This is a genomic window from Burkholderia sp. NFPP32 (assembly GCF_900119325.1).
Taxonomy (GTDB): Bacteria; Pseudomonadota; Gammaproteobacteria; order Burkholderiales; family Burkholderiaceae; genus Burkholderia; species Burkholderia pyrrocinia_C.
In genome coordinates this window covers 135444-191699 of the sequence record NZ_FPJP01000001.1, presented here as the reverse complement: position 1 = coordinate 191699, position 56256 = coordinate 135444, and the positions used below count along the sequence as shown (strand labels likewise).

Below are 56256 nucleotides of genomic sequence, written 5' to 3'. Positions count from 1 at the left end.
ATCGTTGCGCGCGGACCTGAACCGCCGCTACGGCGATACGCGCGGCCGGCTCACGCCGCTGCCGCTGCTGATCCGCGCGATGGTGATCGCGCTGCGCGACTTCCCGCAGATCAACGCGCGCTTCGACGACGAAGCGGGCGTCGTCACACGCTACGGCGCGGTGCACATGGGTGTCGCGACGCAGACGGATGCGGGCCTCACGGTGCCCGTGCTGCGTCATGCGGAAGCGCGTGACGTGTGGTCGATCTCCGCCGAAATCGCGCGGCTCGCCGATGCGGTGCGCGCGAACCGCGCGCAGCGCGACGAGTTGAGCGGCTCGACGATCACGATCTCGAGCCTCGGCGCGCTCGGCGGCATCGTGTCGACGCCGGTGATCAATCATCCCGAAGTCGGCATCGTCGGCGTGAACCGGATCGTCGAGCGGCCGATGATCCGCGACGGCGCGGTCGTCGCGCGCAAGATGATGAACCTGTCGTCGTCGTTCGACCATCGCGTCGTCGACGGCGCGGACGCGGCCGAATTCATCCAGGCCGTGCGCGGGGTGCTCGAACGCCCGGCACTGCTGTTCGTGGAGTGAGGCCGATGAAAAACGAACACACCACGCTGCTCGTGATCGGTGGCGGCCCGGGCGGCTACGTCGCCGCGATCCGCGCCGGCCAGCTCGGCATTCCGACCGTGCTGGTCGAGCGCGACCGGCTCGGCGGCACCTGCCTGAACATCGGCTGCATTCCGTCGAAGGCGCTGATCCACGTGGCCGACGCATTCGAACAGGCCTGCGGCCAGGCCGGCGAAGGGGCGCTCGGGATCCGCGTGCGCACGCCCGAGATCGATATCGCGCAAAGCGTCGCGTGGAAGGACGGCATCGTCGACCGGCTGACGCGCGGCGTCGGCGCGCTGCTCAAGAAGAACGGCGTGCGCGTGCTGCACGGCGACGCGCGCGTGATCGACGGCAAGACGGTCGACGTCGTCGCCGGCGGCCATACGGCGCGGATCGGTTGCGAGCACCTGTTGCTCGCGACCGGTTCCGAACCGGTCGAACTGCCGTCGATGCCGTTCGGCGGGCATGTCGTGTCGTCCACCGAGGCGCTGTCGCCCATGGCGTTGCCGAAGCGGCTGGTCGTCGTCGGGGCCGGGTATATCGGGCTCGAACTCGGGATCGTCTATCGCAAGCTAGGGGTCGACGTGAGCGTCGTCGAAGCGGCGGAGCGCGTGTTGCCTGCGTACGATGCCGAGCTCGCGAGGCCGGTTGCCGATTCGCTCGCGCGGCTCGGCGTCGGGCTGTGGCTCGGCCACAAGGTGCTCGGGCTCGCGGAGCACGGTGCGGTGCGCGTGCAGGCGGCCGACGGTGCCGAACGGACGCTGCCGGCCGATCGCGTGCTGGTCGCGGTCGGCCGCCGGCCGCGCGTCGACGGCTTCGGGCTCGAAGCGCTGCCGCTCGATCGCAATGGCCGGGCGCTGTGGATCGACGACGAATGCCGGACGTCGATGCGCAACGTGTGGGCGATCGGCGACATCGCCGGCGAGCCGATGCTTGCGCATCGCGCGATGGCGCAGGGTGAGGTGGTCGCCGAACTGATCGCCGGCCGGCGCCGCAAGTTCATGCCGGCATCGATCCCGGCCGTGTGCTTCACGGATCCCGAGATCGTGACGGCCGGCTGGTCGCCGGACGACGCCCGCGCGGCCGGCGTCGATTGCCTGAGCGCGTCGTTTCCATTCGCGGCGAACGGGCGCGCGATGACGCTGCAGGCAACCGAAGGTTTCGTTCGTGTCGTCGCGCGGCGCGACAACCACCTGATCGTCGGCTGGCAGGCCGTCGGGCGCGGGGTGTCGGAACTGGCCGCGGCGTTCTCGCAGTCGCTGGAGATGGGCGCGCGGCTGGAAGACATCGGCGGCACGATCCATGCGCATCCGACGCTGGGCGAAGCACTGCAGGAGGCGGCATTGCGTGCGCTGGGGCACGCGTTGCATGTTTGACGCGTCGCCCTGAAACGGAGCCGCCGGTGCGCAATGCGCGCATCGGCGGCCTTCAGGTTGTCGTGCGGTTTGCTGCGAGCTGTGCCGGTTCCTGCGTCGAAGCAAATCCGAATCGATCGCGCACGGCTTTGGCGACGCAAAAAAGCCCGCGAATGGGTTTTATATCGTTCGTCGCACAAATATCGAATAACCATGATCTTAATGATCTGAGATGCGATGGCCCGGAGCCGGCGGCGTGACGCGGCCAGTTCGAGATATGGAATGAGTGCGGCCTGTAATTTTTAGAGATGCGGGACGGTTGCCGGCGCCACGTCGGCCGACCATCATGTCGATAGCCGGAAACCGGGCCGCTTCCGGCCCGCCAACGCAGGCTCCACACGGAAGAACCGGACATGAAACTGCTGCTCGTCGGCGCGACCGGGCTCGTCGGGCGCCACGTCCTCGAAGTCGCGCTTGCCGATGCACGGGTCGATCACGTGGTCGTCCTCGCGCGCCGGCCGTTGTCGCCGCATCCGAAGATGCGCGCGCTGGAGGTCGACTTCGATCGTCTGCCCGACGCGGCCGACTGGTGGCAGGCCGATGCGGTGATCTGCACGCTCGGCACCACGATGCGCGCTGCCGGTTCGCAGGCCGCATTCCGGCGCGTCGATCACGACTATCCGCTCGCGGTCGCGCGGCTCGCGCACCGGCACGGCACGCCGGCCTACGTGCTGAACTCGGCACTCGGCGCGGACCCGGCGTCGCGCATCTTCTACAACCGCGTCAAGGGCGAGGTCGAACACGCGCTGGCCGGCGTCGGGTTCGCGTCGCTCACTTATGTGCGGCCGGGCCTGATCGGCGGCAGCCGCGACGAATTCAGGCTCGGCGAGCGGCTGCTGGTGTTCGCGTTGAACGTCGCCCGGCCCGTATTGCCGACAAAGTGGCGCGTGAATCCCGCGTCGCGGATTGCGCGCGCGCTGGTCGACGCCGCGATCGATGCGCGGCCGGGTGTGCAGGTCGTCGCATCGGATCGGCTCGTCTGAAACGGAGCACCCGCCGAACTGTTCGGCGAGCGCTGCGGTGAATGCATACCCGCCATCTCGGCCGGCATTCGACCGGCAAGCGTCGATGACGCCGGCGATGACATTCCGGCGCTCCAGATCGGGTCGGGCGCGCGCGAGCCGAACGCGTGATGCGCACATCGGCCGCCCCCCGACACATCGCGCGTTCTCAAAACTGATTCGTCATGCAAACAGGCCTCGTGCACAAGCGCGAGGCCTTTCATTTTTCAAACTTCGAGCTTACGAAAAACCAGTCGGACACGTCCCGATCGTTAGAACAATTTCGAAAATCGACGGTTATCGGGTAATCACCGATATCTCGCAAGTTGTATATACAAGATCATCCGCTGGCAATGTCGGCACACGTCGTGCCGCTTGCGCGCCAGCGTGCAAACCGTGCGTGCGTGGCGCATGCCGGCGATCCACGGCGCCCCGCACCCGAAGAGCCGAAAGGGCGGCTCGCAGATTCCTGTCTTTTCAAACCATTTGCGGTCCTGAGTATTGTGGAGATTTCCCCGTGTCAACGAATTCCAGTGGAAAAGCCGGCGGCCTGATCGAGGTTCGCTCGATCGACTTCATTCCCGACGCCGAGCGCCACGGCGGGCTGCTGAGCCAGTTCACGCTGTGGCTGTCGGCCAACATGCAGATCACGGCCATCGTCACGGGCGCGCTCGCCGTCGTGCTCGGCGGCGACGTGTTCTGGTCGCTGGTCGCGCTGCTGCTCGGCCAGCTCGTCGGCGGCGCCGTGATGGCGCTGCACGGCGCGCAAGGGCCGCAGCTCGGGCTGCCGCAGATGATCTCGAGCCGCGTGCAGTTCGGCGTGTACGGCGCGATGATCCCGATCGTGCTCGTATGCCTGATGTATATCGGCTTTTCCGCGAGCGGCTCGGTGCTGGCCGGGCAGGCCGTCGCGCAGCTGCTGCACGTCGACGACGCGGCCGGCATCCTGCTGTTCGCGGCCGTGATCGTCGTGCTGACCGTGTTCGGCTATCGCGCGATCCACTTCGTCGGCCGGATCGCGAGCGTGGTCGGCATCGTCGCGTTCATCTACATGTTCTCGCAGTTGTTCGCGAACCACGACGTCGGCGCGCTGCTCGCGAACAGGCATTTCTCGCTCGCGAGCTTCCTGCTGTCGATGTCGCTGTCGGCGTCGTGGCAGATCGCGTTCGGCCCGTACGTCGCCGACTATTCGCGCTACCTGCCGCGCTCGACGTCGTCGGTCGCGACGTTTCTCGCGGTCGGCCTGGGCTCGGTGATCGGCGCGCAGGCCGCGATGGTGTTCGGCGTGTTCGCGGCTGCGCTGGCCGGCAGCCAGTTCGCGCACCATGAAGTGGCGTATATCGTCGGTCTCGGCTCGACGGGCGCCGTGGCCGCGCTGCTGTACTTCAGCATCGCGTTCGGCAAGGTGACGGTGACGGCGCTCAACGCATACGGCAGCTTCATGTCGATGGCGACGATCGTCAGCGGCTTTCGCGGCAAGGGCGCCGTGTCGTCGAAGAGCCGCCTCGTATACATCTTCGGGATGATCTGCGTGTCGACGCTGATCGCGCTCGCGGGCCGCCATTCGTTCCTGAAGGAATTCACCGCGTTCATCCTGTTCCTGCTCGCGTTCTTCACGCCGTGGAGCGCAATCAACCTGGTCGACTACTACTGCTTCACGCGCTCGCGCTACGACGTGCCGGCGCTGTCCGATCCGGATGGCCGCTACGGCCGCTGGAACGCGATGGCGATCACGATCTACGTGGTCGGCATCCTCGTGCAGTTGCCGTTCATGTCGACGCACATCTACACCGGTCCGCTCGTCGACGCGCTCGGCGGCACCGACATCTCGTGGATCCTCGGCCTGATCGTGCCGGCCGTGCTGTATTACATCGGCGCGCGCGCGTCGCGGCGCAGCATCCCCGAGCGCCTGATCCTGCCGCTCGAACGCGGCGAAGTTCACCACTGACGACACGCGTCGTGCATCGGGCCGGCCGGCGGCCGGCCTGAGCGTCGCGTCGAGCCGGGCGCTGCCTGCGCCGGGCTCTCCTGCACATTCCCTTTCCCGCAATGCCGGTGCGGCGTGACCGCCGCACCCGGCGTCGTTTCATTCTCTTGCCATTGAATAGTATGACTAAACAAATGAAAGCCCGCGGCTGCGATTCCCGGGCACGGCCGGTGCACGCCGGTCTTCGCATGACGGTAGCGGCCGCGTGCCTCGCCGGTTCGGGGGCTGCACTCGCGCAGGACGGCGTCACGCTGTACGGCGTGATCGACGAATTCGCGCAGTACGTAAATACCGGCAACGGCTATACGGCGGCGATCGGCTCGGGCGGCCAGTGGGGCAGCCGGTTCGGGCTGAAGGGCGGCGAGGATATCGGCGGCGGGCAGAAGATCGAGTTCGCGCTGGAAAACGGCTTCAACCCGAACGACGGCACGCTGGCGAGTTCGGGCAGCATGTTCAACCGTCAGGCGTGGGTCGGCATCGCGGGGCAGTGGGGCAAGGTGCGCGCGGGCCGGCAGAATTCGCCGCTGTTCAACGACCAGGGCGGGCAGGATGCGTTCGGCGGCGTCACGCAGGCGTCGGGCATGGACAACCTGACCGTGTTCGCGTTCCGCACGAGCAATACGCTGTCGTACCAGAGCCCGGAGATCGCCGGCTTCCAGGGCGGGCTGTATTTCGGGTTCGGCGATGCGGGCGGCGCGCGCTCGGCAGGCTCCAGCCAGCAGTTCGACCTGACCTACGAACACGGGCCGTTCGCGGCGTTCGTCGCGGGCCAGTGGCTGAAGAACACGACGGCGACCACGACCGATCGCACGATCATGGCCGGCGCGTCGTATGCGATCGGCAAGGCGACGGTATACGGTGGTTTCTCCGCGGTGAAGTGGGCCGACCTCGGGATCGATTCGCGCGTGTACGGGCTGTCGGTCAAATACCAGTTCAACCCGGCGAACTATGTCGCGCTTGGTTACGCGTATCTGCACGACCAGTCGTCGCAGGGCAACAACGCGGATCAGCTCGGGCTGATGTACGAGTACGACCTGTCGAAGCGCACGAGCTTCTACGGCGCGCTGTCGTACCTGCGCAACCGCAACCAGGCCGGCTACACGCTCGCGGGCGCGGCGAACCCCGGCCTGCCGCTCGCGTATCCGGGCGCGAATGCGCGCGGCGTGCAGCTCGGCATCGTGCATCGCTTCTGACGTCGTCGACGCGCCGGGCCGTATGCGCCCGGCGCTTTCCCCGGGCGCGTTCGCGCCGCTACTTCCCCAGCCGCTCCGCGAGCGAATAGCGCTGCATGCAGCGCTCCATCGCGTCGAGAAACGCATGCTCGGCCGCGTTCATCTTGCGGTCGCGATGCCACAGCAGGAACACGTCGACATCGACGAGCCCGTCGTCGGGCGGCAGCCGCCACAGCCGCTGCTGCGCGATATCGTCGCGCACGATGTGCTCGGGCAGGCAGCCGACCCCGTAGCCCGCGAAGATCAGCCGCCGCACTTCATCGAGGCTCGGCGACGACGCGACGATGCGTCCCGTGAAACCCTTCTGGTCGCGGAACACGGTGAGCGGCGACAGGCTGTCGCCGATCTGGTCGCTCGTGAACGACACGAAATTCTCCGCGAGCAGATCGTCCATCCGTAGTTGCGTCTGCCCGAACAGCCGGTGATGGCGGCCGCAGTAGATCGCATAACGCTGGCGCAGGAAGCAGCGCATCTCCAGCTTGTCGTGCGGCGTGCGGCACAGGCCGAGCCCGGCCGTGGCCGTCTTCTGCAGCAGCGACGAAAGAATGTCCGACGAGCGCATCACTTCGATCTGCAGGTCGATGCGCGGATACGCGCGATGGAAGTCCGCGAGGAATTCGTCGTAGACGGGCGATTCGATGCGGCTCACCGTCAGCAGCCGGATCGAACCGGTCAGGTCGGCCGTGCTGTCGTCGATTTCCGTTTCGAGGCGCGAGATGCCGCCGTAAATGTCGCTTGCGATCCGGTACACGGCTTCGCCGGCCGGCGTCGGCGCGAAGTGCGCGCCGCGCCGCTCGATCAGCCGGCGCTCGAGTGCGTCCTCGAGCCGCCTCAATGCCTGGCTCACGGCCGGCTGCGTCACATGCAGGCGCGCGGCCGCGCGGCTCACGCTGCGCTCCTGCATGATCACCAGGTAGGTGCGCAGCAGGTTCCAGTCGAGACGGTCGTTCAGGAACGGGGCGAGATCGGGGCGCATCGGGTCTCCGGGCGAGGCGTCGGGGTGGACATTAGTTGAATTTATACGGCGAATAATAACTTGAAATTTGACTAATGATTTGCGGTCGCCGATAAAGGAGGGGTGCCGCAGCGTGCGGCGCGAGGCCGCGACAGACGGCCGTCACCACGATATTGCGTGTCGCCCGCAACGCGGCGCGCATCAGGAGCCCGCATGACCCAGTCCCTTCCTTCCGCCCGCCAGCCGGGACGCGCCGCGACGGCCGCGTTCATCGGCACGATGATCGAGTGGTACGACTTCTACATCTACGCGACCGCCGCCGCGCTCGTGTTCGGCGAACTCTATTTCCCGTCGCACGACCCGTTCGTCAGCACGATGGCGTCGTTCGCGACGTTCGCGGTCGGCTTCTTCGCGCGGCCGCTCGGCGGTGTCATCTTCGGCCATCTCGGCGATCGCATCGGCCGCAAGAAGGCGCTGATGACGACGCTGATGATGATGGGCGTGGCAACCGTCTGCGTCGGGCTGCTGCCCGACTATTCGAAGGTCGGCATGCTCGCGCCGGTGCTGCTCGTCGTGCTGCGCGTCGTGCAGGGGATCGCGGTCGGCGGCGAATGGGGCGGCGCGGTGCTGATGGCGGGCGAGCATGCGCCGCAGGGGCGCCGCACGTTCTTCGCGTCGTTCGCGCAGCTCGGCAGCCCGGCCGGGCTGATCCTGTCGCTGATCGCGTTCCGCGCGGTCACGTCGATGGACAAGGCCGACTTCCTCGCATGGGGCTGGCGCCTGCCGTTTCTCGCGAGCGCGGTGCTGCTCGTGGTCGGCATCCTGATCCGGCTCGGCGTGAACGAGTCGCCGGAATTCGCACGCGTGAAGGAAGCGAACCGCACGGTGAAGCTGCCGGTCGCCGAAGTGTTCCGTTCCGCGTCGGGGCTCGTGGCCCTGTGCATCGGCGCGAACACGATCGGGATCGCGGGCGTCTATTTCACGAACACGTTCATGATCGCGTACACGACGCAGTACGTCGGCGTATCGCGCTCGCTGATCCTCGACAGCCTGTTCGCGGTCGCGATCATCCAGTTCGTCGCGCAGCCGATCGCCGCATGGATCGCCGAGCGGATCGGCGGCGCGCGCTTCCTGAAGCTCGCGGCGCTGCTCGCGATGCTGTCGCCGTATCCGATGTTCATGCTCGTGCAGGGCGGCACGTCCGCGTCGCTCGTCGCGGGCATCGCGCTCGCGGTCGTATGCATGGCCGGTTTCTACTCGGTGATCGCGGGCTTCGTCAGCGACGTGTTTCCCGCGCATGTGCGCTATTCGGCGATCTCGCTCGCGTATCAAATCTGCGGCGCGATCGCGGGCGGCCTGACGCCGCTCGTCGGCACGTGGCTCGCGCATCGCTTCACGGGTCAGTGGTGGCCGCTCGCGGTGTTCTACTCATGTCTCGCCGGCATCTCGCTGCTCTGCATCGTCGCGCTCGATGCGCGCCGGGCCGCGCAGCCGGCCGCCGCCGAAGCGCTCGGCTCGCATTGAACCGCTAAGAACGAATTCATCCGGAGTGCAAATGAAAGACCTGCTGGAAATCGACGGCGCACGTCTGTGGCAGAGCCTGGCCGACATGGCGCGCGTCGGAGCGACGCCGCGCGGCGGCGTGCGGCGCCTTGCGCTCACCGACGACGACCGCCGCGGTCGCGACCTGTTCGCGCAATGGTGCCGCGACGCGGGGATGACGGTGAGCGTCGACGCAGCCGGCAACCTGTTTGCACGGCGCGACGGCACCGATGCGCAGGCTGCGCCGGTGCTGATCGGCAGCCATCTCGATACGCAGCCCGAAGGCGGCCGCTTCGACGGTGTGTACGGCGTGCTTGCCGCGCTCGAACTCGTGCGCACGTTGAACGACGCAGGCGTCGCGACCGACAAGCCGCTGGAGATCGTGTCGTGGACCAACGAGGAGGGCGCGCGCTTCGCGCCGGCGATGCTCGGTTCGGCCGTGTTCACGGGCGCGTTGCCGCTCGCCGACGCACTGGCGAAGCAGGACGCCGACGGTGTCACGCTCGGCGCGGCACTCGACGCATGCGGTTATCGCGGCACGCGCGCGACGGGCGGTGCCGTCGATGCGTATTTCGAAGCGCATATCGAGCAGGGGCCCGTGCTCGAGGCGAACGGCACGACGATCGGCATCGTCACGGGCGGGCAGGCGATCCGCTGGCTCGACGTGACGGTAACGGGCGTCGCCGCGCACGCGGGCACGACGCCGATGCCGTATCGCAAGGACGCATATTTCGCGAGCGCGCAGATCGCGCTCGAACTCGAACGGATCGTCGCCGGCTACGCGCCGCGCGGGCTCGCGACGATCGGGCAGGTCGGGATCCGCAACGCGTCGCGCAACACCATTGCCGGCGACGTGACGTTCACGGTCGACCTGCGCCATCACGACGATGCCGAAGTCGATGCGATGGAGCGCGACCTGCGCGATGCGTGCGCGCGCATCGCCGCCGCGCGCGGCGTGCAGGTCGCGATCGATAGCTGCTGGCGCAGCCCGGCGACGCCGTTCGATCGCGATTGCGTCGAGCTGGTCGCGCAGGCGGCGGCCGCGTTCGGCTACACGAACGAGCGGATCGTCAGCGGCGCCGGCCACGATGCGATCCTGCTCGCGCGCTGCTTCCCGACCGCGATGGTGTTCATCCCGTGCGTCGACGGCCTGTCGCACAACGAAGCAGAGGATGCATTGCCCGACGACGTGACGCGCGGCACGAACGTGCTGCTCCATGCGGTGCTGGCGCGCGCCGGCATCGCGGCGCGCGTCGAAGCGGCGACCACCGCGCACGATGCATGACGCGTCGAATCGACGAGGACGAACGATGAAAACCTATTTCCATCCCGAACAACTGCTGCACCATCCGCGCAGCTACCTGTCGCGCGGGCAGATGCGCGAACCGCAGGAAGTGCCCGAGCGCGCGGCGCGGCTCGTCGCGGCCGTGCGGTCGCTCGACTTCGACGTGCGCGAGCCGGCCGACCGCGGCACCGCGCCGATCGCGGCCGTGCACGACATGAACTACCTGCGCTTTCTCGAGGACGCGCACCGCGACTGGAAGCAGATGCCCGACGACTGGGGCGACGAAGTGATGTCGAACGTGTTCGTGCGCGATCCGAACCCGCTGCGCGGCATACTCGCGAAAGCCGCGCGCTACCTCGCCGACGGCAGCTGCCCGGTCGGCGCGAACACGTGGCGTGCCGCGTACTGGTCCGCGCAGGGTGCGCTCGCGGCCGCGGCCGACGTCAACGACGGCGTGCGCGAGGCCTACGCGCTGTGCCGGCCGCCCGGCCATCATGCGCGTCGCGACGCGGCCGGCGGCTTCTGCTACCTGAACAATGCGGCGATTGCCGCACAATCGCTGCTCGGCCGCCATCGCCGGGTCGCGATCCTCGACACCGACATGCATCACGGGCAGGGCGTGCAGGAGATTTTCTACGGCCGCGACGACGTGCTGTACGTATCGATCCACGGCGACCCGACCAACTTCTATCCGGTCGTCGCCGGCTACGAGGAAGAGACGGGCGCGGGGGCGGGCGACGGCTTCAACCTCAACTTGCCGATGCCGCACGGCGCGCCGGAGTCGGTGTTCTTCGAGCGGCTCGACGACGCGCTGCGCGCGCTCGCGAGGTTCCAGCCCGATGCGCTCGTGCTCGCGCTCGGCTTCGACATCTACAAGGACGATCCGCAATCGCAGGTCGCCGTCACGACCGACGGTTTCGGGCGGCTCGGCGGCGCGATCGGCGCGCTCGGCCTGCCGACGGTGATCGTGCAGGAGGGCGGTTATCACCTCGACAGCCTCGACGCGAACGCGCGTGCGTTCTTCGGCGGGTTCGCCGGCGCGCGCTGACGCAGCAGCGCCGGATTGCGTGCGCCGCCGGCGCGGGACGGGGCGCGATTACGAATTGGCGGTGGCCGGTGCGTGGCGACGCTGCGCCATCTGCAGCACGACGAGCGCGAGTCCGGCCGCGGCGATCAGCCCGCCGACGAGCGGCACGGCCGCATAGCCGAAGCCGGCCGAGATTGCCGCGCCGCCGGCTGCCGCGCCGACCGCGTTGCCGAGGTTGAACGCGCCGATGTTGACGGCCGACGCGAGGCCAGGTGCCTCGTGAGCCGCACGCATCACGCGCATCTGCAGCGGCGGCACGACCGCGAACGTCGCGATACCCCACACGAGCAGCGTGACGGCGGCGCCGGCATGCGTGTTCGCGAGCAGCGGGAACGCGGCCATCGTCGCGATCAGCAGCAGCAGGAAACCGACCAGCGTGCCGTCGAGCGAGCGGTCGGCCAGACGGCCGCCCGCGATGTTGCCGATCGAGAAGCCGACGCCGATCAGCACGAGCATCGCGGTCACGAAGCCGGGCGTCGCGCCGGTCAGGTGTTCGAGCGTGGGCGCGACATACGTGTAGAGCGTGAACATCGCACCGGCGCCGAGCACCGTCGTCCCGAGGGCACCGAGCACGACCGGGCGCGTCAGCACCGACAGTTCGGCGCGCAGGTCGGGCATCTTGCCGGCTTCGCCCTTCGGCAGCGCGGCGAACAGGCCGGCGATCGCGATCAGGCCGAGGCCCGCGGTCGCCGCGAACGACATGCGCCAGCCGATGATCTGGCCGAGCCAGGTCGCGGCCGGCACGCCGCCGACGTTCGCGATCGTGAGACCCATGAACATCGTCGCGACCGCGCTGGCCTGCTTGTCGCGCGGCACGAGGCTGGCCGCGACCACCGAGCCGAGCCCGAAGAACGCGCCGTGGTTGAGGCTCGTCACGAGGCGGGCGAGCAGCAGCGTCGTGTAGCCCGGCGCGACGGCCGACAGCAGGTTGCCGATCGTGAAGATCGACATCAGCGCGATCAGCGCCGAGCGGCGCGACCAGCGCGCGAGCAGCAGCGTCATCAGCGGGGCGCCGACCATCACGCCGATCGCATACGCGCTGATCAGCATGCCGGCCTGCGGGATCGACACGTGCACGCCGTCGGCGATCACGGGCAGCAGGCCCATCGGCGAGAACTCGGTCGTACCGATGCCGAACGCGCCGGCGGCGAGCGCCAGCAGCGGCAGCGCGGCGCTGCCGCCCGGGCGGGAAGGAGAGGAAGTCGTGGTGTTCACGCGTTGGGCTCCTGTAATCGAGGGACAACGGCACGGGCCGTTGACGACAGCGCGAAGTGTGCCTGTATTACTTTTGCGGAAAAAGCCGCATGCGGACGAAATTATCTTGATTCCATGTCAACAATGCGGAGCGCGTCCCGCGTGTGCGCGAGGCCCGCTCGCGGCGATCCAGGAGCCGGCCGGCGACTGCGCAGCGGCGTGTGCCCGCGGAGATCGAACGGGGCGTTCATGCGTTGGCTGCAACCCGGCGCGGGCATCGCGTCGCGGCCCAAAAACCCTTTGCCGGCACGGCGCACAGGCAAAAAAAGCCCCGGTCACAGGGGGGCCGTGACCGGGGCGGAAACGCATCCTCTCTTTGGCACGAGGGGTGGATGCGCGCGAAGTATATTTCGGCACATGACAATTCGAAATGGCGTTAAACGGCTGTTTTTGGTGTCAATTTAAAAATACGGGCGCAGGGGCGTCCGTCGTCATCGCTTAAAAAGATTTTTCGCGGGCGCGATGCCGCTGTTTAGCGCGTTGCAATGGCTGAACGTCGATTTGACGGAGGGCGGAATCCGTCCGCCGGCCGGCGGCGCGAATCGCATCGCTCGAGCGCTTGCCGCGCCTGACTGGTATCCCGTACCGGGTCAATCCGGTGCGCCGGCCGCCCCGCGCACGGCCGCGAGAAACCGTGCGACGACGGGCGACGGTACCGCCGCCGCGCCGTCGAACACGAACTCGATATCGAAGCGGCTCGCTAGCTCGTCGAGCGCGACGAGCCGAACCGTGCGCGGGCACGTCGGCGACGCGCTTTCCGGCACGAACGCACAGCCCATTCCGGCCGCGACGAGGCCGATCAGCGTCGGGATGTCGCTGCCGATCTGCGCGATGCGCGGCGTGAAGCCGGCCTGCCGGCACTGCGCCATCAGGAACCGGTGGTGCGCGGCGGAGCGCTGTGCGTCGAACCAGACGAACGGCTGGTTCGCGACGTCGGCCAGCGTGCGCGGCGCGTTGAAGCGTCCGCCGGGCGGCGCGGGCATCGCGAGCACGAAACGATCGCTCAGCAGCCGCACGCCGGACAGGTGCGGGGCCTCGTCGCGACGCCACGCCATGATCCCGCCATCGAGCTGGCCGCGCACCAGCGCGCTCGCCTGTTCGGCCGACAGCATCGGCGCGATCGACAGCTTCACGTCCGGGCACGCGTCGCGAAACGCTTTGAGCACGTTCGCGACGACGGGCAGCGGCAGGCAGTTCGGCAGCGCACCGAGCCGCAGTTCGCCGAGCTGGCCGGCCGCACTGCGCAGCGCGCGTTCGCGGCTGTCCTGCAGCGTCGCGAGCAGGCCGGTCGCATCCCGCAGGAAGCTCGCGCCGGCCGCGGTGAGCGTGACGCCGGTGGTGCGCCGGATCAGCAGCGGCGTGCCGATCGCGTCCTCGAGTTCGCGGATCTGACGCGACAGCGCGGGCTGGACGATGCCGGCCGCGCGGGCGCCGGCCATCACGCTGCCGGCTTGCGCGACGGCCACGAAGTAACGCAGGTGACGCAGTTCGATCTGGCGCATGCGGAGCCCGTCCCGGTTCGTTGATATGCCTGTGAAGCATAACAAATGCCATTCGATGGTATTGGAAAGCATGGCGTGCGTGCCGTACGATGACCGTCGTTGCCGCACTCGTTCGCGAGTCGCGTGCGTTCCCTCCGTTCCGATCGTGTCCCGCCCCATGCCGCTTCATATCCCGACCCCTTATATCCGCTCGCAAATCGCATCCCGCCGGCTCGGCAGGACCATTCGGCTGAAGCTCGACGCGCTACAGCCGTCGGGCTCGTTCAAGCTGCGCGGCATCGGCGCCGTTTGCGAAGCGCGGCACGCGGCCGGCGCGCGGCGGTTCGTGTCGTCGTCGGGCGGCAACGCGGGTATCGCGGTTGCGTATTGCGGGCGCGAACTCGGCGTGCCGGTGCTGGTCGTCGTGCCGGAAAGCGCGTCGGCCCGCGCGCGCGAACTGATTCGCGTCGAGGGCGCGGAACTGGTCGTGCACGGTGCGAGCTGGGCCGAGGCGAACGCGTTCGCGCAGTCGGCGCTCGGCGAGCACGACGCGTTCGTGCATCCGTTCGACGACAGCGTGCTGTGGCAGGGCCACGCGACGATGATCGACGAGATGGCGGCCGTCGGCCCGAAGCCCGACGCGGTCGTGCTCGCGGTCGGCGGCGGCGGGCTGCTGTGCGGTGTGCTCGAAGGGCTGGCGCGCAATGGCTGGCACGACGTGCCGGTCGTCGCGGCCGAAACGGAAGGCGCCGACTGCTATGCGCGCTCCGTCGCGCAGGGGCGCCCGGTCGAATTGGCGGCGATCGCGAGCATCGCGACGTCGCTCGGCGCGAAGCGGCCGTGCGACGCGGCGGTCGAGTGGGCGACGCGGCACGAGATCCATCCCGTCGTCGTGTCCGACGCGGACGCGGTGGCCGCGTCGCTGCGGTTCCTGGACGAGCACCGGATCGTCGTCGAGCCCGCGTGCGGCGCCGCGCTGGCCGCGCTCGAACGGCCGGTGCCGGTGCTGATGTCGGCATCGGACATCGCCGTGATCGTCTGCGGCGGCGTGACGGCGACCGTCGAGCATCTGCAGACGCTGCGAGCGACGTTGCGGTAAGCGGGGAAGCCGGCACGCGGGTTGGTCGGGTGACGGAAGGACGGTCGTCGCTTTCGGCGACTGCGGGCATCGACCATGCAGCGCTTGCCGCGACGCGTCGACGTCACGTTCCCGTTATCGCAATGGCGAAAACGCGGCCGGCAGGCAGCCGGGCGCGCGGAAATTCCTGGAGGGACGAAGGGGATGCGTATCGTCGCGCTGCGCCGGATGCGGCCGGGCGCGACGATACGGACGGCCAGTTGGACGGCCGGTCAGTGCGCGGCCGGTGCGCTCGCGCCGGACGGCGCGGATGACGCGACGGGGTTCGCAGCGGCGGGGGCGGGTGTTTTGTTCGCCGGCGCAGTCGAGACGCTCGACGGCGTGGATGCCGATGCGGGTGCGGACGTGGCGGACGCAGGCGCCGGCACGACGGCCGATGCCTGCGTTGCTGCGGCCGGTGCCGAAACGGCGGGCGTCGATGCCGCACCGGCAGGCGGCGACGCCGTGCCGGAAGCAGGTGCAGAAACCGGAGCGGGAGCTGAAGCCGATGCTGCCGCCGAGCCGGACGCCGCCACCGGCGCGGCCGCGCGCATCGCAGCCGGCGCGACAACGGCCGACGCCGCGGCCGGCACGGCGTTCGCGGCCGACCCGGGCGCGACACCCGGCACCGAAAGCGGCACCGGCGCCGCGGGCGGCGTCGGCACGACCGGCGTCGTCATCTTCAGCGGTTCGCCCTGCGGCGTCGGCGCGGGTTCGGGCAGCGGCGTGACGGCTTCCTTCTCGGCGGCCTTCACGGTGGCGCGGTCGCGGCGGGCCGGGTCGATCTTCAGGAAATGGTCGACAAGATTGAAGAAGCGCTCGTAGAACACGCCGGCGGGAATCGTCTCGCTCGCGGTCTTGACGAGCGCGTCGTCGCTCGACCCGATCGGCAGCGACAGCGAGCCGAACACGCTGAGGCCGACGCTGGCCGACGTATTCGACTTCTTCAGCGTGTAGCGGTCCTGCACTGCGTTCACGTACGCGATGCTCGACGAGCCGTCCGCGGTCGCGTCCGCGCACACCACGTGAAACTCGATCACGACGTGCATGTCGTTGTTCGGCTGGAAATTCTTGCTGCCGTCGACCGCGTCGTTGCGCGACGACGACACCACATAACCCTGGCTCAACAGCGCGCGCCGCGCGGCCTCGCAGGCCGCGTCGGATTTCGAGTGGAACGTATGCGCATACGGGCTGGTCGCCGCGTCGAACTGTTCCTGCTGGTAGATCGGCTTGGGCGGCGACGAGCACGCCGCCAGCACGGTCGCGGCCGCGAGCGCGCACGAAACGGAAAACAGGCGAAATCGGTTGTGCATGGCGTCTTTCAGAAGGCTCGGCGAGATGCCGCGCGGGGTTGCGCGCGTCGCGCCGCAACCGGATGGCGGCCGTCGCGCAAGGGCGGGGCCGGCAATGGGCGCGTGGCAATCTCGGATGGCCGGGGCGTCATTATAGTTTCGTTTGATGTCGCGTTCGCTTCGGCGGCTGTTTCCGCCCATGACAGTTTCGGCGAACCGTTACCGGCGAGAACGATCGCGAACCGGCGCTAGCCGGCCGGCGACGGCCGCGCGGAAGCCAGCAATCGCGACGTCAGCGGATGATGTTCGCCGCGCCGCGAGCGGATCGCGTGGATCTCCTCGGTCACGTCGCCCGCGCGCCCGAGCCGCCTGAGGCCGCGCAGCAGCGACGCGTCGTTCGCGCCGAGTTCGCTCAGCGGGAACACGCCGAGGCCGCGCGCCGCGAACACGGCCATCAGCGCGCTGTCCTCGAATTCCCCGGCCACGCGCGGCACGATCCGTTCGCCTTCCAGCCACAGGTCGAGGCGCGCACGCAGCGCCGAATGCGCGGTCGGCAGCAGCACGGGCAGGTCGGCCAGGCATTGCGGAAAGCGTTGCCGCGCGGCCGGCGTGACGAGTGCCGCGGGGCCATACCAGTCGACCGGCGACGCGACGAGCCGCTCGCTCGTCACGCGCAGGTTCGAACCGGACGGCGCGCCCTGGCCGGCCAGCACGAGATCGAGATGATGCAGCGCGAGTTCCGCGAGCAACGCATCGTGCTCGCCCTCGTGGCACAGCAGCCGCAGCGTCGGCGTGTCGAGCACGGGCGCGAGGATCGCATGCGCGGCGAGCTTGGAGATGCCGTCCGCGAGGCCGACCGCGAGCCGCACGGTCGGCTGGCTGGCCGCCGCGCGCACTTCGTCGGGAATCAGCCGCCCCATCTCGAAGATGACCTCCGCGCGTGCATACGCGGCCTGGCCCGCGTCGGTCATCGCGACGCCGCGCCCGGCCGGGCGCAACAACTGGTGCCCGAGCGATTTCTCGAGCTCGCGCACCTGCGCGCTGATCGTCTGCACGGCCATGTCGAGCCGCCCGGCCGCGCGCGCGAAGCCGCCTTCCTTCACGACGACCCAGAAATAGTACAGATGTCGGAAATTGAGCATCGGATCGAAATTTCGTAAAAACCGAACTTAAAATAAGATTCTCTCTGATTTTTCCGAAGTCCGGGGTGGCATATCATCGGGCTTTCCACTTTCGTATCGGCCCATTTCATGGACTACCTGCTGACGCTTGCCGCCGACCCCGCCGTCTGGGCCGCGCTCCTGACGCTCGTCGTGATGGAAGTCGTGCTCGGCATCGACAACCTGATCTTCATCTCGATCCTCAGCAACAAGCTGCCCGAAGCGCAGCGTGCCCGCACGCAGCGCCTCGGCATCGCGCTCGCGCTGGTGATGCGCCTCGCGCTGCTCGGCAGCGTCGCGTGGATCGCGAGCCTCACCGAACCCGTGTTCACGCTCTTCGACCACGCGTTCTCGTGGCGCGACATGATCCTGCTGTCGGGCGGCCTGTTCCTCGTGTGGAAGGCGACCACCGAGATCCATCACCACGTGTCGCACGACGTTGACGGCGACGGCGGTTCCGGCGGCGCGGCCGGCCTGACGATGTGGGCCGCGATCGGCCAGATCGTGATGCTCGACATCGTGTTCTCGATCGACAGCATCGTGACCGCGATCGGCATGACCGAGCACGTCCCGATCATGTTCGTCGCGGTGATCGTCGCCGTGTCCGTGATGCTGTTCGCTGCGCAGCCGCTCGCACGCTTCATCGACCGCAACCCGACCATCGTGATGCTTGCGCTGTCGTTCCTGGTCGTGATCGGCATGACGCTGATCGCCGAAGGCTTCGGTTCGCACGTGCCGAAGGGTTACATCTACGCGGCGATGGCGTTCTCTGCTTTCGTCGAAGGCATGAACATGCTGGCGCGGCGCGCGAAGGCGAAGCGCGCGGCACGGGTGGAAGGCCACTGAGCCAGCGCGCGGGATGCCGGCCGCCGCAACGGCCGGCTCGCGCGGCTTGATATGGAATTCGTCTGGAATTCGCACGGAAAGGAGAAACGCGATGAAATGCCCTGTCTGCAAGACGCCCGACCTGCTGATGGCCGAGCGCCAGTCGATCGAGATCGACTACTGTCCGACGTGCCGCGGCGTGTGGCTCGATCGCGGCGAACTCGACAAGCTGATCGCCCGCGAGGGCGGCGATGTGCCGGCGCGGCGCGACGAGCCGCCTGCTTCGCGCGACGCCCACGCCCACACCCACGCGTCGCGCGATCGCGATGGCTGGGGGCGCGACGGCCGCTCGCACGACGACCGTCACCGGCACGACGGCCAGCGCCGCCGCAAATCGATGTTCGACCTGTTCGATTTCGATTGAATCCGCATACGGCGCGCGCGTCGCCGGTTGCAAAAAGGCCCCGCCGGGTATCGCGCCCGGCGGGGCTTTTTCATGCGTGTCGCAACATGTCGCGCTTCGGCGCGCCGACGCTTACGCGTTGCCTGCCGTCACGTCGATGCGGCGCGGGCGCGTTTCTTCGCGGCGCGGAATCGTCAGCGTCAGCACACCGTCACGCAGGTTCGCGTCGATCCTCGACGTGTCGAGATCGGGGCTCAGCACGAACGTACGCGCATAGCGCCGCGCGCGGACTTCGGCATGACGTACGCGCAGGTCGGCCGGCGTGTCGATGTGCGTGTCGGCTTCGATCGTCAGCGTGTTGTCGTGCACCTTCACGTCGAGGTTCTCGCGCGGCACGCCAGGCAGGTCGGCCCGCAGCGTGACGCCGAGATTGTTCTCGACGATGTCGACGGCCGGCGTGATTGCGGGCCGTCGCGCGGCTTCCGCGGCAGCCGGGTGGGCAGTGGTGGCGTGGCGTTCGGCAAGGGTCGGGTTCGTGTTCATGTCGGTATCCTGAAGATTACTGAACGGTGATCGCACGCGGCTTCGATGCTTCGCGCCGGCCGACGCGAATCAGCAGGCAGCCGTTTTCGTAACGCGCGCTGACGTTGTCGGCGTCCGCATTCTGCGGCAGCTCGACGACGCGGCGGAATGTGCCGTGAAAGCGCTCCTGTGCATACGTGCGCACGTCGTCGCCTTCGCCGCGCGGCGCCGGTTTGCGCTCGCCGCTGATCGTCAGCAGATCCTTGTCGATCGACACGTCGAAGTCGGCCGCGGCCATGCCGGGCGCGAACGCGACGATCTCGATCGCATCGTCGGTGGCGCCGACGTTGAGCGCGGGAAATGCGCCCGGCCGCACCGCACGGATGCCGGACGGGAGCTCGCCGAACAGGTTCGCCACCTGCCGCTGCACGCGGGCGAATTCGTCGAACAGGTCCTGGCCGTTATGGATACCGCTCATGATGGTCCTCCGGAACAGTGAACGCGGGAGACGCGACGGCGCGACGCCTGCGGCGGGCGCGACGGGTGGCTCCACTGGGTCGAAACGGGGGCAGTGCGTTTGCGTGGAGCACTGCCCGGCAACGCGTAATTAGTGGCCGCCGCAGCACATTTCAAGAGGGAATCTGCAACTTGCGTCAACGCGTGCCCGTGCGATTCGATGCGACAATCGCCGCGATATCAGCAGACCAACGAGACGGGACAACCATGGACATTCGACGCATCGCGATCGTCGGCGCCGGCGTGATCGGCGCGAGCTGGGCCGCTTTTTATCTGACGCAGGGCTTCGACGTCGTCGCGACCGATCCGGCGCCGCAAGCCGACGCGCGGCTGCGCGACGCGCTGGCCGCGTTTCTCGGCGACCGGGCCGCCGAACTTTCCGCGCGGCTGTCGTTCGACGCCGATCTCGTGCGCGCGCTCGACGGCGTCGACTTCGTGCAGGAGAACGGCCCGGAACGGCTCGACCTGAAGCGTGCGCTGTACCGGCAGATGGACGACGTGCTGCCCGCGCACGTGCCGATCGCGTCGAGTTCGTCGGGCCTGAAGATGTCGGACATCCAGACCGCGTGCGAAAAGCATCCGGAACGCTGCCTGATCGCGCATCCGTTCAACCCGCCGCACCTGATTCCGCTCGTCGAGCTGGTCGGCGGCGACGCGACCGGCCAGGACGTGATCGCGCGCGTGAAGGATTTCTACGATGCGCTCGGCAAACAGACGATCGTCCTCAACAAGGAGATGACCGGCCACGTCGCGAACCGGCTCGCGGCCGCGCTGTTCCGCGAGGTGTATCACCTCGTCGGCGAAGGCGTCGTGAGCGTGGCCGATGCGGACAAGGCGGTCGCATGGGGCCCCGGCTTGCGCTGGGGGCTGATGGGGCAGTGCCTGACCTATCACCTCGGCGGCGGCGCGGGCGGGATCGCGCACTTCCTCGAACACTTGTCGGGGCCGATCGCGAGCTGGTGGGACGATCTCGGCACGCCTTCGTTCGATCCGGATGTCGATCGCAAGCTGACCGACGAATTGCGCGCGATCCAGGGCGAGCATTCGATGCAGGAGCTGGCGGCCGAGCGCGACCGGCTGCTCGTCGAGCTGATCGACGCGCGGCGCCGCAGCTTTTTGCCCTGACCGCGTTGCAGCGCCGGGTATCGGCCGGGCCGAGCTCGGCTACTGCTGCGCTGCCGTTTGCGGTGCCTGCGGCGTCCGTGCAAGCCACGAGGGGCTCGCGGCCTGCACGAGTTCGCGGTTGCGCGCGCGCGTCGCGGCGCTCGGCGGATAGTTGCCGTCGTTCGTCGGCAGTTCGCCGTCGAGATAGGCTTGCTTCAACTGGGCGATGACTTCCGCGCGTGTCAGGCCCTGTTCGGGCGCGGCGGCATCGGTCTGGGCGACGGCGGGGGAAAGCAGGGCGGCGGCTGCGGTCGCGACGGCGAATCGCAAGACGTTCATGGTGCGCTCCGATCAAGGGGACGGGACACCGGATGCGCGCGGCGGTTTGCCGTGCGTTCCGATGGGGCCCATTGTCGCGAGCGGGTGCTGCGCGGACGATGACGTGTTCCGGGCAAAGCTGTCAGTTGCGGGCACGGCCGCGCATGCGTGTCGCCCGCCGTCGCTGCCGTTGCCGCTACAACTCCGCCGCTGCCGCGATCAGCGTGGCTTCGAGCGCGAGCGTCGAGCGCGACGCGGCCGCCGGCCGGTCGATCACGTATTCGAGTTCGCCGAGCTCGGGCAGCCCCGCGTCGAGCCGCGCGAGCCCGGCCGGGATCACGTAGCCGGCGAACGCGCTGACGCCGAGCCCCGCGCTTGCGGCCGCGCGCAGTACCGCGATGCTGCTGCTCACCACCGCGATCCGGTAGGGTCGGCCGATCGCGTCGAGCGTTTCGAGCACGCGGCGCCGCGACACGCTCGGCTCCGGATGCAGGGCGAGCGGCAGCACGGCCTCGTGGCCGGTGATCCGCGAATCGGGGCCGGTGCACCAGTACAGCGGCTCGCTGCGGATCACGCGGCCGCGCCGGCTGCCCGCGATGCGCTTCGCGAACACGAGATCGTGCCGGCCTTCGTCGAGCGCGTCGAACAGGTCGCCCGACAGCCCGGTCGAGATCGCGAGCTCGACTTCCGGATTGCGCTGCACGAAGCTCGCGAGCGCGGACGTCAGGTGCGTCGACGCGAAATCCTCCGACATCGCAAGCCGCACCTTGCCCGACAGCGGCGGCCCGCACACCGACGTGACGGCTTCGTCCATCAGTTCGAGGATGCGCACCGCGTAGCGGAACAGTGCGTCGCCGTGCTGCGACAGGTGAACGTTGCGCGTGTCGCGCTCGAAGAGTGGCCGGTCGAGCAGCTCCTCGAGGCGGCGGATGTGCTGGCTGACGGTCGACTGCGACAGGTTCACGCGCTCGGACGCGGCGGTGAAGCTGCCGGACTGGGCGACGGCGACGAAGCTGCGCAGCAGCTCGGGCGGTAACGGGCGCATTGCTAAATCCACTGAATCGGTTTCGACAACTTCATAAATGGCCGGATATTGCGGCGCTAGTATCGGATCACGCCCCGGTGCGGCCCGTGCAACGGGGCGAACCGGACGCGTGGTCCGCGTCGTGCCGGCGGCTGCTTCGGTCAGTCTACGGCATCCGGCGTCCGGCCCGAAACCGCATCATCCCATCGACCGCCCGAGAACGCGCCCGCACGACGGGCCGCCGGGCCGCGGCGCACCGCCGCAGGAGACAGTCCGCGCACGGGATCGACGTGCGGGCCCGCTTTCTGCACGCGTCAGGCGCCCGTTACGAAGAGACTGGAGACGACTCATGATCATCTACGGAACCGCGCTGCTGGCGTTCTGCCACCTGGCCGGACTGTTCCTCGGCGACCTGCTGGGCACGGCCATCGGCGTGAAAACCAACGTCGGCGGGGTCGGCATCGCGATGCTGCTGCTGATCTGCCTGCGCCTGTGGCTGCACCGGCGCGGCTGGCTGCCGAAGGAGACCGAGGCCGGCGTCGGCTTCTGGGGCGCGATGTACATCCCGGTCGTCGTCGCGATGGCCGCGAACCAGAACGTCGTCGCCGCGCTGAAGGGCGGCCCGGTCGCGCTGCTGGCCGCCGTCGGCGCCGTCGCGATCTGCGCATGCTGCATCGCGGTACTCGTGCGCATGGGGCGCGACGACACGGCCTTCGCGGGCGTGCCGCAATTCGAAGAACAATAACGGAGGCCGCCATGCTGCAGATGCTCGAAAAAGTCGTCGCCCACAACGGGCTCGTCGCGTCGTTCGCGCTGGTCGGCCTGATCATGTGGCTGTCGTCGATCGCGTCGCGCAAGCTCACGTTCGGCCGCGTGCACGGCTCCGCGATCGCGATCGTGATCGGTCTCGCGCTCGCGTATGTCGGCGGGGCGTTCACCGGCGGCGAGAAGGGACTCGCCGACGTGCCGCTGTTCGCGGGCGTCGGCCTGATGGGCGGCGCGATGCTGCGCGATTTCGCGATCGTCGCGACCGCGTTCGAAGTGCAGCCGACCGAGGCGCGCAAGGCCGGGCTCGTCGGCGTCGTGTCGCTGCTGCTCGGCACCGTGCTGCCGTTCATCGTCGGCGCGTGCATCGCGCGCGCGTTCGGTTATACCGACGCGGTCAGCATGACGACCATCGGCGCGGGCGCCGTCACGTACATCGTCGGGCCCGTCACGGGCGCGGCGATCGGTGCGAGCTCCGACGTGATCGCGCTCAGCATCGCGACGGGACTCGTGAAGGCGATCATCGTGATGGTCGGCACGCCGGTCGCGGCCGGCTTCATGGGCCTGAAGACGCCGCGTTCCGCGATGATCTTCGGCGGCCTCGCCGGCACCGTCAGCGGCGTGAGCGCGGGGCTCGCCGCGACCGACCGCCGGCTCGTCCCGTACGGTGCGCTGGTCGCGACGTTCCACACCGGCGTCGGCTGCCTGCTCGGCCCGTCGGTGCTGTTCTTCACGACGCGCGCGCTGGTCGGCGGCTAGGTCGACGGATGCTGCCCGAACGCGGGCCGCACCCATCGCGGCGTCCTCTGAGTCGCATTCGTCAACATCATCAATCGGCGGCGGCGCCAGGCTTAGAATGCCGCTGAACCATCGAAGCGGGAGAACTGTTCATGACGGGATGGAATCACGCGCGGCAGGCGCGCGATGCACGCCTCGCGGCCGGCGCGGTTTACGCGCAAGGCAAGCGGGTCGATGCGCGCGACACCGTGGCGTTGCTCGAAGCGGTGCTGCGGCCGGGCGACCGCGTGTGCCTCGAAGGCGACAACCAGAAGCAGGCCGACCTGCTCGCGACGGCGCTCGCCGACGTCGACAGCGCGAAGGTGCACGACCTGCACATGGTGCAGTCGGGCGTCGTGCTGCCCGAGCATCTCGACGTGTTCGAGCGCGGCATCGCGAAGCGTCTCGACTTCGCGTATTCGGGCCCGCAGTCGCAGCGGATCGCGAAGCTGCTGTTCGGCGGCAAGATCGCGCTCGGCGCGGTGCACACCTATCTCGAGCTGTTCGCGCGCTACTTCATCGACCTCACGCCGCACGTCGCGCTGATCGCCGCGGTCAGCGCCGACCGCGACGGCAACCTGTACACGGGCCCGAACACCGAGGACACGCCGACCGTCGTCGAGGCCACCGCGTTCAAGGACGGCATCGTGATCGCGCAGGTCGATCGCATCGTCGACAAGGTGCCGCGCGTCGACATCCCCGGCGACCGCGTGCATTTCGTCGTCGAGGCCGGCCGGCCGTTCTACGTCGAGCCGCTGTTCACGCGCGATCCGGCCGCGATCACCGAAACGCAGATCCTCACCGCGATGCTCGCGATCAAGGGCATCTACGAGCCGTACGGCATCAAGCGCCTGAACCACGGGATCGGCTTCAACACCGCTGCGATCGAGCTGCTGCTGCCGACCTACGGCGAGAAGCTCGGGCTGAAGGGCAAGGTCTGCACGCACTGGGCGCTCAATCCGCACCCGACGCTGATTCCGGCGATCGAATCGGGCTGGGTCGAGCAGGTCCACTGCTTCGGCTCCGAGGTCGGGATGGACGACTACATCCGCGCGCGCTCCGACGTGTGGTTCACGGGCCCCGACGGGTCGCTGCGCTCGAACCGCGCGTTCTGCCAGACGGCCGGCCTCTATGCGTGCGACATGTTCATCGGCTCGACGCTGCAGATCGATTTGTCCGGCCATTCGTCGACGGTCACGGCCGAGCGGATCGCCGGCTTCGGCGGCGCGCCGAACATGGGCAGCGACGCGCGCGGGCGGCGCCATCCGAGCGAGCCGTGGCTGAAGGCCGGCGCGCAAGCCGATCCCGACACGCCGGCGGCGCTGCGGCGCGGCCGCAAGCTCGTCGTGCAGATCGGCGAGACGTTCGGCGACAAGAACGTGCCGATGTTCGTCGAGAAGCTCGATGCGCTGAAGCTCGCCGACAAGCTGCAGCTCGATCTCGCGCCGATCATGGTCTATGGCGACGACGTCACGCACATCGTCACCGAGGAAGGGATCGCGAACCTGCTGATGTGCCGCGACAAGGACGAGCGCGAGCACGCGATCCGCGGCGTCGCCGGCTATACGGAGGTCGGCCGCGGCCGCGACCGGAAGATGGTCGAGCGGCTGCGCGAGCGCGGCGTGATCCGCCGCCCGGAGGATCTCGGCATCGATCCGCTCGACGCCGACCGCCGCTGGCTCGCCGCGCGCTCGATCAAGGATCTCGTGCACTGGTCGGGCGGGCTCTATGCGCCGCCGGCCCGGTTCCGCAACTGGTGAGGAAGAGGGCATGGAACAGTTGAACTATCGCTTCACCGCGCGCGAGCGCGCGAAGGGCGAGCTGGCCGCGGCGCTCGTCGGCGTGGTCGCGTCCGGCAATCTCGAAGTGCTCGTCGAGCGCGTGCTGCCGGGCAACGAATGCGAGATCGACATCCGCACCGCGGCGGTCGGCTTCGGCGCGGTGTGGCAGGCCGTCGTGTCGGATTTCGTCGAGCGGCGCACGCCGGGTGGCCTGAAGCTGTCGATCAACGACGGCGGCGCACGGCCCGACATGGTGTCGCTGCGGCTCGCGCAGGCCGTGCGCGCGATCGAGGGAGACGCATGATGACCGACGTGATCCACGACGCGCCCGCGTTCGTCGCGAACGGCGCGAGCTGGTACGAAGCGTCGGCGCGGCAGCGCATCGACGGGCTGCTCGACGCGGGCAGTTTCAGCGAATTCCTCGGCCCGGCCGAACGCGTAACGAGCCCGCACCTGCCGCTGTTCGACCTGCCGCAGCAGTTCGACGACGGGATGGTGGTCGGCCACGGTCGGCTCGACGGCCGGCCGGTGTTTATCGCCGCGCAGGAAGGCCGCTTCATGGGCGGTGCGTTCGGCGAAGTGCACGGCGCGAAGCTCACCGGCTTGCTGCGCGCCGCACGCGAAGTCGGCAAGCCGGTGCTGATCCTGTTCGATACGGGCGGCGTGCGGCTGCAGGAAGCGAACGCGGGCGAGCTGGCGATCGCCGAGATCATGCGTGCGCTCGTCGATGCGCGCGCGGCCGGCGTGCCGGTGATCGGGTTGATCGGCGGGCGCGCGGGCTGCTATGGCGGCGGCGGGTTGCTCGCCGCGTGCTGTTCGGCGCTCGCGGTGTCGGAGCAGGGGCGCATCAGCGTATCGGGCCCCGAAGTGATCGAGACGAATCGCGGCGTCGAGGAATTCGACGCGAAGGACCGCGCGCTGATCTGGCGCACGATGGGCGGCAAGCACCGGCGGCTGATCGGCGGTGCGGACCGCTATGTCGCCGATACGCCCGATGCGTTCCGCGCGGCGGCGCTCGAATTGATCGGCCACGCACCGAAGTTCGATGCGGCGATGCTGCATGAGGAACAGGCGCGCCTCGAAGCGCGTGTCGAACGGTTCGGTGCGTGCAAGGATGCGCTCGACGTATGGCGTGCGCTCGGCGCGGACACGCCCGAAGCGATTCCCGGGATGCCCGACGAGGCGTTCGCGAAACTCGCCGACCAGTTACAGGAGCCGAAATGAAACGACCCCCACGTTCACTTCGTTCGCTGCCTCCCGAGGGGGCTGCTGCCGTCCTGGGGGCGGCCCTTGAGGCTGCCCGGCGGGAGGCGGCATGACGCTCGATGAAGTCCTGATCTCGCTGTTTCCGAACGGCCATTCGATCGTGCGCACCGGCGGCCTGCTGACGGGCCACGCGGAACTGGCCGGCACGCGCGTCGACGTGATCGGCGTCGCCGACCGTTTGCCGTTCGGCATCGACGAGGCGCTGACGCTCGCGTCGCGCGTGCTCGACACGATCGCGCGCGGCGGCGGCACGCCGATCCTCGTGCTCGTCGATAGCGACAGCCAGCGGATGAGCAAGCGCGACGAACTGCTCGGCCTGAACGAAGGGCTGTCGCATCTCGCGAAGTGCCTGATGCACGCGGATCTCGCCGGGCACCGGACGATCGGTGTGCTATACGGCCACACGGCCGCGGGCGCATTCATCGCGACCGCGCTCGCGACGCGCACGCTGCTCGCGGTGCCGGGCGCCGAGCCGGAGGTGATGGACCTGCCGTCGATGTCGCGCGTGACCAAGCTGCCGATCGACGTGCTGAAGGAGATGGCGCGCTCGACGCCCGTGTTCGCGCCCGGGCTCGACAATCTCGTGAAGCTGGGTGCCGTCGATGCCGTGCTCGATCCGTCCCGCGCGCTCGACGGGCAGGTCGGCGAATGGCTCGGCAAGCCGGCCGACCGCATCGACCGTCGCGCGGCGCGCGGCCGGCCGGTCGCGGCCGACGTCGCGCGGCGCGTCGAGGAACTCGCGCGTGCCGCACGCTGAGATGCCGCTGCGCCGCCACACGCTCGTCACGCTGACGGCGGCGGGGTGGGGCGCGGCATTCGCGCGCGATCCCGCGCTCGCGGCCGATCCGCTCGTGCGCGCGTGGGCCGAACGCGGCTGGCCGCTGATCGTGCGCCGTGCGTCGCCCGACGAGGCCGATGCCGGCCGCGTGCCGCTCGGCCTGCCGCTGCCGCCTGCCGCGGGCAAGCGGCGCATCGCGCTGAATGTCGCTGCCGACGCGCTCGCGACGGTCGGCCCGCTGCCCGCGCTGGCCGACGTGCTTGCCGCCGCGCCCGATGCGTGGCACGCATCGTTGCGCGAGCTCGATGCGCTCGGCGCGCGCCGCGGCGTGCAGGGCCGCGTGTTCGGCAGCCTCGCGTGGCAGGCGCTGACGGGCGAGCGCTACCTGAGCGAGTCTTCCGATCTCGACATCGTGTTTCCGCTGCCGGAGGCCGCGTCGCTCGCACCGCTGCTCGACGGCCTCGCGGCGATCGACGCGCGCGCGCCGATGCGCATCGACGGCGAACTGCTGCGCGCCGACGGCGCGGGCGTCAACTGGCGCGAACTGCACGCGCGGCTGCCCGAAGTCGCGGTCAAGACCGCGATCGCCGTCGAATTGATGCCTGTCGGCGCATTCAACGGAGACTCGCGATGAGTGCATGGGCCGCCTGCCGCGTATCGGCGCCGTCCGCTGCCGAGCGTATCGCCGAGCTGGCCGAGCGCAGCCTCGTGCTCGAGATCGACACCTATCCGAAGCCGGGGCTCGTCAGCCACGTCGACACCGGCAGTCATTCGGACATGGATGCCGCGACATTCGCGCGCAGCGCCGCCGTGCTGCGGCCGTACTTCGCGGAACTCGCCGACGCGGGCGCGCGCGACGCGGACATGGCCGTGCTGCGCAAGATCGGCCTGCGTGCCGAGCATGCGATGCTCGCGGCGACCGGCGGCGTCAATACGCATCGCGGCGCGATCTTCGGGCTCGGGCTGCTGTGCGCGGCCGCGGGCCGGCGTGCGATGCCGGGGGGAGTGCCGGGCGGAATGACGCTCGGCGCGTTCGTGTCCCGCCGCTGGGGCGCCGATATTCTCGGCGGCCCGCGCTTGCCGGACAGCCACGGCGAGCGCGCGAGCCGACGCTACGGCGTCGGCGGCGCGCGTCGCGAAGCGGCCGAAGGTTTCACGACCGTATACGCGATCGGGCTGCCCGCGCTGCGCCGTGCGAAGCGCGACCTGCCCGACGATCCGGAAGCCGCGCGCGTCGCTGCGTGCTTCGCGCTGATCGCCGCGCTCGACGATACGAACCTGCTGCACCGGGGCGGGCAGGCCGGCCTCGATTTCGCGCGGGCGACCGCACGTGCGTTCGTCGCACGCGGCGGCGTGCGTGCGCGCGACTGGCGGCTGCGCGCGGTGGCCGCGCATCGTGCGTTCGTTGCGCGCCGGCTGAGCCCGGGCGGCGCGGCCGACCTGCTCGCGATGAGCGTATTCGTCGATGCGCTCGAAGCCGACGGGGACGCGCGATGACGCTGGCGATCCTCTGTTCGGGACAAGGCGCGCAGCGCGCCGACATGTTCGACCTGACGGGCACGGCGCCGCAGGCCGATGCGTTGTTCGCGCATGCCGGCCGGCTCCTGGGCGACGATCCGCGCGCGGGGGTCCGGCAGGCCGGACCGGACGCGCTGCGCGAGAACCGCGCCGCGCAGATCCTCTGCACCGTCCAGGCGCTTGCGGCTGCTGCGCTGCTCGACGCGGCGTGGCCGCGCCGGCGCTGCGTCGCGGGCTACAGCGTCGGCGAGGTCGCGTCGTGGAGCGTCGCGGGAATGATCGATCCGCATGACGCGCTCGACCTGGCCGACGCACGCGCGCGCGCGATGGATGCGGCGAGCGGCGGCGACGAGCGGATGGCGTTCGTGCGCGGCCTGACGCGCGCGCAGCTTGCGCAGTTGTGCGCCGGTCGCGACGCGGCGATCGCGATCGCAAACCCCGGCGACGCATTCGTGGTCGCGGGGCGGCAGGCCGATGTCGATGCGGTGGCCGACGGCGCCGCGCGCGCCGGTGCGCTGCGCATCGCGCCCGTGTGCGTGCGGATCGCGTCGCATACGCGCCGGCTCGCAGCGGCCGTGCCGGTATTTCGCGCGTCGCTTGCCGACGTGCGCGTGCGCCGGCCGCTGCCCGGCACGCGATTGTTTTCGGGCATCGACGGCGCGTCGGTGCTCGACGTCGACGCGGGCCTCGACAAGCTCGCGCGGCAGATCGCGGAGCCGGTCGAGTGGGCGGCCTGTCTCGCCGCCTGCGTGGAGGCCGGTGCGACCGCGTTTCTCGAACTCGGCCCCGGGCGCGCGCTGGCCGAGATGGCCGGCGGCGCGTATCCCGCGCTGCCGGCGCGCAGCCTCGCGGATTTCCGTTCCGTCGACGGCGTGACGAACTGGCTCGCGCGCGTCGCGGCTGGCTGACCGGCGGCCCGAAAACCGGCCTGCAACATCCCCGCCGCGCCCCGGTTTCGCACTGTGTGTTGCGCCGGCGCAGCAGCGCCGCAGCCGGCGCTTGCCACGCGAATTGGCGTCGCTACAATGGCGCCCGCCATGAGACCAGCCGCCTTCTTTTTCGCCGCGCTTTGCTGTGCGGCGAGCGCCCACGCCAGCCGGATCCCGTCCGATGCCGCTTCGGTCGGCACGTACTTTTCGTATGACAACGCGGCGGCCGACGCGACCGTCGACCTGATCGAACAGGCGCAGCGCCGCGTACTGCTGGCCGGCTACGCGCATGTGCCGCCCGCCGTCGCGAGCGCGCTGCGCGCGGCTCGTGCGCGCGGGATCGAGGTGCGCGTCGTGCTCGTGCGCTCGCCGCGCGCGGGCAGGTACAGCGGCGCAGGCTATCTGAAATCCGCGGGCATCGACGTGGCGATCGATTCGCGGCACGGCGATCCCGCGCCGCGCTTCGTGATCGTCGACGACAGCGTCGCGCTGACGACGCTGTCCGACGGCGCGGCTGCGCACGCCGAGACGGTCAACGTGTTCCAGCGCGCGCCCGAGCTCGCGCAATCCTACGCGCAGTCGTTCTGGCGGCTATACCGGCAGGCCGGCGGCCTCTGACTCTTTCCTTCGGTGTCGTGCACGCCGGTGTGACCCCGCTTGCATCGGCGCTGCCGATGAACCATGCTCGTTGACAGGCGCCGGCGCGCGTTTCGCGCATCCGGCGCAACGGCAGGGAGCCGATCGTGACCGAGTGTTTTGCCGATCGCGCCGATGCGGGCCGCCAACTGGCCGGCGCGCTGAGCGATTATGCGGGGCGTAGCGACGTCGTCGTGCTCGCGTTGCCGCGCGGCGGCGTGCCCGTCGCGTATCCGGTTGCCTGCGCGCTGCGCGCGCCGCTCGACGTGCTGGTCGTGCGCAAGCTGGGCGTGCCGTGCGAGCCCGAGCTCGCGATGGGCGCGATCGCAACGGGTGGCGCGATGCATCTGCAGCGTTCCGTGATCCGCTCGATGGGTGTGACCGACGCGCAGCTCGCCGACGTGATCGTGCGCGAGACGGCCGAGCTGCATCGCCGCGAAGCGCTGTATCGCGGCGCTGCGCCGCCGCTGCCGGTCGACGGGCGCATCGTCATCGTCGTCGACGACGGCGTCGCGACCGGCGCGTCGATGCGTGCCGCGCTGCAGGCGCTGCGCGAACGCCACCCGGTGCGGATCGTGGCGGCCGCGCCGGTCGCGCCGGCGGGCGCGCAGCATGCGTTCGACGGTCTGGCCGACGCGTTCGTCGCGGTATCGCAGCCGCAACCGTTCTTCGGGATCAGCCAGTTCTACGCGCACTTCGGGCAAACGAGCGACGACGAGGTGCGTACGTTGCTCGACGCGGCCCGCATGCAACGCGGCATCACGTCCGCCTGATCCGGCGCGAGCGCGGGCGAGGGCGGCCGGCCTCGGCCAGCGCGAACACGCGCTGCAGCATCGGATGGACATTGCCGAGCCAGCGCGCGCCGGTGAACAGCCCGTAGTGATCGCAATCGTCGATATCGACGCGATAGCGCTCGTCGGCCGCGAGGCCGCTGCACATGTCGAGTGCCGCATGCGTTTGGCCGGCGCCCGTGACGGCGTCGCATCGGCCTTCGACGGTCAGCAGCGCGACGCCGCGCAGCGCGGCAGGCTCGACGCGCCGGCCGCCCACGTCCCACGTGCCGTTCGCGAGGCACATGCGCTGGAACACGATGTCGACCGTGTCGAGGAAATATTCGGCCGGCATGTCGAGCAGCGCCGTGTATTCGAGCAGCGCGCGCCGCGCGCCGGCGAGCGCGGCCATGTCGAAGCGCGACGCGGCCAGCGCGTACGCCTCGACCAGCGACATGAAACGCTGCGGGTACATCAGCGCGATCTCGCCCTGCTGGAGATAGGTCGGGAACACCTGGCGACCGTGCCCCGCGAAGCCGGGCGGCACGATGTCGATCAGGTGGCGGCGGCACCAGCCGAGCGAGCGGGTGGCTGCCGCGGTGCCGAGCGCGCTCGGATTCAGGCGTGCGTCGAGCGGGCCGCCGATCAGCGTGATGCTCGCGGGCGGCGCCAGGCCGCGCTCGGCGCGCAGCGCGAGCGCGCCGAGCGCCGGCACGGTCGCCTGGCACACGGCGACGACGTGCAGCGGCCGATCGTCGAGCGCGAGCCCGTCGACGAAGCCGTCGAGCGTCGCGACATACTCGTCGAGCCCGAAGCGGCCCGACGCGAGCGGCACGTCGCGCGCATTGCGCCAGTCGGTCACGCAGACGTCGCCGTCGGCGAGCAGCGTCTCGACGGTTTCCCGCATCATCACGGCCGCGTGCCCGGCGAGCGGCGCGCACAGCAGCACCGTGCGCCGCGCATCGGCGCGCGTGAAGCGCCGCAGGTCGCAGAACGGCGTGTGCGCGGCAACCCGTTCGCCGATGGCGGATCGCCCGATGTCGAAGCGCGGCGGCCCGGCCGGCTGCCCGAGCAGCGGCTCGAACAGGTCGTCATAGCACGACGACGCGGCCTGCGGCAGCGTCGCCGCGGGCCACGCATCGAACGCGTGCCGCGTCGCCGCGCGCCAGGCGCGCATCCATTCCCGCTGCTGCTCGACGAGGGCATACCACATGGCGGACCTTGAGGCGGAAGGGGCGTGAATCTGCATTATGGTCATTGCGGCCGGGTAGCGGGGCGCTGATACGTATCAAGCGGACGCGCGTACGAGCGCGCTAGGCGACGGCTCGCGACGCTGCTACAGTTTTCGTCCCATTCTCCTCAAGCGGAGCGTTTGCGATGAAGCTGATCGGCATGCTGGATTCCCCGTTTGTGCGCCGTGTCGCCATTTCGGCGAAGCTGCTCGACCTGCCGTTCGAACACGAGTCGATCTCGGTGTTCCGTCATTTCGAGCAGTTCAGGGCGATCAATCCGGTCGTCAAGGCGCCGACACTCGTGACCGACGACGGCGCGACGCTGATCGATTCGTCGCTGATCGTCGACTATCTCGATCACCTGGTCGCGCCGGAGCGGCGCCTGCTGCCCGACGCCGCCGACGCGCGGCTGCGCGCGCTCGTGCCGGTCGGTTTCGCGCTGGCGGCAGCCGAGAAGACCGTGCAGGTCATCTACGAGCAGGCGCTGCGCCCGTCCGACAAGCAGCACGCGCCGTGGCTCGAGCGCGTGCTGAGCCAGCTCGAGGGCGCGTACGGCGAGCTGGAGCCGCTCGTTGCGGCCGCGAACGGCTGGTTCGGCGGTGCGCGCCTGCTGCAGTCCGACGTGACGGTCGCGGTGGCGTGGCGCTTCACGCAGTTCGTGGCGGCCGATTACCCGGCGCTCGCGCGGATCGATCCGGCCCGCTATCCGGCGCTCGCCGCGCATTCTGCGCGTGCGGAAGCGTTGCCGGCGTTCGTCGAAACGCCGCTCGCGTAGGCCTGGCGGCCCCTGGAGGCGGGGCGCGAGGCCGCCCCGCGCCGCTGCCTGCCGGCCGCTCGGCCGCACCCGGCAAGCCGCCGCCGATTGTTCTCGGTGGCCGACAAGTGACTTCGCATTCGCGCCGTTTATCCGGAAGCGGCCGGTCCCTAGAATCCACTCCATCGAATCACGCATTGCCAGATGGAGCCGATGATGAAAGCCCTGCTCGAATCAAGCCTGTACCACCCGTCCGTCGTGTTGCCGCTTGCCGCGCTGACGCAGTTGATGGTCGAGCGCGATTTCAATCTCGGCCAGGTCGGGCTGATCGTCGCGGCACGCGGCGCGCAGGCGGCGGTATCTCGCTCGCGTGCGCTGATCTTCAGCCGTCACGGCGAAGCGCACGCATGATGGCGCTCACGGCTAACGGATGAAAAAAAGCCCGGCCGGCGCAAGCCGGTCGGGCGGATCGGATTCGATCGGGCCCCGGCTTCGGCCGGGGCTTTTTCATGGGCGACGCTCAGGCGCGTGCGGGCGACACGACGCCGTACATCTCCGAGTCGTCGTCCTCGCGCAGCTGGCGCGCGAGCTGGTGCGCCTCGCGGCGCGTCGCGACGGCCGGCGGCGAGCCCTTGAGCGGCTGGCGCGCGGTTTCCGCGAGCGCGACGACCGACACGATGCCGATCACGGCGGCGCCCATCATGTAGTACGCGGGCATCATCAGGTTGTGCGTCACGTCGACGAGCCATGCGGTAACGAGCGGTGTCGTGCCGCCGAACAGCGATACCGACACGTTGAAGCCGATCGCGAGCGCGCCATAGCGGATCTCGGTCGGGAACAGCGCCGGCAGCGCCGACGGCATCACGCCGGTGAAGCAGGACAGCAGCACGCCGAGGACCAGCAGGCCGCCGAACACCGATGCCGTGGTGCCCGCATGGATCAGCATCATCGACGGGATCGACAGCACGAGCAGCCCGACACAGCCGGCGAGCATCACCGGCTTGCGGCCGATCCGGTCGGACAGGCGGCCGGCGAAGAGCGTCATCGGCATCATCAGCACCATCACGAGCAGCACCAGCACGAGGCTGTGCGATTCGTCGAAGTGCAGCGTCGACGACATGAAGCTCGGCAGGTACGACAGCACCATGTAGTCGGTCACGTTGAAGATCAGCACGAGGCCGACGCACAGCAGCAGCGCACGCCAGTTGCGCATCAGCGTTTCGCGGAAGCGCGCCTTCGGCACGGCCTTGTCCTGCGCTTCGCGCTCTTCGGCCTGGCGCTTGAACGCGGGCGTTTCCTCGAGCTTCATCCGGATATAGAGACCGATCAGGCCGAGCGGGCCGGCGATCAGGAACGGCACACGCCAGCCCCACGACAGCAGCGCTTCCTGTGACAGCGACGCGGTCAGCAGCGCGACGACGCCCGCACCCATCACATAGCCGATCAGAGTGCCGAATTCGAGGAAGCTGCCCATGAAGCCGCGGCGCTTGTCGGTCGAGAATTCGGCGATGAAGGTGGCCGCGCCGCCGTATTCGCCGCCGGTCGAGAAGCCCTGCACGAGGCGGGCGACGAGCAGCAGCGCGGGCGCCATGATGCCGATCGACGCGTAGCTGGGGATCAGGCCGATCGCGAAGGTGCCGGCGGCCATCATGATCATCGTCGCGGCGAGCACGCGCTGGCGGCCGATGCGATCGCCGAGCGGGCCGAACACCATGCCGCCGAGCGGGCGCACGAGGAATGCGGCCGCGAACGTGCCGAAGGTCGCGAGCAGCTGCGCGGACGGGCTGCTGGACGGGAAGAACACCTTGCCGAGCGTGACGGCGATATAGCTGTACACGCCGAAGTCGAACCATTCCATCGCATTGCCGATGGCCATCGCGCTGACGGCGCGTTTGAGCAGGCTCTGGTCGACGACGGTGATGTCGTCCGCGGCGAGCGGAGCGTCGCCGGACGAAGTGGAGGAAGAAGCAGCGGTCGGGCTGACGTGTGTTGCGGTCAAGGTCATGCACTCCTTTGACTGCGCCGGAACGGGCGGGCCGTCCGACACGGTTTGCCTGCAAGCGCGGTGTCGTGTGCGGCGCGTCGGGGCAGGCCATTAAGCACTTACTGCGCAACGGGCAGCAAAGGGCCGTAAGGGGCTGCTTCGACGCGGGCCCGATGGGCCGTCGCGACAGTGCGCTCATGAAGAATGGGCCGCGTGATGCTGGCGGCAGATGCCGGTGCGGACGGAGGTCCGGCGTTCCGGCAAGCGCCCCGAAAGGGGCAGCGAAACGAGAAAAGCGGGCCTGTCGGGCGGGCTTTCCTGTGGGTGCAATTTCGGTCGAAGCGCCGGCCCGCAACGCGCGGACGGACTTCTCTCGAAATCGAATAGACAGAGATTGAATGTTGAAACAGGCGACATGATAGCACGATGACGGATGATCGTGCAAATTGCCGGGAGACGCCCGTCTGGCGGGGCGTCCGGCGCGGCCTGCTCGGGTATGATCGGCGGCGCGCGGCGGGGCCGTGCGGCTCCCCGGCGACGGGGCCGAATTCACGAGGAACCGGATGACCGAACTGATGAGGATCGCGGCGCTGTTCGCCGCCACCGCGCTGGCCGAAATCGTCGGCTGTTACCTGCCGTGGCTCGTGCTGAAGGGCAGCCGGCCGGCCTGGCTGCTGGTGCCGGCCGCGCTGTCGCTCGCGCTGTTCGCGTGGCTGCTGACGCTGCACCCGAGCGCGGCCGGGCGTACCTATGCCGCGTACGGCGGCGTGTATATCGCGGTTGCGCTGGTCTGGCTGCGGGTGGTCGACGGTGTCGCGCTGACCCGCTGGGACGTGGCCGGCGCGGTGCTTGCGCTCGGCGGGATGGCGGTCATCGCGCTGCAGCCGCGCGCGTAAGCGCGGCCGCAGCGCGTGCCGCGTGCGTCAGGCCGTTTCGGCGGCGCCCGCGTCGGCGGACTTGCGCCACACGCATGCGCCCTTGACCGACTTGTCGAGCTCGTCGAGTTGCGCCTGGTGCGCGGCGAGCTCGTCGTCGCTCGCGGCCACCACGACCAGGTCGAGCGCGGCGAGCGACACGCGCTGGCCGTTCGCCGCGCCGCCGTCGGCGCCCGCGTCGTCGAGCATGTCGATCACGAGGCTGTCCTGGCCGCGCGTCATCGCGAGATACACCTCGGCGAGCAGCTCCGAGTCGAGCAGTGCGCCGTGCAGCGTCCGGTGCGCGTTGCTGATGCCGAAGCGGTCGCACAGCGCGTCGAGCGAGTTGCGCTTGCCGGGGAACATCTGCTTGGCCTGCACGAGCGTGTCGATCACGCCGCCGCAATGTTCGGTGAACGGCGGCAGGTCGAGCCGCGCGAATTCGGCGTCGAGGAAGCCAAGGTCGAACGGTGCGTTGTGGATGATCAGCTCGGCGTCCTTCACGAAGTCGAGGATCTGGCTGGCGACTTCCGCGAACTTCGGCTTGTCGCTGAGGAATTCGGTCGTGAGGCCGTGCACGGCGAGTGCGCCCGGATCGCTGTCGCGCTCGGGGTTCACGTAGAAGTGCAGGTTGTTGCCGGTGAGCCGCCGGTTCAGCAGCTCGACGCAGCCGATTTCGATGAGACGGTCGCCCGTGCGGGCGTTCAGGCCCGTGGTTTCGGTATCGAGAATGATCTGGCGCATGTCGGGAAAAACGATGGAAACAGGGGAGTGGCCGGCGTTCAGGCCGTGAGCGATTCGACGCCGCGATTCGCGAGCGCGTCCGCGCGCTCGTTTTCGGGATGGCCCGCGTGACCCTTGACCCAGCGCCACTCGACCTCGTGCTGCGCGACGAGCGCGTCGAGCCGTTTCCACAGGTCGGCGTTCTTCACGGGCGTCTTTGCCGCGGTGACCCAGCCTTTCTTCTTCCAGCCGTGGATCCACTCGCTGATGCCTTTCTGCACGTATTGCGAATCGGTGTGCACGATCACCTGGCACGGCCGCTTCAGCGCCTCGAGCGCGGCGATCACGCCCATCAGCTCCATGCGGTTGTTGGTCGTGTTGGGCTCGCCGCCGAACAGCTCCTTTTCGCGGTCGCCGTAGCGCATCAGTGCGCCCCAGCCGCCGGGGCCGGGGTTGCCCTTGCAGGCGCCGTCGGTATAGATGTCGATCGTATCGATTGTCATGAATGTTCTTGATGGGTGGTCGGGGAGGCCGCGGGCGTCAGGCCTGGCGCGAGCACGGGTTTTTTCATCTTGATCTGGCCGACGAGGCGCATGCCGCGCACGCGCTTGACGGCCGTCACCATGTAGACGGCGCCGAAGATCGGCCACCAGCGGTCGCCCGCGGCTTCCATGAAGCCGTAGCGGGCCAGCCACTTGTCGGTGACCAGCGGCGGCCGGTAGCAGCCGAAGCGGCCGCGTTCGAGGTCGAAACCGAGCAGCTTGATCCAGTCCTTGAGCCGGATGAACGCGATCTGGTCGCGCGTGGCCGGCACGAACGGGCGGTTCGCCATGCGCCCGAACGATTGCCGCATGCCCCACAGGCTGAGCGAATTGAAGCCGGTGATCACGAGCTGGCCTTCCGGCATCAGCACGCGCTCGGCCTCGCGCAGCAGGCGGTGCGGGTCGGACGTGAATTCGAGCGTGTGCGGCATCACGATCAGGTCGACGCTCTGCGACTCGAACGGCAGGTCGAGCAGGTCGCACCACGTCGTGCTGCGATCGGCGGGCGCGTGCTCCGGCGCGTGCGCTTCGCGCGCCCACGGATACTGGTACGGCGCGCTCGCGCCGCTCGCCGGATCGAGCACGAGGCCGCGATACGGCATGCGGTTCTCGCGCAGTGCGTCGAGCTGCGGCAGGCCGAGCTGCAGCGCGTGGAACCCGAAGACGTCGGACACGATCCGGTCGAGCTGCGCCTGCTCCCAGTCCAGCACGTAGCGGCCGGGAGGCGAGTCGGTCCAGGCGGGCCAGTCTATAATTTGACGATCAGGCATAACGATGGTTGCGCGCCCATGAACGAGCTGGAATACGTGCCGGTTCCGGCATTCGAAGACAACTATATCTGGCTCGTCTCGGACGGCCGCGATGCGATCGCCGTCGATCCGGGTGAAGCCGCGCCGGTGCGCCGGGTTCTTGCCGAACGAGGCTGGCGGTTGACCGCTATTTTACTCACGCACCATCACGCCGACCATGTCGGCGGTGTCGAGGCGCTGCGCAATAGCCAACCGGCCGATGTGCCGCTCACCGTTTACGGCCCCGCGGCCGAGGCGATCGGCGTGGTCACGCGGCCGCTTTCGGGCGGCGATCGCGTGACGGTCGACGCGCCGGCCGTCGCGTTCGACGTGCTCGACGTGCCCGGCCATACGCGCGGCCACATCGCCTATTTCCAGGCGGCCGGGCAGGGCGCCGCGGTGCCGCACGTGTTCTGCGGCGACACGCTGTTCTCGTGCGGCTGCGGCCGCCTGTTCGAGGGCACGCCCGCACAGATGCTCGCGTCGCTCGACGCGCTCGCGGCACTGCCGGGCAATACGCACGTGCATTGCGCACACGAATACACGCTGTCGAACATCCGCTTCGCGCTCGCGTGCGAGCCCGGCAATGCGGCGCTTGCCGCGTGGCGCGACGACGCGCAGGCGCTGCGCGCGCGCGGCGTGCCGACGCTGCCGACGACGATCGCGCACGAGCGCGCGGTGAACCCGTTCATGCGCGCGGACAGCGCCGCCATCCATGCGACGCTCGAGGCCGAGCTGCACGAAACGGTGCCGGATCGTCTGGCGGCGTTTACGCTGATGCGGGAGTGGAAAAACCGGTTCAGATGATCATTTCCGGAGGACTCCAAAGCTCAAGCGGTGTCTGTAAAAATTGCTCCAAATGTAGGATTTCGCTGAGTTTTCGGTGTTTTTATTGACGTGAAGCACGCACTTCCGTAGTATCGCCAGCAATTTCCAGCCGTCGGAAGCCGAGATTTTCATGCGACTTATATTGAGTGCGATGGTGGTCCTGCTACTCGCCGCTTGTGCGAGCCAGGCTCCTGTCGCCAACAACGCCGCCGATCCGCAGGCGGCGTCCAACTACCTCCGTAAATCAGCCACCGCCAAAGAAACTGTCGACGTCGACAAGCAATCCGTCGGCGACCTGACCAGTGCGGACTCCGATCTCTGGGGCCGCATCCGTCGCGGCTTCCAGATGCCCGACCTGCAGAGCGACCTCGTCGACATGCAGACGACCTGGTACACGCAGCGTCCCGATTACGTGCAGCGCATGACCGAGCGCTCGCAGAAGTACCTGTATCACATCGTCGAGGAACTCGAGGCGCGTCACATGCCGACCGAGCTCGCGCTGCTGCCGTTCATCGAGTCCGCGTTCAACCCGCAGGCGCTGTCGGTCGCGAAGGCGGCCGGCATGTGGCAGTTCATGCCCGGCACGGGCCGCACGTACAACCTGAAGCGCAACATGTGGCAGGACGAACGGCGCGACGTGCTCGCGTCGACGAGCGCCGCGCTCGACTACCTGTCGCGCCTGCACGACATGTTCGGCGACTGGTATCTGGCGCTGGCCGCGTACAACTGGGGCGAGGGCAACGTGCAGCGCGCGATCGCGCGCAATCAGGCGGCCGGCCTGCCGACCGACTACCAGAGCCTGCGGATGCCGAACGAGACGCGCAACTACGTGCCGAAGCTGCAGGCGGTGAAGAACATCATCGCGAGCCCGAAGCAGTACGGCCTGACGTTGCCGGACATCCCGAACCACCCGTATTTCGTGACGGTCACGACGTCGCGCGACATCGACGTCGCGGTCGCCGCGAAGCTCGCGAACCTGTCGCTCGACGAATTCCGCTCGCTGAACCCGTCGTTCGCGAAGCCGGTGATCCTCGGCGCGACCGAACCGCAGATCTTGCTGCCGTTCGACAACGCGTCCGCGTTCGAGAAGAACCTGAAGTCATACAACGGCCAGCTTTCGACGTGGACCACCTATACGGTCAGCGAACGTGCGCGGCCGGCCGCGATCGCCGAGAAGATCGGCGTGGACGCCGATACGCTGATGTCGGTCAACAAGATTCCGGCCGGCATGCGCCTGAAGCCGGGTTCGACGATCGTCGTGCCGCGCGGCGATGACGACGACGAGGACATCAGTGCCGACGTCGCCGAAAACGGCGCGCTCGCGATGGAGCCCGACGTACCCGACACGCGCAAGATGCTGATCCGCGTGCGCCGCAAGCAGTCGATGGCGGCGATCGCCGGCCGCTACGGCGTGTCGGTCGGCCAGCTCAAGGCGTGGAACCGCACGCACCGCGATCTCGCGATGCCGGGCCAGGCGCTCGTGCTGCACGTGCCGGTCGGCCGCTCGGTGCCGGCGGAACCCGGTCCGGAGCGGATCGCGACGTCGGTCGGCGGTGCGCGCATCGAGCGCGCGAGCCTGGCGGTGGGCGGCAAGTCGCACGGCGCGAAGCGCGGCGCGGCAAAGCCGGCGGCTAAATCGGCCAAATCTGCGAAAGCTGCACCCGCGAAGGCCGCGCCGGCCAAGGGCAAGAAGAAATAACGCGGCTGCGAAGCGCGGTGGGCGGCCGGTCCGGGCCGCGCGATTGCGCTATCATCCGGCGAATTGCAACGAAACGCCGTCACCGAGGTGACGGCGTTTTCGTTTGTGCGCGGTGCGAGGGCGCCGCGCCGTTTCGACAGTCTTCATATCACGAGGGGGAGCGATGTCGTCGGTGCAGGTGAGGGTGCTCGCGCTGTTTTCGATCGGGTATTTCGTATCGTATGTGTTTCGTGGCGTCAATCTGGGTTTCGCGCCGTTCGTCACGCATGAGCTCGGGTTGTCGGCCGCCGATCTCGGCCTGCTCACCAGTCTCTATTTTCTCGGTTTCGCGGGCGCGCAGATTCCGGCCGGCGTGATGCTCGACCACTTCGGCCCGCGCCGCGTGACGGCCGGCATGCTGCTGTTCGCCGCGGCCGGCGCCGCCGTGTTCGGCGCCGCGCACGGCATCGGCACGATGATGGTCGGCCGGCTGCTGATCGGCGTCGGCGTGTCGGTGTGTCTCGGCGCGGCGTTCAAGGCGCTCGCGCAGCATTTCCCGGTCGGCCGACTGCCGCTCGTCAACGGCCTCGTGATGGCGGTTGGCGGCCTCGGCGGCGTCGTGGTCGGTTCGCCGCTGACCTGGCTGCTCGGCTGGACGAACTGGCGCGCGATCTGTTTCGGCCTCGCGGTGCTGACGGTGATCGTCGCGGCCTCGATCGGCTTCGGCGCGCCCGAAGCGAGGCAGGTGCGCCACCAGGGCGAGCTCGTCAGCCAGTTCAAGGGCACGTGGCACATCCTGAGCAGCCGCGCGTTCTGGAAGATCTCGTCGTTCTCGGTCGTCACGCAGGGCGTGTTTTACGCGATGCAGTCGCTGTGGGTCGGGCCGTACCTGCGCGACGTCGCGGGGTTCGATGCGTCGCATGCCGCGCGCCTCGTGTCGGTGCTCGGCTTCGCGATGATGGCCGGCTGCGTCGGCTTCGGCGCCGCGGCGCGCGTGCTCGAGCGGCGCGGCGTGTCCGTCTACGCATTCTGCGGGGTCGGCATGGCGCTATTCGTCGCGACGCAGGTCGCAATCGTCGCGCGCATGCCGTTGCCGCCGGCCGTGCTGTGGGCTGCATACGGGATGTTCGGCGGCGTCGGCATCCTGACCTATGCGGTGATGGCCGGGCACTTTCCCGCCCACCTGATCGGCCGCGCGAACACGACGCTCACACTGGTGATCTTCCTGCTGATCTTTGCGTTCCAGATCGGTGTCGGCGCGGTGCTGTCGCGCTGGCCCGCGGTCGACGGCCGTTATCCGGCCGCCGCGCACCTCACCGCATGGGGCGTGCTGCTCGCGCTGCAGCTCGCGAGCGCAGTCTGGTACGTGTGGCCCGCGCGCGGCGCTGGCCAAGCGCACTGATCCGGCGGTACGCTGGTGGGTGGGGCGGCTGCGGAAACGGGGCCGCAGCACGTCGAGCGTGCGCCGTTGCGCGTACGCCGTACCGCGCTGCCGGTGGCGGCGCGCGCATGATCGGACGGCCATATCGATTGAAGATAGGGCCATTTTCGGGCTATAATTTGAAAGTTTGTGCTGATCAACCTCGCACCCTAGCGCCTACCTCATTCATCCCGTTCATCCGCCGCACGCCGCCTGCCGGGCGATGCCGCGAAGCCTCGTGCGCCACGCGCCGGGTTCGCGTCTCGACAACGCAGGCCGCGTCCAGCTAGCGACTACGCGCGCCCACGCAGCGCGGCGCTCGCGCGGCAGGGTAAACAGGTCGGCAGCAGGGTGTTCCCCAAGGAGCCTCCCGTGTTGCCGTCTTTTTCTCCCGCCTTGCTTGCACTCGCCGACGGCACGGTCTTTCGTGGTTATTCGATCGGGGCCGAAGGCCATACGATCGGCGAAGTCGTGTTCAATACCGCGATCACCGGCTATCAGGAAATCCTGACTGATCCGAGCTACGCGCGCCAGATCGTCACGCTCACCTACCCGCATATCGGCAACGTCGGCGTCAACGCCGAAGATGTCGAAGCCACGAAAGTCCATGCCGCCGGCCTGATCATCCGTGATCTGCCCACGCTCGCATCGAACTTCCGCATGGACCGCACGCTCGGCGATTACCTGCGCGACGAAGGCGTCGTCGCGATCGCCGGCATCGATACCCGCAAGCTGACCCGCATCCTGCGCGACAAGGGCGCGCAGAACGGCTGCATTCTCGCCGGCTCGGACGACGAGGCGAAGGCGATCGAGCTCGCACGCTCGTTCCCGGGCCTCGCCGGCATGGATCTCGCGAAGGTCGTGTCGACCACCAAGCCGTTCGAGTGGAAGCAGACGGAATGGCGCCTCGGCAGCGGCTACGGCATGCAGGAAGCGCCGAAGTACCGCGTCGTCGCGTACGATTTCGGCGTCAAGTACAACATCCTGCGCATGCTCGCGGAACGCGGCTGCCAGGTCACGGTGCTGCCCGCACAGGCGAGCGCGGCCGATGCGCTCGCGCTGAATCCGGACGGCATCTTCCTGTCGAACGGCCCCGGCGATCCGGAGCCGTGCGATTACGCGATCGCGGCCACGAAGGAATTCATCGAGCGCGGCGTGCCGACCTTCGGCATCTGCCTCGGCCACCAGATCATGGGCCTCGCGGTCGGCGCGAAGACGCTGAAGATGAAGACGGGCCACCACGGCGCGAACCACCCGGTGAAGGATCTCGGCGACGGCCGTGTCGTGATCACGTCGCAGAACCACGGTTTCGCGGTCGACGCGGATTCGCTGCCGGCCAACGCGCGCGTGACGCACGTGTCGCTGTTCGACGGCACGCTGCAGGGCTTCGAGCTGACCGACAAGCCGGCGTTCTGCTTCCAGGGCCACCCGGAAGCGTCGCCGGGCCCGCACGACATCGGCTATCTGTTCGACCGTTTCACCGCGCTGATGGACGCGGCGAAGCAGCGCAACGCCTAACGCAACCGAAGGACGGGAGATTCGCATCATGTTCGGCCACGCACTCGGCATCACGGATATCTGGACCTACGTGTTCGGCGTGATCTTCATCATCCTGCTGCCGGGGCCGAACTCGATGTACGTGCTGTCGCTCGCGGCGCAGCGCGGCGTGAAGGCCGGCTATCGCGCGGCCTGCGGCGTGTTCGTCGGCGACACGGTGCTGATGGTGCTGTCCGCCGCGGGCGTCGCGTCGCTGCTGAAGGCGAATCCGCTGCTGTTCTCCGTCGTCAAGTACGGCGGCGCCGCGTATCTGCTCTACATCGGCACCGGCATGCTGCGCAGCGCGTGGCGCAAGCTGCGCGCGCCGGCGGGCGAGCCCGCCGAGGCACCGCAGGCGGTCGACGGCGAGCGGCCGTTTCGCAAGGCGCTGATCGTGAGCCTGCTGAATCCCAAGGCGATCCTGTTCTTCATCTCGTTCTTCATCCAGTTCGTCGACCCGGCATTCCCGCATCCCGCGCTGTCGTTCGTCGTGCTCGGGGCGATCGCGCAATGCGCGAGCTTCCTGTACCTGAGCACGCTGATCTTCGCGGGTGCGCGGCTCGCCGAGCACTTCCGCCGCCGCCGCAAGCTCGCGGCAGGCGCGGCGAGCAGCGTGGGCGGCCTGTTCATCGGTTTCTCGGTGAAGCTCGCGCTCGCGACCATGAGCTGAGCGCTGCCGGCCGACCCACGACAACGATTACTTATTGAATTCACAAGCCATGCCAAAACGCACAGACATCAAAAGCATCCTCATCATCGGCGCCGGCCCGATCATCATCGGCCAGGCGTGCGAGTTCGACTATTCGGGCGCGCAGGCTTGCAAGGCGTTGCGTGAGGAGGGCTACAAGGTCGTTCTCGTCAACAGCAACCCGGCGACGATCATGACCGACCCGAACACGGCCGACGTGACCTACATCGAGCCGATCACGTGGGAAGTCGTCGCGCGCATCATCGAGAAGGAGCGCCCGGACGCGATCCTGCCGACGATGGGCGGCCAGACCGCGCTGAACTGCGCGCTCGACCTGCACCACCACGGCGTGCTCGAGAAGTTCGGCGTCGAACTGATCGGCGCGTCGCCGGAAGCGATCGACAAGGCGGAAGACCGCCAGAAGTTCAAGGAAGCGATGACCAAGATCGGTCTCGGCTCCGCGAAGTCGGGCATCGCGCACTCGATGGAAGAAGCGACCAAGGTGCATGCCGAGATCATGGCGGGCACCGGCGGCAGCGGCTATCCGGTCGTGATCCGTCCGTCGTTCACGCTCGGCGGCTCGGGCGGCGGCATCGCGTACAACCGCGAAGAGTTCGAGGAAATCTGCAAGCGCGGTCTCGACCTGTCGCCCACGCGCGAACTGCTGATCGAGGAATCGCTGCTCGGCTGGAAGGAATACGAGATGGAAGTCGTGCGCGACCGCGCCGACAACTGCATCATCGTCTGCTCGATCGAAAACCTCGACCCGATGGGCGTGCACACCGGCGACTCGATCACGGTCGCGCCGGCGCAGACGCTCACCGACAAGGAATACCAGATCCTGCGTAACGCATCGCTCGCGGTGCTGCGCGAGATCGGCGTCGACACGGGCGGCTCGAACGTGCAGTTCTCGATCAACCCGAAGGACGGCCGCATGGTCGTCATCGAAATGAACCCGCGCGTGTCGCGTTCGTCGGCGCTCGCATCGAAGGCGACCGGCTTCCCGATCGCGAAGGTCGCCGCGAAGCTGGCGGTCGGCTACACGCTCGACGAGCTGAAGAACGAAATCACCGGCGGCCAGACGCCGGCGTCGTTCGAGCCCACGATCGACTACGTCGTCACGAAGATCCCGCGCTTTGCGTTCGAGAAGTTCCGTGAAGCCGATTCGCGCCTGACGACGCAGATGAAGTCGGTCGGCGAAGTGATGGCGATCGGCCGCACGTTCCAGGAATCGTTCCAGAAGGCGCTGCGCGGCCTCGAAGTCGGCGTCGACGGTCTCGACGAGAAGTCGACCGACCGCGACGAGATCGCGATCGAGATCCACGAGCCGGGCCCGGACCGCATCTGGTATGTCGGCGACGCGTTCCGCATCGGCATGACGGCCGAGGAAATCTTCGCGGAAACCGCGATCGACCCGTGGTTCCTCCATCAGATCGAGCAGATCATCCTGAAGGAAAAGGCGCTCGCGGGCCGCACGCTCGCGTCGCTGACGTTCGACGAGCTGCGCTACCTGAAGCAGAGCGGCTTCTCCGACCGCCGCCTCGCGAAGCTGCTCGGTGCGACGCCGGAAGACGTCCGCCGCCGCCGCGTCGAGCTGAACGTGCGCCCGGTCTACAAGCGCGTCGACACCTGCGCGGCCGAATTCGCGACGAAAACCGCGTACATGTACTCGACCTACGAGGAAGAGTGCGAGGCGCAACCGACCACGAACAAGAAGATCATGGTGCTGGGCGGCGGCCCGAACCGGATCGGCCAGGGCATCGAGTTCGACTACTGCTGCGTGCACGCGGCGCTCGCGATGCGCGAGGACGGCTACGAAACGATCATGGTCAACTGCAACCCGGAAACGGTGTCGACCGACTACGACACGTCCGACCGCCTGTACTTCGAGCCGCTGACGCTCGAAGACGTGCTCGAGATCGTCGACAAGGAAAAGCCGGTCGGCGTGATCGTCCAGTACGGCGGCCAGACGCCGCTGAAGCTCGCGCTCGACCTCGAGGCGCACGGCGTGCCGATCGTCGGCACGTCGCCGGACATGATCGACGCCGCCGAAGACCGCGAACGCTTCCAGAAGCTGCTGCAGGATCTCGGCCTGCGCCAGCCGCCGAACCGCACCGCGCGCGCGGAAGACGAAGCGCTCAAGCTCGCCGAGGAAATCGGCTACCCGCTGGTCGTGCGTCCGTCGTACGTGCTGGGCGGCCGCGCGATGGAGATCGTCCACGAGCCGCGCGACCTCGAGCGCTACATGCGCGAGGCCGTGAAGGTGTCGAACGATTCGCCGGTGCTGCTCGACCGCTTCCTGAACGACGCGATCGAGTGCGACGTCGACTGCATCTGCGACGGCGAAGCCGTGTTCATCGGCGGCGTGATGGAGCACATCGAGCAGGCAGGCGTCCACTCGGGCGACTCGGCATGCTCGCTGCCGCCGTACTCGCTGTCGAAGGAAACCGTGGCCGAGCTGAAGCGCCAGACGGGTGCGATGGCGAAGGCGCTGAACGTGGTCGGCCTGATGAACGTGCAGTTCGCGATCCAGCAGGTGCCGCAGGCGGACGGTTCGAAGCAGGACATCATCTACGTGCTCGAAGTGAACCCGCGCGCGTCGCGCACGGTGCCGTACGTGTCGAAGGCCACCAGCCTGCCGCTCGCGAAGATCGCGGCGCGCGCGATGGTCGGCCAGAAGCTCGCGCAGCAGGGCGTGACGAAGGAAGTCGAGCCGCCGTACTTCAGCGTGAAGGAAGCCGTGTTCCCGTTCGTCAAGTTCCCGACCGTCGATCCGGTCCTCGGGCCTGAAATGCGTTCGACCGGCGAAGTGATGGGCGTCGGCCAGACGTTCGGCGAAGCGCTGTTCAAGTCGCAGCTCGCGGCCGGTTCGCGCCTGCCGGAGTCGGGCACGGTGCTGCTGACCGTGATGGACGCCGACAAGCCGAAGGCCGTCGAAGTCGCGCGCATGCTGCACGACCTCGGCTACCCGATCGTCGCGACCAAGGGCACGGCTGCCGCGATCGAAGCGGCCGGCGTGCCGGTGAAGGTCGTGAACAAGGTGAAGGACGGCCGTCCGCACATCGTCGACATGATCAAGAACGGCGAGATCGCCCTCGTGTTCACGACGGTCGACGAGACGCGCCAGGCGATCGCCGATTCGCGTTCGATCCGCATGAGTGCGCAGGCGCACAAGGTCACGTACTACACGACGATGTCGGGCGCGCGCGCGGCCGTTGAAGGCTTGCGCTACCTGAAGGATCTGGAAGTCTATGATTTACAAGGTCTTCACGCTCGCCTAAACTAAGCAGTCAGTTACCTGTCGAAGCAATACGTGCCGCGGTTAAGCGGTGTTTCCGGTTCATCGGAAACGCGCTTAATCGCGGTGATTTTTTTTAAAGCCGTTTTTAGCGATTGAGCCGTTTATGAGCACCATTCCGTTGACAAAGCGTGGCGCAGAGCAACTGCGCGATGAATTGCAGCGCCTCAAATCCGTCGAGCGGCCGGCCGTGATCAATGCGATCGCGGAGGCCCGCGCACAGGGCGATCTGTCCGAAAACGCCGAATACGATGCCGCGAAGGAAAAGCAGGGCTTCATCGAGGGTCGTATCGCGGAAATCGAATCGAAGCTGTCGGCCGCGCAGGTCATCGATCCCACCGTGCTCGATGCCGAAGGCCGCGTGGTCTTCGCGTCGACGGTCGAGCTCGAGGATCTCGAGTCGGGCGACACCGTCAAATACCAGATCGTCGGCGACGACGAAGCCGATATCGATCACGGCCTGATCTCGGTCAGCTCGCCGATCGCGCGCGCACTGATCGGCAAGTCCGAAGGCGACGTCGCGGCCGTGCAGGCGCCGAGCGGCGTGCGCGAATACGAAATCATCTCGGTCAGCTACATCTGAAGCGGGGCGACGTGATGCCGCATCGCGTGTTCCGTCTGCTGTCGGCCGTGTGGGTCGGCAGCCTGCTGACGATCGGGTATGCGGTCGCGCCCGTGCTGTTCAAGACGCTGGAGCGGATGACGGCCGGTTCGGTCGCTGCCCAGCTGTTCCGTATCGAGGCGATCCTCGGTGTCGTGTGCGGCGTGCTGCTGCTCGCGTTGTCGAACCAGCAGGTGCGGCGCGGCAGCGGCGAATATCGCCGCGTGCGCTGGATCGTCGCCGCGATGGTCGTGTGCGTGCTGGTCGGGTATTTCGCGCTGCAGCCGTTCATGAACGCGCTGCGCGTGGCCGCGATGGACGCGGGCACCGACATCGCGAACTCGCCGTACGCGAGTCGCTTCGGGATGCTGCACGGCGTCTCGAGCGTGTTCTATCTCGTCGAGAGCGTGCTGGGGCTGATGCTGATCTGGCGTCTGCCGGCGCGCGACGCCTGAGCGCAGCGCGGCACGGCGTGACCCATGCCGCGTACGCGTTTTACTTGTCCTGGTGCGGCCGCTTGGTGCTTGCCTGGCGCTTTTTCGCGCGCTTCACGTTGCCGCCTGCCGTCACGCGCTCGTTGCCGCGCACGACGACCTTCGTCGGCTTCGGGCGACGCACGGGGCTCGCGTTCGGCGACACCTTGACGACCTTGACCGTGCGCGGTGCGCGGCCTTTCCTGTCGTCGGCGGCTTCGGCCGCGCTCGGCAGCGTGCCGGCGCGACGGCCGCGGGCCGGGGCCGCTGCGGCGGCCTCGGGTTTCCAGATCACCAGCAGCTTGCCGATATGCTGGATCGGCGCCGCGCTCAGGCGATCGCAGATCTCGTCGTAGATCGCGACGCGTTCGTCGCGTTCGTCGCCGAACACGCGGATCTTGATCAGCTGGTGCGCGGCGAGGTGCACCTTGATTTCCTTCAGCACGGCGTCGGTCAGCCCTTCGGCGCCGATCAGCACGACGGGCTTGAGCGCATGGGCCTGGGAGCGCAGCGCGGAGCGCTCGGCGGGAGAAAGCGAAAGGGCGGGCATGGAAATGTCGAAATCTAAATAGGGGCACGCGGCCTGAAAAACGATCGCGGGAAGTTACCGCGTCAGCCGTGCGCCGAAACCACGTAAAATCGCGGCTTGGGCCTGAAAAGGGGCCGCAGCCGCGCGAAGAAGACGCGTATTATCCGCTAAAAGCGCGGCTTCACGAAGCAAATGGCAGCAATCTCTCTCTCGAATGGCAAAAAACCGCTTTAACCAGCACTGGCTGCACGACCACATCAACGACCCGTACGTCAAAATGGCGCAGCGGGAGGGCTATCGCGCGCGTGCCGCGTACAAGCTGAAGGAAATCGACGAGCAGGACAAGCTGGTCCGTCCGGGCCAGGTGATCGTCGATCTCGGCGCGACGCCGGGCAGCTGGAGCCAGTATGCCCGCAACAAGCTCGCGCAGGGCAAGAAGCGCGACACCGAGCGCGAAGGCGGCATCGACGGCACGATCATCGCGCTCGACCTGCTGCCGATGGAGCCGATCGCCGACGTCCACTTCATCCAGGGCGACTTCCGCGAGGACGAAGTGCTTCACCAGCTCGAGGAAGTGCTCGAAGGCCGCGCGGTGGACCTTGTTATTTCGGACATGGCCCCCAACCTCTCCGGTGTGGCCTCGGCGGACGCGGCGCGCATCGAGCATCTCTGCGATCTGGCGCTCGAATTCGCGCAGAACCATCTGAAGCCGGACGGTGCGCTGCTCGTGAAATGCTTTCACGGCAGCGGCTACAGCCAGATCGTCGAGAAATTCAAACAGCAGTTTAAGACCGTCGCGCCGCGCAAGCCCAAGGCGTCCCGCGACAAATCGTCCGAAACGTTCATTTTGGGTCGGCATCTGAAGCATCCGCGCTGATGCGCGGCGGGGTGCCGCAAACGGGCTCCGGCCCTTGCCAGACAAGCGAAGCGCTATCGCGGCGGTTGTCAATGCTTATGGCGAGGGTGGTCGGACTGGATTAGAATGACCGAGGGGCGCCGCAAGGAAAATGTAGGCGCTCGTCTACGAGTGAAGGAGTGGTGCTTTGAACAACAATATGTTTTCGAAGGCAGCGGTGTGGTTAGTGATCGCACTGGTGCTGTTTACGGTGTTCAAGCAGTTCGACAAGCCCCGCGTCCAGGAAGGCGTGTCCTATTCGCAGTTCATGGACGACGCCAAGAACGGCAAGGTCAAGAACGTCATCGTTCAGGGGCGCAACCTCACCGTCACTCCGGCTGATGGCCAGAAATACCAGATCGTGTCGCCCGGCGACATCTGGATGGTCGGCGACCTGATGAAGTACGGCGTGCAGGTCAGCGGCAAGGCCGACGACGAGCCGAATGCGCTGATGTCCGCACTGTACTACCTCGGGCCGACGATCCTGATCATCGTGTTCTGGTTCTACATGATGAGGCAGATGCAGGGGGGCGGCAAAGGCGGCGCCTTCTCGTTCGGCAAGTCGCGAGCGCGGCTGATCGACGAGAACAACAACGCGGTGAACTTCTCCGACGTCGCGGGCTGCGACGAAGCGAAGGAAGAAGTGTCCGAGCTCGTCGACTTCCTGCGCGATCCGCAGAAATTCCAGAAGCTGGGCGGTCGCATTCCGCGCGGCGTGCTGCTCGTCGGCCCGCCGGGTACCGGCAAGACGCTGCTCGCCCGCGCGATCGCGGGTGAAGCGAAAGTGCCGTTCTTCAGCATCTCGGGTTCGGACTTCGTCGAGATGTTCGTCGGCGTCGGCGCGGCCCGTGTGCGCGACATGTTCGAGCAGGCGAAGAAGCATGCGCCGTGCATCGTGTTCATCGACGAAATCGACGCGGTCGGCCGTCATCGCGGCGCCGGCATGGGCGGCGGCAACGACGAACGCGAACAGACGCTGAACCAGATGCTGGTCGAGATGGACGGCTTCGAGGCGAACTCGGGCGTGATCGTGATCGCCGCGACCAACCGTTCCGACGTGCTCGACAAGGCGCTGCTGCGTCCGGGCCGTTTCGACCGTCAGGTCTACGTCGGTCTGCCGGACATCCGCGGCCGCGAGCAGATCATGCGCGTGCACCTGCGCAAGGTGCCGATCGCGAACGACGTCGATGCGGCCGTCATTGCACGCGGCACGCCGGGCTTCTCGGGCGCCGATCTCGCGAACCTCGTGAACGAGGCTGCGCTGTTCGCGGCACGCCGCGGCAAGCGCATCGTCGAGATGCAGGATTTCGAGGACGCGAAGGACAAGATCTTCATGGGTCCGGAGCGCAAGTCGGCCGTGATCCGCGAGGAAGCGAAGCGCGCGACCGCTTACCACGAGTCGGGCCACGCGGTGGTCGCGAAGCTGCTGCCGAAGGCCGACCCGGTGCACAAGGTCACGATCATCCCGCGCGGCCGTGCGCTGGGCGTCACGTGGCAGTTGCCGGAGCATGACAACGAGACGTACTCGAAGGACTACCTGCTGGACCGCCTCGCGATCCTGTTCGGTGGCCGGGTGGCGGAAGAGCTGTTCATGAATCTCGTCAGCACCGGCGCATCGGACGACTTCAACAAGGCAACGCAGACGGCGCGCGCGATGGTGGCCCGTTTCGGCATGACCGATGCGCTCGGACCGATGGTCTACGTCGACGACGAGAACGATGCGTCGCCGTTCGGCCGCGGCTTCACGCGCACGATCTCGGAAGCGACGCAGCAGAAGGTCGATTCGGAAATCCGCCGCGTGCTCGACGATCAGTACACCCTTGCGCGCCGCCTGCTCGAAGAGAACCGCGACAAGGTGGAAGCGATGACGGCCGCGCTGATGGAGTGGGAGACGATCGACGCCGATCAGATCAACGACATCATGGAAGGCCGTCCGCCGCGCTCGCCGAAGAGCTCGCCGGCTGTCGGCGGCGATTCGTCGGGCGGCGGCAGCAGCGCCGAGGTCAAGCCCGGCAACGCGCCGGCGCCTGCTTCGCCGGCGGCATAACCTCCGCTTTAGCACCGTTCACGGGCTGGTGTGGCTTCACACCGGCCCGTTTTGCATTCAACCACGCCAGTCGCTCGTGTCCGATTCCGCTGTTACTCCATCCATTCCCGCGCCGCTCCAGTGCGGCCGCTTCGCACTGACGTTCGAGCGCCCGCTCGTGATGGGCATTCTCAACGCCACGCCCGATTCGTTCTCCGACGGCGGCCGCTTCCTCGCGCGCGACGATGCGCTGCGCCAGGCCGAGCGCATGATCGCCGAAGGCGCGGATCTCCTCGATATCGGCGGCGAATCGACGCGCCCCGGCGCACCCCCCGTACCGCTCGACGAGGAGCTCGCGCGCGTGATCCCGCTCGTCGAGGCGCTGCGGCCGCTGAACGTGCCGCTGTCGGTCGACACCTACAAGCCGGCCGTGATGCGCGCGGCGCTGGCCGCCGGCGCGGACCTGATCAACGACATCTGGGGATTCCGCCAGCCGGGTGCGATCGACGCGGTGCGCGACGGCAACTGCGGGCTGTGCGCGATGCACATGCTCGGCGAGCCGCAGACGATGCAGGTCGGCGAGCCCGACTACGGCGACGTCGTGACCGACGTGCGCGAGTTTCTCGCCGCGCGCGCGCAGGCGCTGCGCGACGCGGGCATTGCGCCGGAGCGGATCTGCGTGGATCCCGGCTTCGGGTTCGGCAAGGCGGTCGTCGACGACAACTATGCGCTGCTGGCCGCGTTGCCGGACACGGCGCCCGCGCGGCCCGACGGGCGCGCTTATCCGATTCTCGCGGGCATGTCGCGCAAGTCGATGCTCGGCGCGGTGATCGGCGGCAAGCCGCCGATGGAGCGCGTCGCGGCGAGCGTGGCGGCCGCGTTGTGCGCGGTCGAGCGCGGTGCGGCGATCGTGCGCGTGCACGACGTCGCGGCGACGGTCGATGCACTGAAAGTCTGGAATGCCGTGCGCGAAGCCGCGCGGCAACGATAAGTCAGAAGACGAAGGAGGAAGATTCGCCATGGGACGTCGATATTTCGGCACGGACGGCATTCGCGGCACGGTGGGCGAGGCGCCCATCACGCCGGATTTCGTATTGCGCCTCGGCTACGCGGCCGGCAAGGTGCTGGCCAGCTCGGCCGACGTCGCGTCAGGCTCGCGGCCGACGGTGCTGATCGGCAAGGACACGCGCGTGTCGGGCTACATGCTGGAAGCTGCGCTCGAGGCCGGTTTTTCGGCGGCCGGCGTCGACGTGATGCTGGCCGGCCCGATGCCGACGCCGGGCGTCGCATATCTGACGCGTGCGCTGCGCCTGTCGGCCGGCGTCGTGATCAGCGCGTCGCATAACCCGTATCACGACAACGGGATCAAGTTTTTCTCCGCTGACGGCAACAAGCTGCCCGACGACACCGAAGCCGCGATCGAAGCGTGGCTCGACAAGCCGCTCGAGTGCGCGTCGTCCGACGGCCTCGGCAAGGCGCGCCGCCTCGACGACGCAGCCGGTCGCTACATCGAGTTCTGCAAGAGCACGTTCCCGGCCGCGTTCGACCTGCGCGGGTTGAAGCTCGTGGTCGATTGCGCGCACGGTGCCGCGTACCAGGTCGCGCCGCACGTGTTCCACGAGCTCGGCGCTGACGTGATTCCGATCGGTGTCGCGCCGAACGGCTTCAACATCAACGACGGCGTCGGCGCGACCGCGCCCGACGCGCTGGTGCGCGCGGTGCGGGCGAACCACGCCGATCTCGGCATTGCGCTCGACGGCGATGCGGACCGCCTGCAGGTCGTCGATGCGACCGGGCGCCTGTACAACGGCGACGAGCTCCTCTACGTACTCGTGAAGGACCGGATCGCGACCGACGGCAAGGTCGAAGGTGCGGTCGGCACGCTGATGACGAACCTCGCCGTCGAAGTCGCGCTGCAGCGCGAGGGCGTGAAGTTCGTCCGCGCGGCGGTCGGCGACCGCTATGTGCTCGAGCAATTGCGCGAGCATGGCTGGCAACTCGGCGCGGAAGGCTCGGGCCACATCCTGTCGCTCGACCGGCATTCGACCGGCGACGGCATCGTGTCGGCGCTGCTCGTGCTGGCCGCGCTGAAGCGCAGCGGCCGAACGCTCGCGCAGATGCTCGATGGCGTCACGCTGTTTCCGCAGAAGCTGATCAACGTGCGGATGAAGCCGGGCGCCGACTGGAAGGGCAGCGCGTCGATTCGCGCCGCGATCGACGCGGCCGAAGCCGCGCTCGCCGGCAGCGGCCGCGTACTGATCCGCGCATCGGGCACCGAGCCCGTGCTGCGCGTGATGGTCGAGGCGCAGCAGGCGGCCGATGCGGTCCGCCATGCGGAGACGATTGCCGACGCGGTGCGCGCGGCGACGACCTGACGCACGATATCGGTGCGGGGCGGCCTGCCGTCCGCGCGCCGGTTCTCCGGTAAATCGGCACGCGGCGCCTTCGGGCGCCGCAATTTCGTCAGACGCAAAGGTTTGCGCTACCTATAGTGTGTCGCGTCGATCAACGCATCGCCTGACTGAAGATATCTTCCGACCCCTGATATCGCGCCCACCGCGGGCAGGGGCTTCCCGTACCGCCGCCGCTGCGCTACGATCCGCCGGCGCACCCGAAAAACGGGTGTTCCACCCCGTCCTTGCCGGGCAGGCAATTCTTGCCGCCTTTGCCGTTCCGGTGCCCGCAGGCGCCGCCCGCGCCGCACCCGATACTCCCTTTCAACCAGTCATGTTACTGTCACGCCAGTTTCATCGATTGTCACATTACCGTCATGAGGAGCCCCTAACCTTCGCGGTGCCGTAGTCATCCGCTCACACACTGGAGGTCTCATGAAATTGATGCAAACCGCGATTGCCGGCCTGGCTGGCGCGCTTTTCGCCGTTGCCGCGCAAGCTGCCGACATCACGGGCGCAGGCAGCACGTTCGCGATGCCGATCTATACGAAATGGGCTGCCGACTACCAGCAGTCCGGCGGCGCAAAGGTCAACTACCAGGGTATCGGTTCGTCGGGCGGCCTGAAGCAGATCAACGCGAAGACGGTCGATTTTGCCGGTTCGGACGCTCCGCTGAAGGATGAAGAGCTCGCAAAGGAAGGCCTGTTCCAGTTCCCGACGGTGGTCGGCGGCGTGGTGCCGGTCGTCAACGTGCCGGGCGTGAAGGCCGGTGAACTGACGCTGTCGGGCCCGGTGCTCGGCGACATCTACCTCGGCAAGATCAAGAAGTGGAACGATCCGGCGATCGCCGCGCTGAACCCGAAGGTCAAGCTGCCGGATACGGACATCGCGGTCGTTCGCCGTGCTGACGGCTCGGGCACGAGCTTCATCTGGACGAACTACCTGTCGAAGGTCAACGACGAGTGGAAGTCGAAGATCGGCGAAGGCACGACGGTCAACTGGCCGACGGGCACGGGCGGCAAGGGCAACGACGGCGTCGCGGCCTTCGTGCAGCGCCTGCCGGGCGCGATCGGCTACGTCGAGTGGGCGTACGCGAAGAAGAACAACATGACCTACACCGCGCTGAAGAACTCGACGGGCACGGTGGTCGAGCCGAAGACGGAAACGTTCAAGGCCGCTGCCGCCGGCGCGAACTGGTCGAAGTCGTTCTACCAGATCCTGACGAACCAGCCGGGCAAGGACGCATGGCCGGTCGTCGGCGCGACGTTCGTGCTGCTGCACGCGAAGCAGGACAAGCCGGAGCAGGGCGCGGAAACGCTGAAGTTCTTCAGCTGGGCGTTCAAGAACGGCGAGAAGGCTGCGGACAGCCTCGACTACATCTCGCTGCCGGCGACGGTCGAGACGGAAATCCGCAAGCAGTGGAAGACGAAGGTGACGGACGCATCGGGCAAGCCGGTCGCCGCCGAGTAAGCAATGCAGCGGTTCACTGCCCGGCCGCGCCGGTCGGGCAGTGTGTGCGGTAAAGCCGGGCGTTACGGCGCTCGGCGATCAAAAGCAGGCACCCATGTCTGATATTTCATACGCGTCCTCCCGATCGCCCGACAGTGCGCAGCAGC

General features: G+C 68.3%; 55 protein-coding genes (2 of these 55 running past the window's edge). 40 read left to right on the top strand and 15 right to left on the bottom strand.

The genetic code is table 11. The features are described 5' to 3' along the window. From BT264_RS00825 to BT264_RS00800, 5 genes are all read left to right on the top strand, one after another. On the top strand, nt 1-577 hold the 3' portion of the coding sequence (locus tag BT264_RS00825; protein WP_072435910.1) for a dihydrolipoamide acetyltransferase family protein. The gene continues 773 nt to the left of window position 1, outside the view; 577 of the gene's 1350 nt are visible here — the last part of the coding sequence; its start codon lies off the left edge, out of view; its stop codon occupies nt 575-577. A 5-nt stretch (nt 578-582) separates the two neighbouring features. Then, nucleotides 583-1974, top strand: a complete 1392-nt coding sequence (gene lpdA / locus BT264_RS00820; protein ID WP_072435909.1) for a dihydrolipoyl dehydrogenase — start codon at nt 583-585, stop codon at nt 1972-1974. A 392-nt stretch (nt 1975-2366) separates the two neighbouring features. Continuing rightward, on the top strand, nt 2367-2996 hold the full coding sequence (locus BT264_RS00815; protein ID WP_072435908.1) for an NAD(P)H-binding protein: 630 nt from the start codon (nt 2367-2369) through the stop codon (nt 2994-2996). A 535-nt stretch (nt 2997-3531) separates the two neighbouring features. Next, entirely contained in the window at nt 3532-4962 is a 1431-nt protein-coding gene (locus tag BT264_RS00805; RefSeq protein WP_072435907.1) for a purine-cytosine permease family protein, read from the top strand. A gap of 161 nt (nt 4963-5123) precedes the next feature. Continuing rightward, nucleotides 5124-6194 (top strand): porin, encoded by a 1071-nt coding sequence (locus BT264_RS00800; protein WP_072435906.1) that lies wholly within the window; start codon nt 5124-5126, stop codon nt 6192-6194. 58 nt (nt 6195-6252) lie between these two features. Here BT264_RS00800 and BT264_RS00795 read toward each other — a convergent pair whose 3' ends face one another. Continuing rightward, the gene (locus tag BT264_RS00795; RefSeq protein ID WP_072435905.1) at nt 6253-7209 is read right to left on the bottom strand and encodes a LysR family transcriptional regulator; all 957 of its coding nucleotides are present in this window, start codon (nt 7207-7209) and stop codon (nt 6253-6255) included. Nucleotides 7210-7401: 192 nt separating this feature from the next. Between BT264_RS00795 and BT264_RS00790 the strand changes: the two genes are divergently transcribed. The 3 genes from BT264_RS00790 to BT264_RS00780 are packed head-to-tail and all read left to right on the top strand — an operon-like array spanning nt 7402 to nt 11063. Further along, a complete protein-coding gene (locus tag BT264_RS00790) occupies nt 7402-8712 on the top strand; it encodes an MFS transporter (RefSeq protein WP_072435904.1) in 1311 nt (436 codons plus the stop codon). A 31-nt stretch (nt 8713-8743) separates the two neighbouring features. Beyond that, nucleotides 8744-10015, top strand: coding sequence for a Zn-dependent hydrolase (locus BT264_RS00785; protein WP_072435903.1), 1272 nt, complete (start codon nt 8744-8746; stop codon nt 10013-10015). A 25-nt stretch (nt 10016-10040) separates the two neighbouring features. Next, on the top strand, nt 10041-11063 hold the full coding sequence (locus BT264_RS00780) for a histone deacetylase family protein (protein ID WP_072435902.1): 1023 nt from the start codon (nt 10041-10043) through the stop codon (nt 11061-11063). 48 nt (nt 11064-11111) lie between these two features. Here BT264_RS00780 and BT264_RS00775 read toward each other — a convergent pair whose 3' ends face one another. Together BT264_RS00775 and BT264_RS00770 are read right to left on the bottom strand one after the other, a co-directional pair. Continuing rightward, the gene (locus BT264_RS00775; protein ID WP_072435901.1) at nt 11112-12317 is read right to left on the bottom strand and encodes an MFS transporter; all 1206 of its coding nucleotides are present in this window, start codon (nt 12315-12317) and stop codon (nt 11112-11114) included. 629 nt (nt 12318-12946) lie between these two features. Beyond that, nucleotides 12947-13858, bottom strand: coding sequence for a LysR family transcriptional regulator (locus BT264_RS00770; protein WP_072435900.1), 912 nt, complete (start codon nt 13856-13858; stop codon nt 12947-12949). Between the two features lie 157 nt (nt 13859-14015). Between BT264_RS00770 and BT264_RS00765 the strand changes: the two genes are divergently transcribed. Then, a complete protein-coding gene (locus BT264_RS00765; protein WP_072435899.1) occupies nt 14016-14936 on the top strand; it encodes a pyridoxal-phosphate dependent enzyme in 921 nt (306 codons plus the stop codon). A gap of 251 nt (nt 14937-15187) precedes the next feature. Here the strand turns inward: BT264_RS00765 and BT264_RS00760 are convergent, their stop codons facing one another. Together BT264_RS00760 and BT264_RS00755 are read right to left on the bottom strand one after the other, a co-directional pair. Continuing rightward, nucleotides 15188-16267 (bottom strand): DUF2242 domain-containing protein, encoded by a 1080-nt coding sequence (locus BT264_RS00760; protein ID WP_072435898.1) that lies wholly within the window; start codon nt 16265-16267, stop codon nt 15188-15190. 227 nt (nt 16268-16494) lie between these two features. After that, nucleotides 16495-17388, bottom strand: a complete 894-nt coding sequence (locus BT264_RS00755) for a LysR family transcriptional regulator (RefSeq protein WP_072435897.1) — start codon at nt 17386-17388, stop codon at nt 16495-16497. 108 nt (nt 17389-17496) lie between these two features. Here BT264_RS00755 and BT264_RS00750 point away from each other — a divergent pair, with 108 nt between their 5' ends. Together BT264_RS00750 and BT264_RS00745 are read left to right on the top strand one after the other, a co-directional pair. Continuing rightward, entirely contained in the window at nt 17497-18252 is a 756-nt protein-coding gene (locus BT264_RS00750) for a TerC family protein (RefSeq protein WP_072435896.1), read from the top strand. A 91-nt stretch (nt 18253-18343) separates the two neighbouring features. Next, the gene (locus tag BT264_RS00745; protein WP_072435895.1) at nt 18344-18655 is read left to right on the top strand and encodes a TFIIB-type zinc ribbon-containing protein; all 312 of its coding nucleotides are present in this window, start codon (nt 18344-18346) and stop codon (nt 18653-18655) included. 111 nt (nt 18656-18766) lie between these two features. Here the strand turns inward: BT264_RS00745 and BT264_RS00740 are convergent, their stop codons facing one another. Further along, nucleotides 18767-19177, bottom strand: a complete 411-nt coding sequence (locus tag BT264_RS00740) for an Hsp20/alpha crystallin family protein (RefSeq protein ID WP_072435894.1) — start codon at nt 19175-19177, stop codon at nt 18767-18769. Between the two features lie 16 nt (nt 19178-19193). Further along, nucleotides 19194-19634: an Hsp20/alpha crystallin family protein gene (locus BT264_RS00735; RefSeq protein WP_072435893.1), complete on the bottom strand. Its 441-nt coding sequence runs from the start codon at nt 19632-19634 to the stop codon at nt 19194-19196. Nucleotides 19635-19879: 245 nt separating this feature from the next. Between BT264_RS00735 and BT264_RS00730 the strand changes: the two genes are divergently transcribed. Continuing rightward, nucleotides 19880-20797: a 3-hydroxyacyl-CoA dehydrogenase NAD-binding domain-containing protein gene (locus BT264_RS00730; protein ID WP_072435892.1), complete on the top strand. Its 918-nt coding sequence runs from the start codon at nt 19880-19882 to the stop codon at nt 20795-20797. Nucleotides 20798-20836: 39 nt separating this feature from the next. On the opposite strand, the gene BT264_RS00725 is transcribed toward BT264_RS00730, so the two are convergent. After that, entirely contained in the window at nt 20837-21115 is a 279-nt protein-coding gene (locus tag BT264_RS00725; RefSeq protein ID WP_072435891.1) for a DUF4148 domain-containing protein, read from the bottom strand. Nucleotides 21116-21290: 175 nt separating this feature from the next. Continuing rightward, the gene (locus BT264_RS00720) at nt 21291-22139 is read right to left on the bottom strand and encodes a LysR substrate-binding domain-containing protein (RefSeq protein ID WP_072435890.1); all 849 of its coding nucleotides are present in this window, start codon (nt 22137-22139) and stop codon (nt 21291-21293) included. Between the two features lie 328 nt (nt 22140-22467). Between BT264_RS00720 and madL the strand changes: the two genes are divergently transcribed. The 11 genes from madL (at nt 22468) to BT264_RS00665 (ending at nt 31341) form a co-directional block, all read left to right on the top strand. Beyond that, on the top strand, nt 22468-22863 hold the full coding sequence (gene madL / locus BT264_RS00715; protein ID WP_034183253.1) for a malonate transporter subunit MadL: 396 nt from the start codon (nt 22468-22470) through the stop codon (nt 22861-22863). 11 nt (nt 22864-22874) lie between these two features. After that, on the top strand, nt 22875-23642 hold the full coding sequence (madM, locus tag BT264_RS00710; RefSeq protein WP_072435889.1) for a malonate transporter subunit MadM: 768 nt from the start codon (nt 22875-22877) through the stop codon (nt 23640-23642). Nucleotides 23643-23773: 131 nt separating this feature from the next. After that, the gene (gene mdcA / locus BT264_RS00705) at nt 23774-25420 is read left to right on the top strand and encodes a malonate decarboxylase subunit alpha (protein WP_072435888.1); all 1647 of its coding nucleotides are present in this window, start codon (nt 23774-23776) and stop codon (nt 25418-25420) included. Between the two features lie 10 nt (nt 25421-25430). Further along, the gene (gene mdcC, locus BT264_RS00700) at nt 25431-25745 is read left to right on the top strand and encodes a malonate decarboxylase acyl carrier protein (protein WP_034183256.1); all 315 of its coding nucleotides are present in this window, start codon (nt 25431-25433) and stop codon (nt 25743-25745) included. Next, a complete protein-coding gene (locus tag BT264_RS00695; RefSeq protein WP_072435887.1) occupies nt 25742-26665 on the top strand; it encodes a biotin-independent malonate decarboxylase subunit beta in 924 nt (307 codons plus the stop codon). The genes mdcC and BT264_RS00695 overlap by 4 nt, the downstream gene beginning before the upstream one ends. 91 nt (nt 26666-26756) lie before the next feature. Then, on the top strand, nt 26757-27464 hold the full coding sequence (gene mdcE / locus BT264_RS00690; protein ID WP_072435886.1) for a biotin-independent malonate decarboxylase subunit gamma: 708 nt from the start codon (nt 26757-26759) through the stop codon (nt 27462-27464). Continuing rightward, the gene (mdcG, locus tag BT264_RS00685) at nt 27451-28119 is read left to right on the top strand and encodes a malonate decarboxylase holo-[acyl-carrier-protein] synthase (protein ID WP_072435885.1); all 669 of its coding nucleotides are present in this window, start codon (nt 27451-27453) and stop codon (nt 28117-28119) included. The genes mdcE and mdcG overlap by 14 nt, the downstream gene beginning before the upstream one ends. After that, nucleotides 28116-28982, top strand: a complete 867-nt coding sequence (gene mdcB, locus BT264_RS00680) for a triphosphoribosyl-dephospho-CoA synthase MdcB (RefSeq protein WP_072435884.1) — start codon at nt 28116-28118, stop codon at nt 28980-28982. Before mdcG ends, mdcB begins: the two co-directional genes overlap by 4 nt. Next, entirely contained in the window at nt 28979-29911 is a 933-nt protein-coding gene (mdcH, locus tag BT264_RS00675) for a malonate decarboxylase subunit epsilon (RefSeq protein WP_072435883.1), read from the top strand. Before mdcB ends, mdcH begins: the two co-directional genes overlap by 4 nt. Nucleotides 29912-30028: 117 nt before the next feature. Further along, entirely contained in the window at nt 30029-30550 is a 522-nt protein-coding gene (locus BT264_RS00670) for a phospholipase D-like domain-containing protein (protein WP_072435882.1), read from the top strand. Nucleotides 30551-30675: 125 nt separating this feature from the next. Then, nucleotides 30676-31341, top strand: coding sequence for a phosphoribosyltransferase (locus BT264_RS00665; RefSeq protein WP_072435881.1), 666 nt, complete (start codon nt 30676-30678; stop codon nt 31339-31341). Here BT264_RS00665 and BT264_RS00660 read toward each other — a convergent pair. Continuing rightward, entirely contained in the window at nt 31328-32551 is a 1224-nt protein-coding gene (locus tag BT264_RS00660) for a polyhydroxyalkanoate depolymerase (RefSeq protein WP_072435880.1), read from the bottom strand. The two genes, BT264_RS00665 and BT264_RS00660, sit on opposite strands and share 14 nt — an antisense overlap. A 164-nt stretch (nt 32552-32715) precedes the next feature. Here BT264_RS00660 and BT264_RS00655 point away from each other — a divergent pair, with 164 nt between their 5' ends. Together BT264_RS00655 and BT264_RS00650 are read left to right on the top strand one after the other, a co-directional pair. Next, on the top strand, nt 32716-33345 hold the full coding sequence (locus tag BT264_RS00655) for a glutathione S-transferase family protein (RefSeq protein WP_072435879.1): 630 nt from the start codon (nt 32716-32718) through the stop codon (nt 33343-33345). A gap of 195 nt (nt 33346-33540) precedes the next feature. Continuing rightward, nucleotides 33541-33735: a hypothetical protein gene (locus BT264_RS00650; RefSeq protein ID WP_072436412.1), complete on the top strand. Its 195-nt coding sequence runs from the start codon at nt 33541-33543 to the stop codon at nt 33733-33735. 109 nt (nt 33736-33844) lie between these two features. Here BT264_RS00650 and proP read toward each other — a convergent pair whose 3' ends face one another. Beyond that, the gene (gene proP / locus BT264_RS00645; RefSeq protein WP_072435878.1) at nt 33845-35329 is read right to left on the bottom strand and encodes a glycine betaine/L-proline transporter ProP; all 1485 of its coding nucleotides are present in this window, start codon (nt 35327-35329) and stop codon (nt 33845-33847) included. 542 nt (nt 35330-35871) lie between these two features. Between proP and BT264_RS00635 the strand changes: the two genes are divergently transcribed. Further along, nucleotides 35872-36204 (top strand): YnfA family protein, encoded by a 333-nt coding sequence (locus BT264_RS00635; RefSeq protein WP_072435877.1) that lies wholly within the window; start codon nt 35872-35874, stop codon nt 36202-36204. A 27-nt stretch (nt 36205-36231) separates the two neighbouring features. Here the strand turns inward: BT264_RS00635 and dnaQ are convergent, their stop codons facing one another. The 3 genes from dnaQ to BT264_RS00620 are packed head-to-tail and all read right to left on the bottom strand — an operon-like array spanning nt 36232 to nt 38257. Continuing rightward, nucleotides 36232-36966, bottom strand: a complete 735-nt coding sequence (dnaQ, locus tag BT264_RS00630; protein ID WP_072435876.1) for a DNA polymerase III subunit epsilon — start codon at nt 36964-36966, stop codon at nt 36232-36234. 38 nt (nt 36967-37004) lie between these two features. Beyond that, complete coding sequence (gene rnhA, locus BT264_RS00625; RefSeq protein WP_072435875.1) at nt 37005-37448, bottom strand: ribonuclease HI; 444 nt, start codon at nt 37446-37448, stop codon at nt 37005-37007. Continuing rightward, a complete protein-coding gene (locus BT264_RS00620; protein ID WP_034183269.1) occupies nt 37445-38257 on the bottom strand; it encodes a class I SAM-dependent methyltransferase in 813 nt (270 codons plus the stop codon). Before BT264_RS00620 ends, rnhA begins: the two co-directional genes overlap by 4 nt. A gap of 18 nt (nt 38258-38275) precedes the next feature. Here BT264_RS00620 and gloB point away from each other — a divergent pair, with 18 nt between their 5' ends. The 8 genes from gloB to BT264_RS00575 all read left to right on the top strand — a co-directional run bounded on the left by gloB (nt 38276) and on the right by BT264_RS00575 (nt 48779). Then, on the top strand, nt 38276-39082 hold the full coding sequence (gene gloB, locus BT264_RS00615; RefSeq protein ID WP_072435874.1) for a hydroxyacylglutathione hydrolase: 807 nt from the start codon (nt 38276-38278) through the stop codon (nt 39080-39082). Nucleotides 39083-39233: 151 nt separating this feature from the next. Next, on the top strand, nt 39234-40802 hold the full coding sequence (locus BT264_RS00610) for a transglycosylase SLT domain-containing protein (RefSeq protein WP_072435873.1): 1569 nt from the start codon (nt 39234-39236) through the stop codon (nt 40800-40802). A 163-nt stretch (nt 40803-40965) separates the two neighbouring features. Continuing rightward, nucleotides 40966-42183, top strand: coding sequence for an MFS transporter (locus tag BT264_RS00605; protein WP_072435872.1), 1218 nt, complete (start codon nt 40966-40968; stop codon nt 42181-42183). A 390-nt stretch (nt 42184-42573) separates the two neighbouring features. Further along, complete coding sequence (gene carA / locus BT264_RS00595; RefSeq protein ID WP_072435871.1) at nt 42574-43719, top strand: glutamine-hydrolyzing carbamoyl-phosphate synthase small subunit; 1146 nt, start codon at nt 42574-42576, stop codon at nt 43717-43719. Between the two features lie 28 nt (nt 43720-43747). Beyond that, nucleotides 43748-44407 carry a leucine efflux protein LeuE gene (leuE, locus tag BT264_RS00590; RefSeq protein WP_072435870.1) on the top strand — a complete coding sequence of 220 codons (660 nt, stop codon included), beginning with the start codon at nt 43748-43750 and terminating at the stop codon, nt 44405-44407. A gap of 49 nt (nt 44408-44456) precedes the next feature. Continuing rightward, nucleotides 44457-47711, top strand: coding sequence for a carbamoyl-phosphate synthase large subunit (carB, locus tag BT264_RS00585; RefSeq protein WP_072435869.1), 3255 nt, complete (start codon nt 44457-44459; stop codon nt 47709-47711). A 118-nt stretch (nt 47712-47829) separates the two neighbouring features. Further along, on the top strand, nt 47830-48306 hold the full coding sequence (gene greA / locus BT264_RS00580; protein WP_021163362.1) for a transcription elongation factor GreA: 477 nt from the start codon (nt 47830-47832) through the stop codon (nt 48304-48306). A gap of 14 nt (nt 48307-48320) precedes the next feature. Next, nucleotides 48321-48779: a DUF4149 domain-containing protein gene (locus BT264_RS00575; RefSeq protein WP_072435868.1), complete on the top strand. Its 459-nt coding sequence runs from the start codon at nt 48321-48323 to the stop codon at nt 48777-48779. 40 nt (nt 48780-48819) lie between these two features. On the opposite strand, the gene BT264_RS00570 is transcribed toward BT264_RS00575, so the two are convergent. Next, on the bottom strand, nt 48820-49347 hold the full coding sequence (locus tag BT264_RS00570) for a YhbY family RNA-binding protein (protein ID WP_072435867.1): 528 nt from the start codon (nt 49345-49347) through the stop codon (nt 48820-48822). Nucleotides 49348-49540: 193 nt separating this feature from the next. Here BT264_RS00570 and BT264_RS00565 point away from each other — a divergent pair, with 193 nt between their 5' ends. From BT264_RS00565 to pstC, 6 genes are all read left to right on the top strand, one after another. Continuing rightward, nucleotides 49541-50203 (top strand): RlmE family RNA methyltransferase, encoded by a 663-nt coding sequence (locus BT264_RS00565; protein WP_034183277.1) that lies wholly within the window; start codon nt 49541-49543, stop codon nt 50201-50203. Between the two features lie 166 nt (nt 50204-50369). Then, nucleotides 50370-52268, top strand: coding sequence for an ATP-dependent zinc metalloprotease FtsH (gene ftsH, locus BT264_RS00560; RefSeq protein WP_072435866.1), 1899 nt, complete (start codon nt 50370-50372; stop codon nt 52266-52268). Between the two features lie 28 nt (nt 52269-52296). After that, entirely contained in the window at nt 52297-53238 is a 942-nt protein-coding gene (gene folP, locus BT264_RS00555; RefSeq protein ID WP_072435865.1) for a dihydropteroate synthase, read from the top strand. 28 nt (nt 53239-53266) lie between these two features. Continuing rightward, nucleotides 53267-54622: a phosphoglucosamine mutase gene (gene glmM / locus BT264_RS00550; RefSeq protein WP_072435864.1), complete on the top strand. Its 1356-nt coding sequence runs from the start codon at nt 53267-53269 to the stop codon at nt 54620-54622. 453 nt (nt 54623-55075) lie between these two features. Then, nucleotides 55076-56110 carry a phosphate ABC transporter substrate-binding protein PstS gene (gene pstS / locus BT264_RS00540; protein WP_072435863.1) on the top strand — a complete coding sequence of 345 codons (1035 nt, stop codon included), beginning with the start codon at nt 55076-55078 and terminating at the stop codon, nt 56108-56110. Between the two features lie 94 nt (nt 56111-56204). Continuing rightward, on the top strand, nt 56205-56256 hold the 5' end (the start) of the coding sequence (gene pstC, locus BT264_RS00535) for a phosphate ABC transporter permease PstC (RefSeq protein WP_072435862.1). Its footprint extends 935 nt past the window's final position; the window shows 52 of its 987 coding nt (coding positions 1-52); the start codon lies at nt 56205-56207; its stop codon lies beyond the right edge, outside the window.

Bases quoted from the DNA above. Each gene is read 5' to 3' on its own strand.
- lpdA (WP_072435909.1), top strand. From the start codon at position 583: ATGAAAAACGAACACACCACGCTGCTCGTGATCGGTGGCGGCCCGGGC.
- BT264_RS00815 (WP_072435908.1), top strand. From the start codon at position 2,367: ATGAAACTGCTGCTCGTCGGCGCGACCGGGCTCGTCGGGCGCCACGTC.
- BT264_RS00800 (WP_072435906.1), top strand. From the start codon at position 5,124: ATGACTAAACAAATGAAAGCCCGCGGCTGCGATTCCCGGGCACGGCCG.
- BT264_RS00795 (WP_072435905.1), bottom strand. From the start codon at position 7,209: ATGCGCCCCGATCTCGCCCCGTTCCTGAACGACCGTCTCGACTGGAAC.
- BT264_RS00790 (WP_072435904.1), top strand. From the start codon at position 7,402: ATGACCCAGTCCCTTCCTTCCGCCCGCCAGCCGGGACGCGCCGCGACG.
- BT264_RS00785 (WP_072435903.1), top strand. From the start codon at position 8,744: ATGAAAGACCTGCTGGAAATCGACGGCGCACGTCTGTGGCAGAGCCTG.
- BT264_RS00780 (WP_072435902.1), top strand. From the start codon at position 10,041: ATGAAAACCTATTTCCATCCCGAACAACTGCTGCACCATCCGCGCAGC.
- BT264_RS00770 (WP_072435900.1), bottom strand. From the start codon at position 13,858: ATGCGCCAGATCGAACTGCGTCACCTGCGTTACTTCGTGGCCGTCGCG.
- BT264_RS00765 (WP_072435899.1), top strand. From the start codon at position 14,016: ATGCCGCTTCATATCCCGACCCCTTATATCCGCTCGCAAATCGCATCC.
- BT264_RS00760 (WP_072435898.1), bottom strand. From the start codon at position 16,267: ATGCACAACCGATTTCGCCTGTTTTCCGTTTCGTGCGCGCTCGCGGCC.
- BT264_RS00755 (WP_072435897.1), bottom strand. From the start codon at position 17,388: ATGCTCAATTTCCGACATCTGTACTATTTCTGGGTCGTCGTGAAGGAA.
- BT264_RS00750 (WP_072435896.1), top strand. From the start codon at position 17,497: ATGGACTACCTGCTGACGCTTGCCGCCGACCCCGCCGTCTGGGCCGCG.
- BT264_RS00745 (WP_072435895.1), top strand. From the start codon at position 18,344: ATGAAATGCCCTGTCTGCAAGACGCCCGACCTGCTGATGGCCGAGCGC.
- BT264_RS00740 (WP_072435894.1), bottom strand. From the start codon at position 19,177: ATGAACACGAACCCGACCCTTGCCGAACGCCACGCCACCACTGCCCAC.
- BT264_RS00735 (WP_072435893.1), bottom strand. From the start codon at position 19,634: ATGAGCGGTATCCATAACGGCCAGGACCTGTTCGACGAATTCGCCCGC.
- BT264_RS00730 (WP_072435892.1), top strand. From the start codon at position 19,880: ATGGACATTCGACGCATCGCGATCGTCGGCGCCGGCGTGATCGGCGCG.
- BT264_RS00725 (WP_072435891.1), bottom strand. From the start codon at position 21,115: ATGAACGTCTTGCGATTCGCCGTCGCGACCGCAGCCGCCGCCCTGCTT.
- BT264_RS00720 (WP_072435890.1), bottom strand. From the start codon at position 22,139: ATGCGCCCGTTACCGCCCGAGCTGCTGCGCAGCTTCGTCGCCGTCGCC.
- madL (WP_034183253.1), top strand. From the start codon at position 22,468: ATGATCATCTACGGAACCGCGCTGCTGGCGTTCTGCCACCTGGCCGGA.
- madM (WP_072435889.1), top strand. From the start codon at position 22,875: ATGCTGCAGATGCTCGAAAAAGTCGTCGCCCACAACGGGCTCGTCGCG.
- mdcA (WP_072435888.1), top strand. From the start codon at position 23,774: ATGACGGGATGGAATCACGCGCGGCAGGCGCGCGATGCACGCCTCGCG.
- mdcC (WP_034183256.1), top strand. From the start codon at position 25,431: ATGGAACAGTTGAACTATCGCTTCACCGCGCGCGAGCGCGCGAAGGGC.
- BT264_RS00695 (WP_072435887.1), top strand. From the start codon at position 25,742: ATGATGACCGACGTGATCCACGACGCGCCCGCGTTCGTCGCGAACGGC.
- mdcE (WP_072435886.1), top strand. From the start codon at position 26,757: ATGACGCTCGATGAAGTCCTGATCTCGCTGTTTCCGAACGGCCATTCG.
- mdcB (WP_072435884.1), top strand. From the start codon at position 28,116: ATGAGTGCATGGGCCGCCTGCCGCGTATCGGCGCCGTCCGCTGCCGAG.
- mdcH (WP_072435883.1), top strand. From the start codon at position 28,979: ATGACGCTGGCGATCCTCTGTTCGGGACAAGGCGCGCAGCGCGCCGAC.
- BT264_RS00670 (WP_072435882.1), top strand. From the start codon at position 30,029: ATGGCGCCCGCCATGAGACCAGCCGCCTTCTTTTTCGCCGCGCTTTGC.
- BT264_RS00660 (WP_072435880.1), bottom strand. From the start codon at position 32,551: ATGTGGTATGCCCTCGTCGAGCAGCAGCGGGAATGGATGCGCGCCTGG.
- BT264_RS00655 (WP_072435879.1), top strand. From the start codon at position 32,716: ATGAAGCTGATCGGCATGCTGGATTCCCCGTTTGTGCGCCGTGTCGCC.
- BT264_RS00650 (WP_072436412.1), top strand. From the start codon at position 33,541: ATGAAAGCCCTGCTCGAATCAAGCCTGTACCACCCGTCCGTCGTGTTG.
- proP (WP_072435878.1), bottom strand. From the start codon at position 35,329: ATGACCTTGACCGCAACACACGTCAGCCCGACCGCTGCTTCTTCCTCC.
- BT264_RS00635 (WP_072435877.1), top strand. From the start codon at position 35,872: ATGACCGAACTGATGAGGATCGCGGCGCTGTTCGCCGCCACCGCGCTG.
- dnaQ (WP_072435876.1), bottom strand. From the start codon at position 36,966: ATGCGCCAGATCATTCTCGATACCGAAACCACGGGCCTGAACGCCCGC.
- rnhA (WP_072435875.1), bottom strand. From the start codon at position 37,448: ATGACAATCGATACGATCGACATCTATACCGACGGCGCCTGCAAGGGC.
- BT264_RS00620 (WP_034183269.1), bottom strand. From the start codon at position 38,257: ATGCCTGATCGTCAAATTATAGACTGGCCCGCCTGGACCGACTCGCCT.
- gloB (WP_072435874.1), top strand. From the start codon at position 38,276: ATGAACGAGCTGGAATACGTGCCGGTTCCGGCATTCGAAGACAACTAT.
- BT264_RS00610 (WP_072435873.1), top strand. From the start codon at position 39,234: ATGCGACTTATATTGAGTGCGATGGTGGTCCTGCTACTCGCCGCTTGT.
- BT264_RS00605 (WP_072435872.1), top strand. From the start codon at position 40,966: ATGTCGTCGGTGCAGGTGAGGGTGCTCGCGCTGTTTTCGATCGGGTAT.
- leuE (WP_072435870.1), top strand. From the start codon at position 43,748: ATGTTCGGCCACGCACTCGGCATCACGGATATCTGGACCTACGTGTTC.
- carB (WP_072435869.1), top strand. From the start codon at position 44,457: ATGCCAAAACGCACAGACATCAAAAGCATCCTCATCATCGGCGCCGGC.
- greA (WP_021163362.1), top strand. From the start codon at position 47,830: ATGAGCACCATTCCGTTGACAAAGCGTGGCGCAGAGCAACTGCGCGAT.
- BT264_RS00575 (WP_072435868.1), top strand. From the start codon at position 48,321: ATGCCGCATCGCGTGTTCCGTCTGCTGTCGGCCGTGTGGGTCGGCAGC.
- BT264_RS00570 (WP_072435867.1), bottom strand. From the start codon at position 49,347: ATGCCCGCCCTTTCGCTTTCTCCCGCCGAGCGCTCCGCGCTGCGCTCC.
- BT264_RS00565 (WP_034183277.1), top strand. From the start codon at position 49,541: ATGGCAAAAAACCGCTTTAACCAGCACTGGCTGCACGACCACATCAAC.
- glmM (WP_072435864.1), top strand. From the start codon at position 53,267: ATGGGACGTCGATATTTCGGCACGGACGGCATTCGCGGCACGGTGGGC.
- pstS (WP_072435863.1), top strand. From the start codon at position 55,076: ATGAAATTGATGCAAACCGCGATTGCCGGCCTGGCTGGCGCGCTTTTC.